A 49379-nucleotide genomic window follows, 5' to 3' on the forward strand; every position below is an offset into this window, starting at 1 on the left:
ACGACCCCGCCAAACACGGCGGAGCCTCGCGGTTCACCACCTCCCCGCCGCTCGCTCAAGCGGCGTGAGGTTGACACAGGGGGTGTCATGCGGTCCGGATCCGGGCCGGGGCGGGCAGCGCGCTGGCTGGGGTGGTGGGTGGGGTTTCCCAGGGGAAGATCACCCAGTCGGACACGTCCCAGACCCACAGGTGTGGGTTGCGGGCGGCGCCGATGTTGCGGCACAGCACCGCGGTGATGACCTGCGCGTGCGGCTCCAGGAAGGGCTGGAGGGCGGGGATGACGGTGTCGAGGGTGGCGGCGCTGCCGCAGATGTCGTCGACGAGCAGCACCGGCCCAGGCAACCGGGCGCCGTCGAGGGCGGCGGCGAGTGCGCTGGTATCGACGTGGACGTGGCCGGTGGCCTGCTCGTAGGCGTGGTCGGTCGGGTTGTGCCGGGCGGCGACCGCATGGTGCGGCACGCCAATAATGTCGGCGGCCAGGTCGGCGAGCGGCAGGCCGCCGTGGGCGATACCGACGACCGCGCTCAGCGGGCCGTGCCGGTGCTGAGCTTCGCGCACGAGCAGGCGGGCGGCGTGCTGGAAGACGTCGTCGGTGAGCTGCCACACGAGCTGGTGGCGAAACACGCGTTGGGCGCCGGTCGCGGTCATCGGGCCACCTCGTGGTTGAGGTCGGCGGGGCTGCTGAGCAGGTGCAGGCTGGTGATGGCGTGTCCGGCGGGGTCGTTGCGCCATACTCGGCCGTCGGCGCGCACGACGGTGAAGCCGCCGGCGTCGGCGCCGCGGCGGCGCAGCCGCAGCCGGAACCCGTCGGGCTCCTCCAGGGCGTCGACCAGCTGTTCGGCGGTGTCGTCGGAGAGCATTTCGATGTCGGCAAGCGCCGCGCCCGCGCCGATGGGCAGCATTTGCAGGACGGTGAGCCCGCCCGCGCCGAGGTCGGCGGCGAGGTCGACCATCGCCTGGAGGTGGTCCTGGTTGGCGTGCATCAGCACGAATTGCACTTGGACGGGCAGGCCGGTATCCACGGCGGCGCGGATTCCGGCGCAGGCGCGGGTGAAGCTGCCGCGGGCGCGGTGGCTGTCGTGGATGGCGGGGGTGGGGCCGTCCAGGCTGACCCTGATGGCGTCGACCGTCTCGGCGAGTTCGCCGGCGCGGCGTTTGAGGTGCCAGCCGTTGGTGGTGACGCTGACCGCCGTGGTGCCGCCGGCGGTGATCCGGCGGGCGAGGTCGGGCAGGTCGCGCAGCAGCAGCGGCTCGCCGCCGGAGATGTCGATGCCGAGGATCCCGGCGTTGGCGAGGACGCCGGCGATCACCACCCGGGCCTGCTTGCGGGCCTCGGTGACGGTGGTGTCGTCCAGGCAGTGCCGGCAGGGCAGGTTGCAGCGCACGATCGGTGACCAGCACAGCGACACCGGCCGGACGCGGGCGATGTCGGCGCTGGAGATGACCGGCCAGCGGGACAGGGCGGCGTCGTCGATCTGCTGCCGGCTGGTCTCCTGCGGTGGAGGGGTGTGGTGGGTGAGGCCGGTGGCGGGGTCGTGGGTGATGCCGCCGGCATCACCGGCGACGGCGAAGGTGCGGATCATTTGAGGCGGGTCCCTTCGGCGAGCAGCCGGGCGGTGGCAGGGTCGTTGCGCAGCTGCCCCGTGGGCAGAGGTTGTTGGAGCAGGCGCCGGTAGCGGGCGACGTTGGCGGCGGCGGTGGCGAACTTCGCCTGCCACGCCGTGTCGGCGTCGGGCGGGTCGATGTGCCAGCCGCGAGCCGCGCGGACCGGGACGACTTTGCAGCCGTCGACGATCAACTTGGCGCCGAGGTAGGTGTCGTCGCAGCCCCACCCGGCGCCGAAGGACGGTTCGAACCCGCGGACGCGGTCCACGGCTTCGTACGGGACGGCGACCAGGGCGGTGACCACCATGCGCGGCAGGTCCCAGTCGTGGTAGCGGCGGTGGTTTCCGAGGTCGCGCAGGTCGTGGGTGTCGAGCATCGGCCAGCCGATGATCGGTGTGTCCAGGACCAGGCCGGAGTAGAACAGCGGTTTGCCGGCCGGGGGTTCCCACCTCACCCGGTGGTCGTGCATCAGGTCCGGCTCCCCGCCGGGCAGGACCGGCCGGCCGTCCGGGCCCAGCTGGTACGGCACGCTGTGGCGGAATCCGACGAGGACGAGTTTCGGGTGGTAGCGGGCGGCGAAGCCGGCCAGCACGTGCGGGGGCAGCACCATGTCGGCGTCGAGGTACACGAGTTGTTCGACGCCGTCGGCGAGCAATGTGCCCGCATTGCGGGCGGCCCCGGAACCGGCTCGCTCGGCGAGCCGGTGCACGATGTCCACCGTGGGATGCGCGGCGGCGATATCGCCGGTGGTGTCGGTGGAGGCGTCGTCGACCACGATGACCCGCACGCTGGCGGCGGTCTGTTGACCGGCCAGGGAGTCCAGGACGCTGGGCAGGCTGTACGCGCTGTTACGGGCGGCGATGACCACTGCCAGGCTGCGGCCGGGGGCCAGGTCGGGGGGTGTGGGGTCGTGCCAGCCAAGCCCGCGCCAGGTCAGGCCGCCCTGCTCGAGGGCGTCGTCGACGAACTCGTCGTACTCGTTGTGGTGATGCGCCAGGCGGTCGTGCAGGGTTTGCGCAAAGGCGTCGGCTCGGCTCACGGCCATCCCCATTCGTCGAGTACCGCCGCCGCCTCGGGCCAGCGGTGATGCGTCGGGATATGGATCAGCTCGGGCCGCAACCGGCGGACGTTGAGCAGATCGGTCAGCAAGTGCAGGTACAGCGGCTCCGCCACGACGAGCAGGTGGCGCGGCATGCCGTCGCGGGCGGCTTCGGCCAGCAGGTCCGCGCCGACGACAGGTTGCAGTTGCGCGGCGCGGTCGGGATCGAGCGGGCGGTCGTACGGCAGCACCGGTGTGTCGGCGTCGAGCAGACCGTGCTCGGCGGACAAGATCCGCAGCCGGGTGCTGTACGCCGGGTGCCTTCCGAGGCGGGCACGGAGCTGGGGGATACAGCCGCCCTCGTACAGTTCCAACGCCTGGAGGGGGCGGGTGGCGGCGCGTTTGCGGCGCGAGCAGCCGACGAAGACGAGCCGGTCGGTGACCGGATCCGGCGGCGCCCACCGCAACCGTCTGCGCATCATGCCAGTTTCACCACCCGCAGCCCGATGCCCGGCGAGCACAGCTCGGCCGGGGCGGCGTTGAGGAAGGTGCACTTCGCGTACAGCACGGCGGAGGCGTAGGAGCCGCCGCGGATGATGTGCCCGTCGCCGAGCAGCGGCGTGGCGGTCCACTCCCACACGTTCCCGGCGACGTCCAGCATGCCTTCGGGGGTGGCGCCGTCCGGGTAGCTGCCTACCGGGCCGGGGCGGCGGTGACCGGCGGGGGCGAGCGCGGCCCGTGGGTGCTGCCACTCGGTGTCGCCCCAGGGGAAGTGGCGCCGCTGCGGTCCGGCGGCCATCCATTCCCACTCGGCGGAGGTGGGCAGGCGTCCGCCGAGGTCGGCGGCGATCCCGGCGGCGGCAGCCTGGGCCAGGCGCGTCACCGGCAGATCGGGGTGCTTGGCAGTCCAGCCGAGTTGCCCGTAGGTGAGCGGGGTGCACGTCCAGGACAGCGACGGCACGTTGCGGGGGGTGCCGCGGTCGCCGTAGCGGCACAGCCCGCCGGAGATGTGGATCCAGGTCAACGGTCGCATGGGGGTCAGCCGCCGATCAGGAAGAGGTCTTCGGGATTGACCGTGCCCGGCGGGCGCAGGCGCGTCTTGTCCACGTTGGGTTTAAGGCCGACGCTGCGCAGCGCGGTGCTGACCCGGGTGAGGCCGAGGATGGCGGTGGTGGGGTCGTCGGCGAACGCCACGTAGTTGTCCGCGAACCGCACCACCGGCAGGTCGTCGAGCAGGCGATCCACCTGGGTCAGCCGCAGGTTGAACAGCATCGGCCACAACCCGGTTCCGGGAATTAAAGGGTGCGGGAATCCGTCGACGGCGGTGCGGACCCGGTGAAGGAACGCGCCGTCGTGCACGTGCTCGGCGAGCCAGTCCACGAGTTGGCCTGTCGTTCCTCCTTCGGAGGCCGCGCGGACGTCGACGTCGATGACCCAGTGGTGGTGTACGAGTTGGAAGGCGGCCTACCGCACGGCGGTGAGCCGGTTGCGGCCCGGCCGGTACCCCGACACCCACGGCGCGTACGCCCGTCGTTCCAGGATAGGGTCCACTGCGGTGCGGATTGCCCGGTGCACGATGCGGTCCTCGACCGTGGGGATCCCGGCGCGCATCGTCTTACCGGTGTACGTGTCGATGGTGACCTCGCGCAGCGGCGCCGGCACCCACGATCCTTCGTGGAGTCGCCCGGCGAGGCCGGCCAGGCGTTCCCGCAGGCCCTGCCGGTACTGCGCCCAGCTCAGCCCGTCGACACCCGGCGACGAGCTCCGCCGCATGCAGGCGCGGGCGGCGCGGTGCAGGTGTCCCGGATCGATCAGATAGGGCATCAGGGAGTGCGCGGCCCGGCCCCTATTCGGTAGGGTGGCGGTTACCTGGACGGCAGGAACGCTCCCGCCACCATGATCATCGAGGTCGCTACCCAGCACACGCGATCCGAGGCGGCGGGAAAGACGGCCCCGTCCAGGCCCGTCACCGGCCACGCTGATCACCCCACAGCAGCACGTGCAGCCGGGTCGACAGGTTCCAGCCCCGCGCAATCACGTCCTCCGCCAGCTCACGGCACCGGTGCAGCACCTGCTCCGGGGTGCGGCCTTCCGGCATCACCCAAATCGGCGTGAGCCGGTGTGCCTGTTCCAGCTCGGCGATTTCCGCCAAGTCACCGCGGTCGACGGCCACGAACTTGAACACCGCTTTGCCGCTCGCCGCCAATGCCGCGAGCGCGGACGGGCGGATCCGCGCCGTCGCGGCGATGCCGGAGTTGGCAAGTTTCGGGCTGACGTTGAACGCGGTCACCGACACCAGCAGCCGCCGGCGCGGCACCACCGTGCCGGACGTCTCCACCTCGACACGCACACCCGCCTGGTACAACGGGGCGGCCAGCTCGACCAGCGCAGCCTGCTGCAACAACGGCTCTCCGCCGGTCAGCACCACCATCGCCGCGCCGCGGGCTCGCACCCACGCCACGACCTCGGCGACCGGCATCCTGCGGCGGTGCGCGTCGAGGTCATACCGTGCGGCATCCCAGGTGAAGGCGGTATCGCACCACGTGCAGGACAGATGGCATCCGGCGAGCCGGACGAACACGGCCCGCTGCCCCATCGACGGGCCCTCACCCTGCACGGTCGGCCCGAACAACTCCGCTACCAGCAGGTCACCGCCGGCGCGTGCTTCGGCCAACGCGGTCACCACGCCGACTCCTCATACTCGGCCCACGTGGACGCGGTCTCCGACACCCGCACCGCGGTGACCCGGATGCCGGGCAGGTCGAGTTCCTTGCCGACCCACTCGTGCAGATGCCGGGCCAGGTTCTCGCTGGTCGGCGGGCCGGCCTGCGCGACGCTGACGTTGAGGAGCTGGCCGTGCAGCGCGCGGTCGACGTAGGCGGTGAATGCGTCTGCCGCCGCCGGAGGCAGCGCGGATGCCCCGTCCAGGACGAGCCCGGCGCGGTAACTGTGCCCGTGCAGGCGCCCGCATTTGTGGCCCTCGGCAAGGTTCGGAAGGCGGTGCGCCGCCTCGAACCGCACCTCCGTGGTGCCGAACTCCGCCGGCTGCTGCGGCGAGGCCGGGGCCGGGGTGTGCACGCTCACCGACTCCAGAATTACCCGTTCGGCGGGCAGCGTCAGGTGGGTGTCGAGCCAATACCGCAGGTAGCTGCTGAGCACACCATGTGTCGGCACTTGGCCGAGCACGTCGTTGAGCAGGCGGTGGTCGAGTTCCTCGTCGAGGTGGCGGCCGAACGGCTGGAGGGCGGCGAAGTCCACGACGAAGCCGGGCCGCTCGAGGCGCTTCGCAGCCAGGACCACGCCGACGGTGTAGGTGTGACCGTGCAGGCCGGCAGGGCAATCGCCCTGGTGGCTGGCCGGAATGTCGTGGGCTGCTTCGAAGGTGAACCGCTTACCGATGCGGAACATCACGCCCCCTGCCCGGAACCGGCGTAGCGGGTCGGGTCCGCAATGCCGGCGACGGTGAACGCCTCGCGCCGCTCAGTGCAGGTGCCGCAGGTGCCGCAATGCGCCGCCTCGCCGCGGTAGCAGGACCAGGTGTCGGCGAACGGCACCCCCAGGTCGGCGCCGAGCGCGACGATCTGCGCTTTCGTCATCGCCAGGAACGGCGCCGCCACGGTCAGCGGCTCCGGCGTGAGCCCTTCAGTAGCGACCGCGACCATGTGCCCGAAGGCGTCGAGGAAGGCCGGCCCGGTGCACCAAGGCCGTGAGGCCTTTGATCTGCGCCACACCTCCGACAGCCGTGCAGCCGGGGTGCGCGAGCAGTTCACGGGCTGCGTACCCGTCCGCGGACTTCAGCACAGTGTCGATGAGGTTTCGCGCGATGCTCGCGGTCTCGAGTCGGGAGTGCGTGCAGGCGCTATCGAGGATCGACAGGGCATGGCGTGTGTGGAACACGATCAGCGAAGAGTTGCCCGGTAGGGCGCGGTAGGCGTGGATCATTGTCTCGTGTGCTGATGGGGTGGGTGGTTCGAGGGCAGGCCGCGCGAGCACGGCGAGCAAGGCTGTCACTGCCTGTTCCCATGGTTCGCCGGGCTGGGTGTCGGCGATTAGTTGTTGGGCGGCGTCGTAGTCACCGCGGATTGCGTGGGCGATGACAGCGACTTGACGGCCGTCGAGCATGCGCCGGCCGATGCCACGGTGGCGCCTTAGCCGGGATTCGGCGTCGTCCCAGCGACCGGCCAGGGTCAGCGCCCTGGTGCCGTCGGCGAGTTGGACGCTCCACGCCCATCGGCTCAGGTCTTGGTGCCGTTCGGACGTGTTGGTGAGCGCGGCGGCCGGCACCGTTACGCCGTTGATCACCGTGTCCTGGCGGTTCCTGACTGCCTGGTATAGGTCGTCGAGGAGCTTCACAGCGTCTTGTCCCGATCCGGCGCGGATGTGTAGCCGGGCCAGGTTGACCAGGGGCTCCAAGACGAGTTGCCCATCAATCTGCGGGGCCGGGTCGGCGAGGTAGGCCGCGGCCTGGTTGAAGACGCGGGACGCGGCGACCAGATCCCCGGCGCGGGAGGCCCTGTCCACGAGTGCGGCGAGCGCGGTGATCCTCGCGGGCAGGGCGGTGCACGGCGGCCGGGGCCGAGCGATCAAAGGAAAGCGTTGTGTGATCAGCCCGGGGTTCATCGCGTCATTCCCAGATGACGGCGATCGGGTGGTCCGGACGCTCGATCAGGAACGTGCCTTCGTCAGGGCGGGCGGCGGGTGGCGTCGTCGGTAGTTCGAAACGGACCGTGCGGTGGCGGAAGTGGGTGTCCCAGGTGATCGCCTCTTCGGCGATCCGGTCGGTGAGGCGGCCGGCGTCGGGGCCGTGGGCGGTGACGCCGATCTCGTACCGCTTCTGCCCGTCGACAGGTTCGGCAGGGCGCAGTGTCAGGTAGCCCAGGTTCGGGCCCTCGACGGTGGCCATCGCTCCCCAGGGGAACATCGGGCTCACGTGCTGGCGGTCGATCGCTGCCTTGGCGGTGTTCATTCGCATGATCGAGTTGGGTAGCCGCAGGGCGAGCCACAGGTCGATCCATTCGTACGGGACCATGGGCGGGAAGAGCACGCCCGTCCATACCGTGGTGGCCGGGGTGTCGAGCACTCCGACGAGCAGGCCGGCGTCGACGGTTTGGTCCTTGTTGACTTGCAGGGTGACGTCCTGCTCGGGGGTGAGGGCGACGATGCGGCGGGCGTCGTCGCCGAGGCCGCGCAGCGGCATGAACACGGCGAGCTGCGAGTCGATGCTGCGCCATCCGGTGGCGGTGCGGGTGAACACGATCGACCGGGACGCGGCGCCGCGCAGCCGCAGCGGCACGACGAGGCGGCCGTCGTCGGCGAGTTGGTTCAGCCACGGCGTAGGCACTTCGAATGCGCCGACGATGGCGACGATGCGGTCGAACGGCGCGCCTTCGGGGTGGCCCTCGGCGCCGTCGGCGAGGACGACGTCGACGTTGGTGATCCTGGCGATTTGCAGGTGGTCGCGGGCGCCGTCGACGAGGTCGGCGTCGACGTCGACGGTGGTGACGTGTCCGTCCGGTCCGGCCAGGTGGCCAAGCAGGGCGGCGTTGTATCCGGTGCCGGCGCCTGCTTCCAGGATGCGGTGCCCGGGGCGGGGGTCGAGTTGCTCGAGCATCATCGCGACGATGCGGGGTTGGCTGGCGGCGCTGATCCGGGCGCCGTCGCCGGCGGTCTTGGTGTAGACCGGTGCGTCGCTGTAGGCGTTCTCGGCGGGCACGTGCGGCAGGAACAGGTGCCGGGGCACTGCGGCGAATGCGTCCCGTACGGCGGGGGTGCGGATGACCTGGTCGTCGACGAGCCGCTGGGTCATGTCGGCGCGCAGAACGTCGGGCATCGCCGCATGCTGATCACTGACAGTAGTCACGTGGGGAACCTTAGTGGTCGGTGGCGGCGCGGGCCGGTCGGACACCACGGCGTCGAAGCCGAAGGTGCCGGTCATGGCCAGGGCCGCCATGGTGGACAGGTCGGGCACGGATATCGCGGCCCAGTTGGCGTGAAAGATGACGTGGTGGGCCAGGACTGCGCGCAGCCCGCGCCGGAGCCGGCCTTGCTGGGCGAGGGTAAGCAGTTCTTGGCCGCATTGTTCGAACGCGGCGATCCACGGCCGATGCGCAGCGAGAGGCCCACCGGGCTCGGCCAGGGCGAGCGGGTTGACGGTGAGCAGGCGGGTCATGGAGGTGACCATCGGTTTCCGCCACTGCGGGTCGTGCAGCGCGCGGGAGGTCCGCTCCGGTGCTGTTTGCGGTCACCCAGTACAGCCATCTCGGTCCGGCGCCCAAAGGACGATGGCCACGTTCGAGGTGCAGCGGGAAGACGCCCCGCGACCGGCTCGTCAACCTAGGTTGACATCACGGCAGTTATCGCTCATTTCCGCAGGACGGTCGTCCGCGGCCCCTTCGGCTCGCTTGAGAAGGGCCCCGTCTCGGTCCTAGGTGGCTGCGGAGTGGGGCTCACCTCGCGCCGGAGTGCAACATCGGTGAAACTCCGCAGTCTCACTGTCCGCTTAGCTGGTTTCACCATCCGCTACGACAGGAGAGTGCTATGACTCCGCAGATCCCCCAGGTCACGTCGGACGACGACGACTTCGCGCCCTTGGACGTGCGCATCGTTGAGGTCGGGCCCGCGGCTGAGGTGCTGCTGGCGAACACCGACGACGGGTGCGACACCGTCCGAGGTAGCGACTGCTGATCGCTGCTCCTCCGGCGGCGCTCGTCTGCCGCCGGAGGAGTCCGGTCGTAGGTGACGGCGTGGTCAAGAGCGGTGAGGAGATCGTGGTGAAGCGCGTGCCTGGCGGTTACGAACCGGTCGACGCACCCTTGTTGCGAGCCAGCGTGCACCCCTTCAACGCCTGGCCAGAGCAGATGTGGCCCGCCTCAGAGTTCGGCTCGGACCTGGCGCCCTGGCTTGCGTGGCTGATCGGGCTGTGGGCTCACGCGGATATCGCAGCGGCGATCACGACAGCTAGCCCAGCACTGGCCAACCGCATCGAGTCCATACGCGAGGGACACACTCCGGAGCCTGCTCAGGTGCGACGGCTGGTCATGTCGATGGCTAGGTATCTGCTGCGGTCCCGTCGACGGGCTACCCCGTTCGGGATGTTCGCCGGGGTGAGCGCGTTGCGGTTCGGTGCGAGCGTGTCGGTGTCGTGGGCCGACGAACATCGCACGGTGACCCGCGCTGACGCGGCCTGGCTCGCCGCTGTCATCGCCCAGCTCGAAGAATCAGAGCCGCTGCGGCACCGGCTATCAGTGGTGGCAAACACGCTCGTGTATCCCCGGGGTGATCGCCTGGTGGTGCCCTGGCAGCCGTGCGCCAGCAACCAATCCCGGGACCGGAGGGGCCGGGTGGAGGTGTCGGTTCCCTACAGAAGCGGTGTGCAGGCCGTGTTGCAGGCGGCCCGAATCCCGGTCGAGGTGCTTACGCTGATCCGCGAGGTCGCCGGCGGGCGTCCGGGCGTCGACGTCGGCGACGTCGACGCGCTGGTAGCGCAGATGATGTCCTGCGGGGCGCTGATCAGCGGTCTGCGGCCGCCCTCGACCAGCGCCGACGGTCTCGCTCACGTCCTGCGCAGGCTGTCGGAGGTCAACGCCGACGAAATCCTCGCCGTCGCGCCGTTCGTCCGTGAACTCGCCGCCGTACACGCCTCGATGCGGGCCGCCGACCAGGGATCGTGGCGCTACAGCACCGGCCGCAGGTCCGTGGCGCGCCGGATGCAGACGTTGGCAGCGGTGGATCAGCCGCTGATGGTCGATCTGCGCGTCGACGCCGCGGTGCAACTTCCGCAGGTCGTGGCCGACGAGGTGGCCAGGGCTGGCGATGCGCTGGCGCGGCTGTCCCCTGCCGCCGACCCCGGGTGGTGCGACTATCACCGGCGGTTTTTGGCCCGCTACGGCCTCGGAGCGGTCGTGGCCATCGAGCGCTTGGTGGACCCGGCCGCCGGGATTGGCTACCCCGGCCACTACGACTCGGACGGACAGCACCGAGAGGCGCTGTCGGTCCGCGATGAATATCTGCTCACGATGGCGGAGCAGGCGGCCCTCGACGGGCGGATCGAGGTGGTCATCGACGACGACCTGCTGCGCCGGCTCAGCGAGGCCTCGGGGGCGGGGCCGGCGGCGCCAGCTCACATGGATATCTGCGCCGAGGTCCGGGCAGCCCGCCTCCAGGACGTTGACGAGGGCGCGTTCACTCTCGCTGTCACGGGGATCGGCCGGTCGGCGCTTGCCACGAGCGGCCGGTTCCTGAACGTTCTGCCTGATGATGACCGTGCCCGGATGCGCGACTGCTACGCCGGGCTTCCGGTCGGGGTCGACGGTGCCCTGCTGGCCCAGGTGTCGTTTCCGGCGCACCGGCTTCACGCGCAGAACGTGCTGCGGGCACCGCTTGTTCTGGACGCGGTGGTCACGCTCGCCGAGCACCCCGACGGTGTGCCGGATGGGCTGCCGCTGGAAGACCTGGCGGTCACCGCAGACGCGACACGGATGTACGTGGTGTCGCTGTCGCGTCGCCGGGTGGTGGAGCCGGTGCTGGCCTGCGCGGCGGCGCGGCACACGATGCCGCTGCTGGCCCGGCTACTCGCCGACATCCCTCAGGCTCACACCGGGCGGGTGGCAATGTTCGACTGGGGCGCGGCCGCCGTGCTGCCATTCCTGCCCCGGCTGCGGTATCGGCGCAGCGTGCTGCGCGCGGCCCGTTGGCGGATCACCGCCGCCGACCTGCCCGAGCGCGGCGCCACGATGAACGACTGGCGCAAGGCGCTGACGCAGCTGCGGCACCGGCTGCGATGGCCTGGGCACGTGGGCGTGGGCGCCGGGGACCAGCAATTACGGCTGGACCTGGAGGACGATATGGACACCGCGGTGCTCCGCGATCACCTCGACGGCGCAGGCGGCCCCATCACTGTGGTAGAGGCCGCGCGGCCGGATGAGTACGGCTGGCTCGGGGGGCGCGCTCACGAGATCCTCGTGCCGCTGGCGCGCACGGCGTCACCGGCCCCCGCCCCGGCTGCGGTGCGCCGTCCGCGGCCGGTCCCGTTGCTGACCGGTGACGGCACCGGCGACGCGCAGCGGGTGGTGTTCGCCAAGCTGTACGGCCCACCGGAGACCATCGACCTGCTCCTGATCCGGCACCTGCCCGCTCTGCTGGCCCAGTGGGATCAGCCGCCGGTGTGGTGGTTCGTGCGCTACCGCCATCCGGTGCCGCACCTGCGGCTGCGGATAGGGGTCGACGCCGCGACCACCTACGCCGCGGCTGCCGGCCGGGTCTGGGCTTGGGCCGGTGAGCTGCGCCACCACCGTCTGCTTGGCGACGTCAGTCTCGACACGTATCACCCGGAAACCGCCCGGTACGGCTCCGCGGCGGTGCTGGCCGCGGCCGAGGATGTGTTCGCGGCTGACTCCGCGGCGGCTCTCGCCCAGCTCGCCGTAACGCAGGCCGACCCGCAGGTGCATCCGTACGCGCTGACCGCCGTGAGCCTGCTCGACCTCGCTGCTGGGGTGACCGGCGGCCGGGCCGCGGCGCTGCGCTGGCTGGTCGAGCACCGTGAATCCGACCTGGAGCGGGCGGGCCGGCTGCGCGATCGTGACCTGCGTCGGCAGGCCTTCGCGCTCGCTGCCCTCGCCCTGGAGCCTGCCCAGCCGGGTCCGCTGACCGATGGGTCACCGCTCGCGGCGGCCTGGCAGACCCGGCGCGCGTGCGCCGCACGCTACGCCGACCGGCTGACCGCCGCGACCACCCACGTGACCCCCTCGTCGGTGCTCTCCTCGCTGCTGCACCTGCACCACGTGCGCGTACACGGCGTGGACGTTGACACCGAGGCGCTCACGTACCGGCTGGCCCGCGCCGTCGCGCTGGCCGCCACGTGCCGCCGCCCCGTAAACGCAGGACCGTTCCGATGACCGCACCCACCCGCCCGGCGGGCGCCGCCGTGCACCACCGTGCTGCCGTCGCCGCGGCGGCGGAGCTGGCCGATACTCTGGCCGCTCCCCCACCGGTCATCGACCTGGGCGGCGACGATCCGGGCAGCCGCCGGTGGCGCGACCAATCACTGTCCAAAGGAGCGGCAGGCGTGGCCATCCTGCACGCCGAACGCGCCCACAACGGTGACGGCCCGCAGGCCCGGGTCCACGCGTGGCTGGCCCAGGCAACCCGCGAAGACCTCTCCGCCGGCCCCAAAGCGGGCCTATGGTTCGGCGCCCCCGCGGTGACATTTTCCCTTCACACGACCGCCGCCCAGCAGCACCCGCAGGCCCTTGCGCAACTCGACGAGGCCGTGACCCGGCTCGTGCATCGCCGCCTGGTCGCCGCCGATACCCGCCTCGCCGCATGCCTGCGGCCCCCGGTGGCGGAGTACGACCTGGTCCGCGGGCTGACCGGCCTCGGCGCTTACCTGCTGCACCGCCACCCGCACGGCACTCTGATCCGCCGCGTCCTGGCCTACCTGGTGCGCCTGAGCGAACCGCTGCTCATCGACGACGAGGCCGGACCGCAGGCGCCCGGCTGGTGGAGCCCGGACGGCCCGTACGGTGGGCCCGATCCGCGCTGGCCGGGCGGGCACGGCAACTTCGGCATGGCGCACGGCATCGCCGGACCGCTCGCCCTGCTCAGCCTGGCGATACGCCACGGCATCACCGTCGACGGTCACGCCGCCGCCCTTACCCGCATCTGCGAATGGCTCGACCAGTGGCGCGTCGACTCCCCTACCGGCTCATGGTGGCCGCCGCACATCGACGTCTCCGACCTGCACACCGGCCCCCGGCCGGCGGCCGGGCCGGGCCGTCCCTCTTGGTGCTACGGCACCCCGGGACTGGCCCGCGCCCTGCAGCTCGCCGGGATCGCGCTCGGCGACCGCGACCGGCAACACGCCGCCGAACAGGCCCTCGCCGCCTGCCTGGCCGACCCCGCCCAGCTCGCGCAGATCGTCGACCCGGCGATCTGCCACGGCTGGGCCGGGCTCGCCCTGACCGCCTGGCACGTACACGCCGACGCCCTCTGCCCCGCCGTCGGCACACACCTACCGGCGCTGCTCGAGCGACTGGTGACCCACGCCCGTGACCCGCTGCCCGACGACCTTCCCGGCCTGGTCGACGGCCGCGCCGGCATCGCGCTGACCTTGCATCACCTCACCGCCGGCACCACCGGTGACTGGACTTCCTGCCTGCTGCTCGACTAACCCCCTTGGGAAGGAACACCGTCTCCATGCTCGACAGCGACCCGGGCGCCGGCTGGCGCCAGCTCAACATCACCAGCACCGACTGGCGCCGCGCCGAGACGATCGCCGCGACCCTTCTACGGCCCTGGCTTGCCGCCGCCGCAGCCACCGGCGCCGTGTCCGGCTGGTGGTTCGTCCGCAAGGGCGACACCTGGCGGCTGCGGCTGCGTCCCGGACCCACCCAGCAGGCATGCACGGTCGACGAACTGATCGCCAGCCTCGCCGCCGCTGACGGCGTCAGCAGCTGCGCCATGGTGGTATACGAGCCGGAGATTCATGCGTTCGGCGGCGAGGCCGCCATGGACATCGCCCACGACCTGTTCCACGCCGACAGCCGGCACCTGCTCGAGCACCTCGCGCAGGCCCGCACCGACCACCGCCGCGAACTCGCCCTGATCCTGGGCAGCCGTCTGCTGCGCGCGGCCGGGCAGGACTTCTACGAACAGGGCGACATCTGGACCCAGCTCGCCGCGCACCGCACCCCTGAACGCCCGGTCGAACCGTCGGCGGCGCTGATCGGTGACGTGCGCCGCCTGATCACCGCCACCGTCGACACCCCAGACAGCCCACTCGCCGACATCCCGCGCTGGTCAGACGCGTTCGAGCACGCCGGGCTCGCGCTGGCCCGCCTCGCGCACGCGGGTGAACTCACCCGCGGCCTGCGCGCCGTCCTGGCCCACCACCTGCTGTTCGCCCTCAACCGCCACGGCGTCGCCGCCGCCGACCAGCACCTGCTGGCGACTGCCATCAGCCGCATCACCTTCCAGCAGCAATTCACCCCCGCCCCGAAACTCAGCAGCACCCCGCCGGACAAGCAGGCCGATACAGTCGCGCCGGTGACCAGCCACCCGAGCGCCGACACCACCACGACCACCGACGAGCCGCGCGACGTGCAGCAGCTACGTCACGCGCTGGCCGACTACATCCGCAGCTGGAACGTCTTCAAGACATCGCAGGTCGAAGCCGCGTTCCGGACCGTACCCCGGCACCTGTTCCTGCCGGGCGTCGACCTGGAAACCGCCTACCAGCCGCGACCGGTCGTCACGAAACGCGCCGATGACGGCAGCGCGCTGTCCTCGGCCTCCAGCCCGAAACTCGTGGCGACCATGCTGGAACAGCTCGACGTGCACCCCGGCGACCGGGTACTGGAGATCGGTGCGGCGACCGGCATCAACGCCGCCCTGCTCGCCGAACTGGTCGGCCCAACCGGCACCGTGGTCACCATCGAACTCGACAGCGACCTCGCCGCCGGCGCCCGCGCGGGCCTCGCCCGGGCCGGCTACCCCCAGGTGACAGTGGTCTGCGGCGACGGCGCCCTCGGCCACCTCGACCAGGCACCGTACGACCGGATCATCGTGACCGCCGGCTCCTGGGACCTGGTCCACGCCTGGTGGGAACAACTCGCCCCGAGCGGGCGGCTGGTCGTGCCGCTGCGCCTGCACGGCAGCGGCCTCACCCGGGTGATCGCTTTCGACCGCGCCGCAACCGACCGCATGACCAGCCAGTCCGCGTACGTCTGCGGGTTCGTGCCGATGCGCGGCGCCAGCGAAACGATCGAGGCGCACGTGCGTCTCGGCGAACACGTCGTGTTCCACGTCGAAGCCGGCGACGACGCCGACCAGGCCGCCCTCACGCACGCGCTCACCCTGCCTGGCCATGAGCAGTGGACCGGCATCCAAACCGCCGACGCTGACCCGGTCGAGCACCTCGACCTGTGGCTGGCCAACTACGCCAAGGACCGCTTCGGGCGTCTGTCCGCCGCCCCGGAAGCCCGCGAGGCCGGGCTGCTCAACCCCGCGCTGCGCTGGGGCGGCGCCGCCCTCTACGACGACCGCAACCTCGCCTACCTCGCGTTGCGCCCCCACCGCGGCGACCCCGCCGAGCTCGGCGTGATCGCCCACGGCCCCGACGCCGACGATCTCGCCGCCAGGCTCGTAGACCTGCTCCACCAGTGGCACCGCGAGCGGGCCGCAAGTCCCCTGATCACCGCCTACCTGCGCACCGGCGACGACACCTCGCCGCCGGCAGCAGCCACGATCGTGCGGCCCGATACCCGCCTCACCATCAGCTGGTAGCCGACCCGGCCGCATTTCGCGAGGGAGCCGACTGCACGACGGAAGGAACACCGATGATCAGCCTCAGTCCGTCCTCCCGCGACCTCACCGCGCCGGCACCGCATCTCGACCCGGTGGCCGTCCGCTTTCCGCTCGTGCCGAGACCAAAGCCGCGCGGCGCGACCCTCGCCGAACGGGTCGCCCGAGTCCACGACCTCGCCCGCCTCGCGGCCGCGGCCCGCGGCGGCGAGGCCCTTACCAAGGCCGCGCGGGCCCACAACCTCGCCGCCCTGATCCTCAGCGACAGCGGCCTACCCGGTCAGGCCCGCCAGCTGTGCCACCAGCAGCACGACCTGTTCCGCGCGGGCCGCTCGTACGAGCTGGCCACCGCGAAACTTGCCCTGCAACCCTTGATCAACCTGGCCCGACTGCACATCCGCGCGGGCGACGGCGCCACCGCCTACACCCTGCTCGCCGACCTGTTCGAGTCGGTCAAGAACCGCACCGGCACCTACATCGACGGGCGCGCCGTTCACTGCGAAGACCTGGTGCACGAACGCGACGCGCACCGCGAACTTGTGCAGTGGCTCTGGACCGTCCTGCTCGCCGACGGCACCCGCGCCCTCACCCGCGCGGGCCGCTGGGCGCAGGCGCTGCACCACGTCGAGCAGCACCATGGCGTCGGCCAGCGGCTGCTCGACGGCCGGCAGGTCGCCGTCCTCGCCCACGCCAGCCACGACGACGTACCGGCCGCGCTGCGGCTGCTAGCCGACTCGACGACACCAACCGGCTGGGAACGCGCAGTCGCCGCCTGCCTGCACGTCCTGTGCCTGCGCACCGCCGCCCAGCCCGCCGGCGCCGCCACCACCACGATGCTCGACCGCTACCTCGAGCTGCCCTTCGACGACGACACCGCCGTGTTCGCCGTACGCCTCGGCCTATGCGTGCACATACTCGCAGGCGATACCCGGCCGCAAGTCGCCGCGACGATCGAACGGCTCGCACTACGCAGCGGCGACGGGTACGCCGCCCAAGAGGTCCTGCACGACGCGTGCGCGGCGGCGCTCACCGACGCCGGCCGCCAGGAGCTGACCGCGACTGTCCGTGCCTGCGGACTCGACCAGCCGACGGACGCGGCCCGGATCCGCGACGATCTGCAACCCGCCATCGCCACCTGCGAGAAAGCGATGGCCGCGGCCCTGGCCGGACTTCACCCCTGACCACTCCGGGCCCAGGACCGTACCCTGGACCGTGACGACCCCCCGACACAGGGAGGACCCGATGGCGCACCCCGCCCCCGACGGCGAAGGTACCGGCGACCACATCGCCCGCCTGCGCAAAGCCGCCGGGCTCACCCAAAGCCAGCTCGCCCAGCGCGCCAACGTCTCCAAGAGCCTGCTGTCCAAGGTCGAGATCGGCGACAAGCCCGCCAGCCACGCCCTCGTCGCCGCCGTCGCCCACGCCCTTCGCGTACCGATCGAGCGCGTACATGGGCAGCCGTACAACGAAGGTCCCGCCCAAGCCTCGATCGACGAGCTGCGCGCCGTCATCCGCGCTTACGACCTGCCACCTGATGACGACATCGCGGTCAGGCCCTTGAGCGAGCTGCGCGCCGCCGTCCACGACATCGGCGAACTGCGACGAGCCGGCCGCTACGCCCGTCTCGGCGAACGGCTGCCCACGGTGATCGCGGCCGTGTCCGCGGCCGCGCACGCCGCCGGCACCGACAACCGGCGCACCGCGTTCTCGCTGCTGGTCTCGGCCTACTACGCCGCGCACGGCCTGGCCTACCGCCTCGGGCACGCCGACCTGTCCGAATCCATCGAGCACAAACTCGGCTGGGCAGCCGAGCAGACCGGTGACCCGCTCGCCGTGGCGCTGGCCCGCTGGACCCGCGTCAACTCGTTCCAGGCCGCCGGCGACTACGACCACGGCCTTAGTCTCCTCGACCGCGCCCGCGCCGACCTCACCACCGGCAACGTCACCGCCGGCCCCGCGGCAACAGTGCTGCTCGGCAGCATGCACCTGCGCGCGGTCACCCTGGCGTCTCGCCGCGGCGACCACGACGCCGTCCGCGACCACCTCGACCAGGCGTACCAGCTCGCCGACGAGCTCGGCTCGAGCGATCAGATCTACTACCACCTGACGTTCGGCCCCGAGAACACCCGCATCCACGACACCGCCGCCCACATCGAACTCGGCCGACCGGAGCAGGCCATCCGCCTGGCAGACAGTTGGACACCGTCGGCTGACATGCCACCCACGAGGGCCGGACACCACTACATCGACCTTGCCCGGGCGCACCTCATGACCGGCGACCGGGCCGCCACCCTGCATGATCTGCAACGAGCCCGGGAGATCGCTGCCGAGCAGACCCGGTATCACCCGATGGTCCGCGAAACCGCCCGGGTTCTGATCAGCATGCACCACCGTTCCAACCGCGACCTTACGCAGTTCGCGGCGTGGCTTGGCCTTCCCTGAGGTGTCATCATCGCGGCGCGATCGGAGCGGACATCACCCATATGAGTAGTTGCGGGCGGATGGCGGCAACGGTTTACAGTCCCCGCATGACCGGCCACTGCACGACCTTGCGTGTGCCGTCTTCGCCATGTGCGATTGCCGTGGCGCAGACGCCGCCCCGAACCACGCGCGGATGAACGCTCGGGAGGATGCACTGCGCCGTACCAGCGCGGCGGCGGGCCTGTTCGAGGTGTCTGAGGAACGCGTCGCGCAGCTCGGGGCGCGGCTGACAGGGCCGTCGGTGGCCCGAGCGATCTACGCGGCGGGATACCTGCATCACCGGCTCCTCGATGCGGCTGAGGAGCACCGTAAGGACTGCGGTGGTGCTGCGTGCGCGACCTGCGAGCATTTCGGCGAGGCCGTCGCGATGATGCTGGCTTTCGTCAGGGCCGAGCTCGACGATGAGTTCCGGGAGCAAATGGCGCCGCGGCGCCGACGGTGGTTGCGGCGGTGGGCGTCGCATCGGAGCGTGTGGTAGGCGGGCGGTGAACAGCGGCGGCGCCAGCATCAGCGCCGAGGGCGGGCCTTGCTGCTCCTCAGCCGATCCGACCTGGCTGATGCGCGTGCTTAGCGCCTTGGCCTCGCGCTCGGCGGTGCCAATCTTGCCGTAGGCGGAATCGCCGGCGTCGATGTGCCCAGGACGTTGTAGCGAATGGCGTCGGCGATGCCGAACGACTCGTTGCCGCTCTCGCGAGGTTGATCAGGGCGCCGGCTGCCCTGGTTACCGCCGAACTGCCGAGACGGCTGGGCTTGTAGCGGCTCCGGCCTTAGAACCTGCTCCATCATGTCCATGCCTGACATATTCGATCCTGCCATGCTGACGGGCGCGACAGCCCGTAGGTATCCGTCGCCGTTCATGGCATCGGGCGAGCACCGCAGTACGGTGCTCGCCCGATGAGAAGACACGCAAGACGCTGGCTTGTGAGCGGTGTTTAGCCGGCGACTTTTGCCCAGCTCGCGCTTGCGGCGTCGAGTTGCGACTCGTACTTGCTGGTGAACTGTTGCAGTTGGGGGGCCGCGGCTTGCATGGCCTGGTCCTGGGCGGGTTTGCGGCAGGTGGTGTCGGCCTCGGCGGCCTTGGTCTCGAATGCGGCCGCGGCCTGCCAGTCCGGATTGTTTTGCAGCTTGCTCCAGCCTTCGCTGGTGGTCGGGAACTTCTCCTGGACGGCTAGGAACGTGTCGAGGTAGCCGGTGGTTTTGATGCCGGCCTTGTCGCTCATGCAGTCGCTGTAGCTCTTGAGCGCGGACGCCACGGCGGGTTGCTTCTCGATCGCGGTGAACATCGTCTCGAGCTCGGTAGTCATCTGCTGCGCGCCGGCCGGGCGGGCCGGCTGGACGACGGGGACCTTGCTGATGCAGCCGCTGAGCGCCTTGCCCTGAGCGTCGCGCTGAGCCTGGGTGAGCTTGTCGTAGAGCGGGTCGCCGCGGTCGAGTTGCTGAGCGCCGTAACGGCTGGCCTCGGCGATGTAGAAGGTGCCGTTGCCGGTCTCGGCGAGGGTGCTCAGGTCACCGGGTGCGGTGGGAGCGCCGGCCTGGTGCGGCGAGGCAGCTTTGGTGTAGTACGGGGCGTCGGTGGCGCTCATGCACGCGGCGATCGCGTTCTGGTACTTATCGGCGGCGGCCTTCTCGGCGGCCAGCCGCTGGTCCCGGGTGCCGAAGATGCTCAGGGCGGCCTGCTGGTACAGCTCGAGGCCCTGCCTGGCGGCGGCTGGTTCGGCCGGTGCCGCGGCCTGGATGCTCTGGGCGCATCCGGTGGCCAGGGCGCCGCAGCACAGCACGGCGGCGATGCTGATGATCTTCTTCATGTGGCTTCTTTCTGCGACTGGATTACGTGGGGGATTAGGAAGCGCAGGCGTCGGAGTTGCCGCCGGGGTAGTGCAGGACGCTGGTGGTGTTCGGGGCGACGTACCAGCCCCGGGCGCACCAGTTGATGGTGCCGCCGCCGAAGTTGACGTTTGGTCCGCTGGCGTCTTCGGTGCCGGAGCCGGTGCGCACCACGGAAAGATCCGCGCGGGAGTCGTTGGCGCAGTTGGATGCGGTGGTGTTGGTGCCGTTGACCGGTCCGTAGCAGGCGCCCCAGCGCTGCATGCCGGTCAGCCATCGTCCGAGTTGCGCGTCGGGGCTGATGATGTCGATGTGCACCGAGGAACGGCACGTCTTGACGGCGCGCGCGTCGAAGTGCCCGCTGTCGGCGGTCGCCCAGTCGAAGATCCCGGCGAGGCAGTAGTTCGCGGCGAATGCGGCACCGGGGTGCGCTTCGAGAGAGTCGATGCGGTCGTGGACCTGATCCCAGCTGGCCTCGCCGTAGGAGAAGCCCGGCGGCCGGTACTCGCGTTCGTCAAGGCCGGTGGGCACCGGCGCGGCGAGCGCCACGCCCGGGGTGAGCGCGACGATGACGGTGACCATGGCGATCGCCAGGGCGGCGTACCACCGGCGACTCGGAGCTTTGCATGTGGTGAGCACGGTTCTCCACTTCACGCTGTCGCAGCAGCCCGAACTTAGCTAGCAAGACCTGCTACACAGACAAGTTTAGTCGTTACGTACGAAATAGCCCCAAACGACTCGGCGCCTCCTGTAGCCGAGCGGGCCCGTGGGGCAGCCCGAAGAGCACCATCGACAGAGATGGATGGAATGATTGTTCGACCGTCCGGTCGACCGAAATTGGGCAGGTCGGTGCGGCGCAGTAGCGGCGTGTCACTGGATCGGCAGGTTGCTGCGGCTGGTGGGCCACTTCGGCGACAGCAGGGTTATGACCTGGCGGGCGCCAGCTAGGCATGACCGACGCCGTGCACGGCGTGCACGGCCGCGAGCGCACCATGACCGGCCGATGCTGCAAGCGGCGGCACGGCGGGAGGTGGGCGCGAACGCGTCTTCGGGATGCGTTTCGAACGAGCCGATCGTGGTTGTTGGCGGGTCGCCAGGTCGCTTCGGCGCAAAAGGCCCCGGCCCTGGTAGATGAATTCGCTGGCTTCTGAGGGGGTGTGGTGGCGAGCGCGGCGCCGGGGGTGGCCATGGGTGGCAGGCTGGCGAGGGCGGCGGCCATGGGCGATGAGCCCTCTGTGGAGTTTCATGATTGTCCTTCCGGGATGGTCTGGGTGGACGGTCCGAACTCAGATTAGTACACCTGTACGATCACGAAGAGCGAGAACTAGTCGATTTGCGGGTGGGCGTCAGCGCTTGGGGGCGCGCCCGGGGCGGGCGAAGGCCTGAGAGCGTGTGGCTAGTGAGTCGTTGGCGGGTCGGCGGCGGCGTGTGCGTGGAGGTCGGCGATGAGGGCGTCGATCTGGCCGCAAGTGATGCCGGGCATGCATACGAGGTGACTGAGGTCGCCGTCGGTGGCCAGCAGCCATTTGTCGGTGATCGGCGTGGGTGGGGTGGCGATCACCACCGTGAACGCTTGCGGGTGGCGCCAGGCGGACCAGCCGATGTCGGTGAGCCGGCGGGTGGTGTAGTCGGCGAGGGTTCTGGCTGCGTGGACGCGGTGGCGGTGTCCGGCGGCGTGGTGTTTGGCGATGGCGTACCAGAGCATCGCGGCGGCCAGGCCGTTGCGGGAGCCGGTAATGGTGGTGTCGCGGGTGGCGGTGTAGGCGATCTGGCGGCCGTCGGCGCGGATGCTGTGGCGCATGAGGACCAGTCCGCACGGCACGGGGGTGCCGAAGAATTTATGGCCGCTGATGGCAATGCTTTCGACGCCGCTGCCGTCGTCGAGGCGCAGGGCGCCGTCCAGGGCGAGGGGGATGCCGGCGAGGGCGGCGTCGACGTGCAGGTGGTGGCGGCTGATCCCGGCGTCGTGCAGCACCTCGAGGATGCGGCTGGTGTCGTCGCAGGCTTCGGTCATGGTGGTGCCCGCGGTGGCGACCACGATGGCGGACTGCGCGGGGCGTTCGGCTGCGAGTTTGTGCAGGTGCTCGTAGTCCATCTCGCCTGACGCGTCAGATCGCACGAGGACCCGGTCGGTGTCGGGGACGGCGGTGATGTCGAGGATCTTCGCGATGGAGTAGTGCGCTGCGGTGCTGTAGTAGACGGCGGCGCCTGGGTGGCGGCGGCGGGCGGTCAGCAGGGCGGCGAGGTTGCCTTCGGTGCCGCCGGTGGTGGTGTAGCCCCACCGGTCGGCCGGTGGCATGGCGAGCAGGTCGGCGCACCAGGTAATGACGGCCCGCTCGAGGGCCATGGTGTGTGCGGCGCCGCCCGGCTCGCTGTCAGGGTCGCCGACGTTATTCCACAGCCGGCGCAGCAGCGGCACGAGCGGGCTGTAGTCGATGTCGGTGGCGCCGGGAAATCCGACGCTGTGTTGCTGGGCGGTGTCGGCGCGGTCGGTGAGCGTGCGCAGGACGGCGGGCACGTCGATGTCGGCGCAGTTCAGATCAACTTGCTGGTCGAACGTGAGCGCCTGTTCGGCGATCACCGTAGGGGTGCTGCTGGTCATGGGTGGTCTCGCAGCAGGTAGGCGGTCAGGGTGTCGTGCAGGTCGGTGAGCAGGCGCCAGGTGGTGCGGGTCTGCTCGCCGCCGCTGTCGGTCAGGTCGCTGTGCAGACGGTGGTACGACCGCCCCGGGGTCAGCGTGTGCGTGGACCGCACACCGTCGTCGCCGAACCGCAGGGTGGGATCGCGTCGCACGTGCATCGCGGTGCCGTCGGTGAGCAGAACGAACGCTTGGCCGGGCAGGTCGAACACGGACCCGGTGCGGGCTGTGGTGACCGGCTGCGCGGCCACGGTCCGGGCGCTGGTGTGCCAGTCGCGGTGTTCGATGCTGAGGCTGGCCAGGGCGGTGCCGATGTACTGGGCGGTGCGCGGCATGTCCAGGTCACCCACGTTGACCATGGACCGTTCCGGCCCGCGCGGATCCCACCGACGGCCGGTCTTCGCCGCGTGGTCGATGTTGGTGCGGGCGACCTCGGTCAACCCCGGCAAGAGTCTCTCGACGTTGTCGTAAACGGGGCCGGTGTAGTTGTGCCGGACGGTGTGGAACATCCGGAAACCGGTGGCCTGGCGGGGGTCGGGCGCCGCGTACAAGAGGATCACGCACAGCGGACTCAGTGCATGGCGGCTGCCGAGCCGTTCGAAAGCGACGTGGCAGTGCTTGAAATTGACCTCCCGGACGACGGAGGCGGCCTGGATGCGCACTGATGCCCAGTAGAGGTCATGCTCGGTGACCTGAGGCTCCCACGCCTGACGGTCCGAAACAGGCGGCGCCCAGTCCCCGATCATCTGCTGTTCGAACTGGTCTCGGAAGCTGTCATGCGGCGCCGGGGGTTCCTCGCGGCCCGGCACCGATTCCCGGTGATCGAAGTGGGCGTACTCCGTCGGCGGAGGCGGCGGAGGGCTCTGGTAGCCGCGGTACACGTCGGCCGATCGCTGCACCGGCTCCCCCCCGGCCCAGTCGTCGCGCGGTGGGTAGTAGGCCGGCGGTGTGGCGTCATGCCAGCTCGGAGCCGCCTGACGGGCCGAGGCTATCGGCCACTGACGGTCGTCGGGGTCACGGTGGCGTGCCTGCCGCCGGTCCGGATACGTCATCGTCGCGTCCTCCTCAGAACCGCAGGTCGATCGCGTCGGGCACGCTGTACGGGTCAGGACTGCCTCCGCCGATGCCGGCGTAGACCTCGGGCCGGTTGCGGCGCAGCCAGGCCGCCCACATCCCGCCGCCCACAGCGGCGCCGAGCACGGCCGCGGGTAGCAGCCACGGCGCCCACGAGCCCGGCGCGGTGCCCAGCTGCGTGCCGGCGTTGAGGATGATCAGGACCAGCACCACGAGGCCGCACAGCACACCGGCGAGCGGCGCGGCCACCGCCGTCCACCACCCGCCCGGTCGTTGCCCCGGCTCCAACCGGTAGAAGTGGTACCGCGCGGCGAGGCTGGCGGCGACGAGCAGCGCGAGCAGACCCATCGCGCCGAGCGTCGACAACCAGGCGAACATGGTCGCCTGCGGGTCGGCGCCCATCACCGCAAAACCAACGATGGTGGCGGCGGCGATGACGCTCTGCAGGACCGAGCCGCCGACGGGAGCGCCGACCCGGGTTCGGCTGGTGCTGTGTGCGAGCCGCGACGGCAGCACCGACTCTCCTGCGATACCCAGCACGTAGCGGGCGATGACGCCGTGGAACGCAACGGCCGAGGTGAGGATCGCCAGGACCAGTACCAGCTGCGCCACCGGCGTCATCACCGAACCCATCCGGTCCAGGACAGCGAACGGCAGGCCACCGGCCGGGTCCGCGGCCACCGCCGCGACCTGATCCGGGCCGACCGCGACACCCATCGCGAACGCGGCCACCGCGTACAGTACCGCCAGCGACACGATCCCGGCACGCACGCTGCGGGTGACCACCTGCTCATCGACGACCTCTTCGCCATGGCTCGCTGGGGTCTCCACCCCGACGAACGCGGCCATGGTCAACGCCGCCGCAGCACCCGCCCCGCCAGCGAACAGCCCGCCCACATCGAACCCCGACCAGCGCAGCCCCTGCGCCGGTTCCACGACCGCCGCCGCGACGAACAGCACGATGACCAGCAGCGACGCGCACAACACCACCGCCATGACCCACGTCGACACCGCGATACGCCGCACCCCGAGGAACCCGACCAGGGCGACCGCCAGCAGCGCCCACACCCACCAGGAACCCCCGGCCAGGCCGGCGACCAGCGCGCCCAACAGCCCGTAGAGGCTGATCTGGATGGCGTTGTAACAGAGCAAGGCGACCATGCCGCCCGCCACCCCCGCGCCGCGGCCGAGGCCCTGGGCCAGTATCGCGTAGTAGGCGGCCGCGTGCGGCACCTCCCGCGCCATCGCCGTGTACCCCACCGACAGTAGCCAAACCACCGCGCCGACCAGCACGAACATCAGCGGCAGCGCTACCAGTTGGCTGGCTGCGTAGGTGCCGACGATGCCGCCGACCAGGACCACCATCGGTGCGGACGCCGCAGAACCCAGCACCCACCCGGCGAACCCGCTGAACGTCCGACTCGCCAACGCCGCCCGGTTCGTCACCGCGCTCCTCCGCCCTGCTCAACGACCTTGTGGACGCTGCGCATGCATGCCCTCCATCCATAATGGACATATCTGTTCGGCGGATTCGGGTAATTCGGCACGGCCAACCTCCGGGGGTGCGGTGCATGTAATGGTCAATGAGAAATCTTGCTCACCCTTGCGGCGAGATGATCGATGCTCGCGTTACGTGCTCCGCGGGCAGCGCTTCGGCCCGTGATGCGGTACGGAGCACGCGCCCGCCGCGCAGGAGGTCACGGCTGCCCCTCCCGGCTGCTTTCGCCGGTTCGCGGCTTGCGGGCGACACCGGCGTAAGCCGCAGCGACGGAGGCCTGGTCGCCTGTCGTCGGCGCAGGGTCACCCCACTGTCCCGGCGTCGCCAGGCCGGGCGGAATCAGGTTCAGCCCGGTGAAGAACTCGGCGACCTGGGCCCGGCAGCGCGGGGCGAACTCCTCGCCGCTCAGCGCTTCTCGAAGCTCTGCCGCCACCTCGGCAGTCATGAAGTCGGTAGTGGCGTGCGACAGCGCGAGGTAGCTCCCGGCAGGCAGCGCGTCCACCAACGCCCGCACGGCGTGACGGGCCTGGTCATGGTCGGCAATGTGGTCCAGCACCGAAGCCAGGATCAGCCCGACCGGCTGGGTCAGGTCCAGCACATCCGCCAGCTCCGGTGCACCGAGGATGGTCTCCGGCTCCCGCAGGTCCGCGTCGAGGAACTCCACCCTGCCCTCGGGGGTGCCGAGCAGCAGCGCCCGGATGTGCACCAGCACCATCGGATCGTTGTCCACATACACCACCCGAGCAGTCGGGTCGACCTGCTGAGCAACCTCGTGCACATCTGCCGAGTAGGCGGCGGGCAGACCACACCCGACATCGACGAACTGACGGACGCCGGCCTTTGCGAGGTGCCGCACCGCGCGGCGCACGAACCGCCGGTTGTCCCACGCTGCCGTCCTCGCTGAGGGAAAGACGGCCTCGATCGCCCGCGCAGACTGCCGGTCGACCTCGAAGTTGTCCTTACCGCCCAGCCAGAAGTCATACCGCCGCGCCGAATGCGCCTGACTCCTGTTGACAGGCGGCGGAAGCTGATCGTCGGAACGCATCAGCACGCCGAATCCACGCGTGCGTCAGGCGTACGCGTCCAGGCCAGGAACCGCTCCCACAGTGCCGCCGGATCCGCCTTTGGCAGGTCGCCGATCGCCTCATGCATCATCACGGCGGCGTAGATACTCATCGAGAACGAATCGGTACCGCTCAGCAAGTCACTGCGAACCTGCTGGCACGGCCAGGACTCCCCGCAGCCGAGACAATCCCATGAGGGACGCGCGGGCTGGTGCACGCCGGTGAGCGACGCCGGCTCCACCGGCTCGTGTTCTGTCGTCGTCACGGTGTCGCCGTCCTCGGCCGCGGCGATGCAGCGGCGCCGACCAGGGCGCCGCTGCATCCCCCTCCTCCGACCCACACCCGGGGTTCGCAGGCCCAACCGAGCGCAGGTGAGTCTCGCCGGCAACGGGACGGCGCGTACGCGTGTCGCTCCTGTCCACGGGAGGAAAGGCCCCGCGGAACGCGAGCGGTGGGCAGCGCTGACGCGCCCGATCGACTCGATCGGCGCCGTGCCACCACGCACCTTCCGTCACCGTTGCCGGCTTCTGGCGCACGACCAGCGGACCGGTCATCGACCTGCGCAAGGGACACGTTGCGCACGCGGAGCGCCCGCTCACTCGGGGCCGTCATGTGCGCTTCCCCGTGTCCCCTGCTTTCGCAGATCGAGGATCACCCGCTGCGCGGTCTCGTGCGCCTGTTCCACCAGAGTCCGCAGTGGGGAATAGGAAACGCGCTCCTCAAGCTGGCGAGCACTGTCCGCCTGGTCGACGCCCGCGAAGTGCTGGCTGGCGAAGTGGAGAGCCCGGCACACCTGCTCCAGGTCTCGCGCCATCTCACCGAGCTCGGCCACGGCGACCTCCGGGTGATCTTGGGACCACCCAATAGAATGAGTGGATTGGTACCAACCATAATCAGGACCGCCACCGAGTCAAGGCTTCCGGGGTAGATTGGTCCCAACCATTTAGGAGGGGCATACGAGCATGGCATCGCCGAAGTACCACGTGATCGCCGATGACCTGCGACGACAGGTAGTTGACGGCACCCTGCAACCGGGCGACCGGCTCCCGACTGAGCCTCAGCTGATGGAGACCTACTCCGTCAGCCGCAACACCATCCGCCTCGCCACCGGCCTGCTCATCAACGAAGGCCTGGTCGAACGAGTAGCCGGTCGCTCCGGTGGGATGCTCGTGCGCGAACAGCTCACCCTCACCTACCACGCCTCGCGCGCCGAGATGGCGCCCGGTCATTGGCCCGAAAGCGACGCCTGGTTCGGTGAAGTCCTCGCCCAGGGCTGCCAGCCCAGCCAGGACTTCTCCGTACGCATCGAGACCCTGCCCGAGGAACTGGCCGAACGGCTCGGCGTCGAGGCCGACACCGCTGCCGCCGTGCGCCGCTGCATCCGCAAAGTCAACGGAGCTCCGTCTTCGCTACAGGACACCTGGTACCCGATGGATCTCTGTGAGCAGGTTCCCGAGCTGCTCAGCCCCCGCGACATCCCACAAGGGACTACCCGACTGCTCGCCGAACGCGGTTGGCCGCAGCCCGCGCTCGAGGACGACCTCGTTGCCTCGATGCCCACCCCTGAGCAGGTGAGAATGCTGGCCCTGCCACCAGGCACACCCGTCTTGCAGTTCATCCGCACCGGTTTCTCGCCTACGCGGCCGGTACGGGTATCCGTCACGGTGTTCGCCGGCCATCGCAACCGTGTCATGTACCAGCTCGGCGACCCCGAGGTCATTAACCAATTTCGGGAAGACCAGTGATCATCCGCCGAGCTGTCATGGCCGACGTCGACATCATCATGGGCTGGCGCCGCGAACGTGTCGCCTGGCTTGCTGCCCGAGGCGAAGACCAATGGTCCATTCCCCTGCCCCGGTCCGCCATCGCCGCCACCGTCTCCGCCGGGCAAACCTGGATGCTCTGGGAGGACCACGATCCCGCCGCCACCATCACCCTCACCGCATACGTCGATGTCGATGCGCTCTGGAAGCCCGACCGCGACCCCGAGGCTCTCTGGTACCCCGACGACGATCCCGCCGACGCCCTCTACGCCGCAAAGATGATGGCACCGCTCACCCGCGCCGGCACCGGACTCGGCAGCGAGATGCTCAACTGGGCTGCTGGCCGCGCCTGGGACGCCGGACTCACCTGGCTGCGACTCGACGCCTGGACCACCAATCCACGCCTACACGCCTACTACGTCGGCCAAGGTTTCCGACATGTCCGCACCATCGAAAGCCGCGTCTCCGGCGCATGCTTCCAGCGCCCCAGCCAGCCCTACCACCATGGAAGACTCAAAACCGACGGTGAATAGCAGGACCTCGTCGAATGGGCACTCGCTGATAACATCGAGCAACATGATTAGATCTGCGATGGAAGGACTGACCAGTGGCTGACGTTACTGGCGCTCAATGGCGCAAAAGCATGCGCAGCGGCAACGGTGGCAACTGTGTCGAAGTGGCCACCAACCTGATCAACACGCAGGGCGCCGTCTTCGTTCGCGACAGCAAGTACCCCACCGGTCCCGCCCTCGCCTTCACGCCGGCGGACTGGCAGGCGTTCATCGGCGGCGTCCAAGGCGGAGATTTCAGCCTCTAACTGTTGCCTGCCCGCTCCAGCGCCCGTCTGCGTACGCTCGCAACGGATGGCATGCCTCGAATGCCTCGCCCGGAGCCGAACTGGAAGTCACCCGCTTTGCAGGCGGGGTGCACCACCGGGAACGCGCAAGGCCACCGGGTCCGCTGTCCGGACGAGGCTCGTCCCACCGGTGCGGGACGGGACATGTGCCCCGGCTGGACTCGAACCAGCGACCTCGACGCTCGGAACGTCGCACTCTCTCTGCTGAACTACGACCCTACCGTCGCCGAGCTGGAAACCCAGCGCTGCGCTTTCGCGGTGGGGATCAGGTCGGCCATCGCCCGGCGGATGTGAGGCAGCTTCAAGCGTTTGGTTAGTTCGATGGCCTCAGCGAGCGGGTCACCAGCGGAGCCGGTGACGGGACGCAGTCCGGTGATGGTCATGCCTGGTCTCCTGTCATGCCGAACGTCGACCAGGCGGAGGTGCCGGGTTGCAGGCTGTGGGTTTCGCTGGCGCGGGTGGGCTCGGTGTCGTTCTCGCTCTGGTGGGCGAGGATGCGGATGACGTCGTTGTCGGCGAACCGGCCGGCCAGGGCCGCGGTCCCGAGGGCTTGATCGACCTCGGCGACGCCGTGCAGCTTTGCCAGGGCCACTGCCTCGGCCATCTTGCGACGGACCCGGCGGATCCCAGCGGCGCCGGCCTCGACCAGCCATGCAGCGGCGCCCGGGCCCAGCGCCAGAAACGTGGCTTCCTCAGCGGTATGGGCTCGCGGGGTCCGTTCGGCGGTGTCGCTCTGACGGGCTCGGGGCGGGTAGTGCTCGTCGATGATGGACGGGCTGCCGGGCTGGGCCCGCTGGTGACGAGCGACCTCGACCGGGCCGTTGCCGGTGACTGCGGTGACGATCAGCTCGTCGCCGTGAAACCGGGCCCAGACCCGGGTGTCGACCAGGTCGTGCGGGACGGAGTAGCGGACGCCGTCGACGGAGATGGTGCAGTCCCAGTTCACCCGCCGGGTAGTGCCGAACGCGACGGTGAACGGCTGTTGCGGCAACGGATGCAGCCGTGCCTGTTCCTCTTCCTCCACGAGGGCTTCGGCCGGGCGGCGGCGAGTCTCGCGGTGGATCCGCTGGTTGATCTGCGCGGTGAAGTCGCGGCAGGCGGCCTCGAGCTCGGCGAAGGTGCGGTAGTTCTCGAGCAGGTTCGCGGTGGTGGGAACCAGGTCCGCCTTGGCGATCTTCACCGCGTTCTCCGAGCCGCCCTTGGACTGCGGATCCGCCGGCACGCAGGTGCGGATCGTCATTCCGTAATGGCGGGCAACCTGCACGATCTCCGGGTTGCGGACCGCGACGTCGGCGACATGCTCGACCGTGATCGTCTTCTCTTTGTCGGTCAAGACATATGCCGGAACCCCGCCCAGGCGCCGCATCGTCGCGTCCAGGCAGGCCACGATCGTCGGCAGGGTCTTGTCGAAGACCGGGATCACCACCCGGAACCGCGACCAGGGCAGCCACGCGCACCACAACGACGTGCGCCGTCCGCCGATGCGCGGGCCCTCGCCCCAGTCGAACTGCATCCACAAGCTCGGCTCGGCGATCCACGGGCGGAACACCCGCCGGCGTCCGGCCTGCCACGCCTGTTTCACCGCGGCGACCGCCCGCCGGGTCGTGCGCTCTCCGCCGGCGAAGCCCATCGCGGTGATCCGCCGATGCACCACATCTGCCCGGACCCGCCCGCCGGAGCGAGCGACGAGCTCCTCGATCTTGTCCATGAACTCATCGATCGGACGAGCCCGATGCAGCCGCTCTTCCGAGCTGCGGCCCTCGTTACGCAACTTCACATACCGAGCCACGGTGTGGTAGTCACACCCGGCCAGCTCAGCCGCCGCACGGTAACTACCCGTGAGGTCGTAAGCCTCCAAGATTTCCACGATCTCCCTGCCGCTCTTCACCCGGCCGACCCAAGCCGACCGGCATCCGGTCATGATCAGCGGGGAGGTATCTGGCCGTCCGTGGGGAGGAGCTTGGCCATCAGCGGGGCGCTATATGGCCGCCTATGGGGAGTATTCCGTGGCCGCGGACAGACATCAGCACTCTGCTGGCCACGACTTCTTCCTTGCTGTACGCCCGAAGGGCCTCGATCCCTAACCTTTTGATCCATACCCAGGAGTGGCGCTCCCCAGCCAGCGTCCGCAGAGGCTGATCGATTCAGGTCCGCGGATCCGCCTGGGTGTCGATGGTGGCGGTGCTGGCCTGGCACGGTGGCCCAGCCCGGCGCGTGCGCAAGGCTCAGCCGCAGAACATCTTGGCCTTCGGCCAGAGATCTTCTCCGTCTGGTGCCTTGACTGCCCGCTGATGCCGGGCCGGACCCTCGTGGCTGCGGGCCAGCACGCGCTCACCACCGGCCACCACAGGTCAGGGTCGGCGCGTCCCCGCCGACCGCCACCGGCATCCGGTGGCGGTCTCGCAGAATCGTGAGGACGCCTCTGATGGTTCAGCCCAGTCTCGCTGTCGCCGCGAACCGCCACGTCAGCATGGAAACCCTGGTCGCCGCGTTGCAGGATCAGAAGGCCCGCGCGGTTGACATCATCGCCGGGACTGCGAAGATGCGATGCGTCGACGGTCAGCTTGTCTTCAACGGCGTGCACCAGGAGATCAGCCTGGACGGGGTCACGACGACCGACGGCCGGTACACCCTTTCGGACACGGCGACGCGTGGCGTCGCGGACAAGCTGGACATCGACGTGAAGTATCTGCGTCGCTGCTCGGTGGAGAATCTGCCGGCGTTCGACTACAACATCAACACCTGGCTGGAGCGCGACGACCGCCGGTTCCTGGCCCGCTGTATGCGTCACGAGACCAGCGCCGGGGACGGCTTCGTGCGGGCATTTCTGTCCGATCGGTTCCTGCGCATGGACAACCTGGACACCCTCCTCGCTGCACTACGCGGCATCCGCGAAGCCGGCGTGTCCGTCGAGGTGGAATCCTGTGACCTGACCGAGCAGCGCATGTACGTGCGGTTCGTTTCCCCGGACGTGCAGGTGTTGGCGCCGGACTTGCTGCGTGACTACCGGTCGCCGTTTGATGGGCGTCGCGGCAGCGACCTGCCGGTGATCTCGGGCGGGTTCATCTTCCGTAACTCCGAGACCGGGTTCGGCCGGTACTCGATCGGTCCGTACCTCAAGGTCCAGGTGTGTAGGAACGGCATGGCGCTTGACCGTGGAGTCCTCGGCCGCACGCACGTGGGTGCGCAGATTGTCGACGACGACGGGATCATCGAGCCGTCCGCGCAGACCGTGCGCCGGGAGTTGGATCTGGTCGAGTCGATGACCACCGACGCCGTGCGCACGTACCTGAGCAGCGATTTCGTGGCGCGGGCGGTGCGGGACCTGGAGAAGGCCGCCGGTGTTGTCGTCGCTAAGCCGGACGAGACGATCAAGATCGTGTCGCAGAAGCTGCGTTTCACTCAGGAGCAGCAGGCCGACATCCTGAACTTCTTCATCGCCGGTAGTGATCGCACCGCGGGTGGGGTGATGCAGGCCGTCACTGCCTTCGCGCGGGCGACCTCGGACGCTGACCTGGCGTTCCGGCTGGAGCGCAACGCGGAGAAGGTCCTGCGTTTGGCAGCGACCGCCGCAGCCTGATCGCCGAGACATCGTCGCCGGCAGCCGATCCCGCTGCCGCGCTCGGATGGCGATGCTCACAGCTCTCCCTTGTCTTCGACCTATCCGGCGACCGCGTGGCTGACCAGCCGGCGGGGTCGCCGGATGGCTCACGCCCGGAAGGTGAATACCGATGTCCGTCATCCAGACCCTTCTGCTGTGCACGACCGCGGCTGTCGCCGGTGCCATCGTCGACCGGTTCGCCGCAGCCGCCACCATCCGCCGACTTCGGCACCGCAATCGCATCCTGGCCCGTGCGGCCAGCTTCGACCTGCCCACCGGCGTACGCAACAGGGCCGGCTGCGAGGCTGCGTATGCTGCCGGACGCGACCAGAACCGCGAGGTCATCGTGATCGACCTCGACCGGTTCAAAGCGGTCAACGACACCTACGGCCACCTCGTCGCCGATCGGGTCCTGGCCGCGCTCGGCGCGCGTCTGAGGGCCGTGGCGATGCGGCACCAGGGCTGGGCGGGGCGGCTGGGCGGTGACGAGTTCCTGCTCGTCCTGCCCCACGCCGTCGCCTCCATCGTCGAGCAGGTCGCCGCCGACCTGCTGGCCCCGATCATCGTGCACACCGACAACGACCAACCGGTGTGCGTTCGCGGTAGCGCCGGTGTCACGCATGCGTCACCCGGTACGCCATGGGAGCAGGCGATCGGCGAGGCCGACATTGCGCTCTACCACGCTAAGAAGCACAGCGGCGCGGTCAGGTTCCAGCCAGGCATGGACTACCCCGCCACGGACCTCCCCGTCGAGGGCGGTGAGCAGCGCCGCCGCGCCCGCGACGCCCACACCGGCGTATAGCCCGTTACCTTTTTGATCGTCCCCAGCCGGGGACTGCTCGGTCGCCCGGTCTGGCATGACTTACTGCCCCTGTCGTACGGATGATCCGGGGGGTGTTGTCACCAGGCCGGGTGGCGTCGACAGATCGCTGATAGGGACACGACCACCCGGTGTGCTGGGGTAGGTCTCCTCGTAACGTGGCTGCCGACAGTCGACGCCGGACTAGCGATCGAGTGGACAGGTGGCGTCGCGGGGAGGCGATGTGCACGGCGATTACCAGGTGTTCCTCGGCCTCGACGTCGGTAAGGAAGGGCATCACGCCGTCGCCCTGAACCGCGGCGGCACGCGGCTGCACGACGCCGCGCTGGTCAACACTGAGGCCAGGCTGCGGCAGGTGTTCGACAAACTTGCCCGCCACGGCCGGATCCTCGTGGTCGTCGACCAGCCCGCCTCGATCGGAGCGTTGCCGGTCGCGGTCGCCCGGGCCTGTGGCCATGAGGTGGCTTATCTGCCTGGGCTGGCGATGCGCCGGATCGCGGACCTGCACCCGGGTGCGGCCAAGACCGACGCCCGCGACGCCTACGTCATCGCCGACGCAGCCCGCACCCTGCCGCACACACTGCGCCGCGTCGACGTCGGCGACGAAACCCTCGCCGAATTGGAGGTTCTGGTCGGATACGACGATGACCTCGCCGGTGAAGCCACCCGGGTCTCCAACCGCATCCGCGGCCTGCTCACCCAGATCCACCCCGCGCTCGAACGGGTCCTCGGACCGAGAGTGCAGCACCGGGCAGTACTGGAACTGCTGTCGCGCTGCGGCGGCCCGGCCGGGCTGCGCAAGGCCGGACGGTCCAAGCTGCTGCAAATCGCATCCAAGAACGCCCCACGCCTGGGCGAACGCCTTATCGAGCAGATGATGACCGCGCTCGACGAACAAACCGTGACCGTCCCCGGCACCGCGGCGGCAGAGAAGATCCTGCCCCGGCTGGCCGATAGCCTGCGCGCCGTGCTCACGCAACGCGAGCAGGTCGCCGGTGAGGTCGAAGGGATCCTCGATGCTCACCCTCTTGCCCGGGTCCTGACCTAATAACTGCCGAACGGCGCGCTGGAGATATCGAGGCCTTTGTTCGCGGTGGTGGCCCGAGCGGGGACGCCTTGTCCTGACCATGGGCCGTGGAGCCCTTCATCGAGACTGGCGCCTGACACCCGACCGGGTCACCACCACCCCTGCCGATGATCAAGAATGTCGATCGTGGTTCGAGCCCGTCCGCATGGCCCACACCTCGCTGTTGGAGAGCCTGTGAGCTCTGGCATGAAGACCGGAGCCATGCGGATCGCTGGGATCGTGAACGGCTCAATCGGAGGGAAGGCCACAGAGCCTCGTTATTAGGGCGCCGCACGGTCTCGCTAGGGCATCGAACAGCCGAAACGGTGGAGAGGACGTGAAGTTGGTGAAGGTGTTCTGCGGCATCGACTGGGCTGAGCGGCATCACGATGTCGCCCTGGTCGACGGCGAGGGCAAGCTGGTGGCCAAGCGTCGTATCGCCGATTCCGCTGACGGTTTTGCGCAGTTGACGGCGCTGTTGGCCGAGGCCGGCGACAGCCGCGACGATCCGATCCCGGTGGCGATCGAGACACCGCGAGGGCTGCTGGTCGCCGCGCTTCGCGAGACCGGACGCGCGATATACGCGATCAACCCGATGGCAGTCGCTCGCTACCGCGAGCGGCACACCGTCTCGCGCAAGAAGTCCGACCATGCCGACGCCATGGTTCTTGCCAACATCCTGCGCACCGACGCCCACGCGCACCGGCCCTTACCGGCGGACAGCGAACTCGTTCGCGCGGTCGCGGTCCTCGCTCGGGCCGCCCAAGACGCCGTCTGGCGGCGCACGAAGGCCTTGCAAGAACTACGGTCACTGCTACGCGAGTACTACCCGAGCTTCCTCGCCACGTTCAACCGTGGTGAAGCGACCAACCTCGCCAGCCCTGAAGCCCGCCAGATCCTCGCTCTCGCACCGACACCTGCAGCCGGCGTCAAACTGACTGCGGCCCGGATCGCCGCCGCCCTGCGACGAGCTGGAAGGCAACGCCGCATCACCACGCTGGCCGACGAGATCCGTGAAGGCCTGCGAGTGCCGCAGATGCGGCAACTCCCCCTGGTCGAGGACGCCATGGGCCGGCAAGCCCTCGCCCTGCTGTCCACGCTCAACACCGAGTGCGCCAACGCCGAGCAGCTCGGGCAAGCCGCCATCGCTGCGTTCACCCGGCATCCCGATCACCGAGTGATCACTAGCTTCCCCGGTATGGGCGACCTCAGCGGTGCTCGGCTCCTGGCCGAAATCGGCGACGACCGCAGCCGATTCACTGACGCCCGCGGGCTCAAGGCTTACGCCGGCTCAGCACCAGTGACCAGAGCATCCGGCCGCAGCATCGCCATCACCCGCCGCACCATCAAGAACGATCGCCTCAACACCGTCGGCTTCCTCTGGGCCTTCGCCGCCATCCCACGGCCAGGCCCGAGCAAAGAGCACTACGACAACCGCCGCGCCCGCGGAGACCGCCACGCCGCCGCGTTACGTCACCTGTTCAACCGCATGCTCGGTCAACTTCACCACTGCCTACAGACCGGCCAGGCCTACGACCCGATCAAAGCTTTCGGACCGGCAGCAGAGCACGCCGCCGTCTCTACAGCTTGACTCTTAAACAGATCGGAGGTCTCCATGCCCGGCATCGGGGTCAGGACCGCAGCCCGGATCCTGCTCGAAGTCGGTGACGGCACCGCGTTCCCGACTCCAGGACACCTCGCGGCCCACGCCGCTCTGGCACCGGCTACCCGCCGCTCAGGAAGCTCGATCCGGGGCGAGCACCCGCCACGCGGTGGCAACAAGCAGCTCAAACGCGCGTTCTTCCTCGCCGCCTTCGCCAGCCTCGCGCATCCACCGTCGCGGACCTACTACGACCGAAAACGCGCTGCCGGCAAACGCCACAACGCCGCTCTCATCTGCCTCGCCCGCCGCCGCGTCGACGTCCTGTTCGCCATGCTCCGCGACCAGAAGCCCTACCAAGCCCGACCCTCAGAACACGCCCTCGCCGCTTGACGAGAACCATAGGGACACCCCCCGGACCCTTTCCGGTCCCGGCCGCACCCCCGCGAGGGGGTGCGGCCGTTTCCGTTTCCTATGCCCTTGAGGAGTTCACCGTGACCGAGTACCGGATCCGGGTTCATCACTGCGCTGTGCCGGGCATGCCGTACCAGCCGGGCGACCAGCTCACCGAAGTGCTGTCTTTACCTCTCGACCTTCCGGCCGACACCCCCGTCGACGACATCGCAGACGAAGTCTTCCGCTCTTCAACGTCGACCTCGACGTGTCGGACTACGACAAGCAGACTGCGGTCGAGGCGCAACGGATCGCCCTCGCGACCGCATACCGGCACCTGCAGCTGCGGTCGCTGTCCCTCGGCGATGTCCTACGCATCCGCCCCGGTGGCGGGCCGACGTCGTGGCTGGTGTGCGCACCGTTCGGGTGGGCGCCCATTCCACGCCCTGCCGACACGGACCGGCACTACCCCGTCGTCAACCGTAACGACTCGGAGGAGTCGGACGCATCGACTGTCGAACAGGAAACAGAAATCCGCACCATGCGGGTGCACGAGTTGGCGTTGGAATGCGGTCACCTCGTCACCCACATCGCCGAGGGCCTCATTCCGGTCAGCGTGAGCTGCTGTGACCGACTCGGCAGCACTCAGGTGGATGACGACCTGCACTGGTCGTTCTCGTCGCGTGTCGACTTTGGCCGCGAACTCGCCGACCAGGTGCGCTACCACCCGGCGTCCTCGCCGCAGGAGTCGGCACACGTCCTTCTGCGCCGGCCACGCACCGACGATCCGTACGTCTCCGAGTGGGCGCCATGGTCCTCGCACTCCGGCCGGTTCCCTTCCCGCGTAGGAGCGAGTACCCGCCACGGCGCACCGGGTCACACCGCCAGCCTCACCGCCGCACCCGGCTGCTGACGCCCCGTGCCGGCTCTGGCGGCCGCACCTTACGCCGTGCGTCCGCCCGAGCCGCAGCTTGTCCACCTAGTCACCCTCTGCCTTTGATGGAGATCCGATGGCACCTACGCCCTCTGGACCCAACCCCCTACCGACTGGCTCCAACCTCGCTGCAGAGGTGGACTCCCGCGCTTCGTTCGTTACCTTCACCAGCGACGAGTGCCGTCTCGTCGCCGTCACCGCTCACCCCGGTCCGGCCCGATCGTTCATGGTCACCGACGCTGCGGGTCACCACCATCACGAGATCCGCGACCGGGCGTACGCGGCAATCAAGAACAGCGGCCTGTCACTTCCCACGGGCGGTGCCCGCATCCGGATGTCCTCCACAGCCGCGGGACTGACCGGTACCGCAGCGGACCTCGCCGTTGCCGCGGCCGCCCTCGGCGCCGCCGGGTACCTCCCCGACGGCAGCATGCTGCGGGTCGCGCTGATCGGGGAACTGGGACTCGACGGCACAGTCCGTCCGGTACGCAACGTCGCCGCCATGGTCGCGGCCGCCGTCGCCCACAATCGGCGCACGGTCATCGTCGCTGCGGAGAACGCACTCGACGCGGCCACCGTACCGGGCGCTCACATCTTCACCGTCGGCTCGCTCTCCGAACTCGTGTCGTGGGCTCGGATCACCACCCTGCCCGGACTGCAGGAGCCTGAATTCGAGCACAACCTCACCCACCGCGTCGGCGAAGTCCCCGCGGACGTGGCGCACGCCCTGTTCGCCGTCGAGGTCGCGGCCGCCGGCGGGCACCACCTGTACCTCGCCGGATCCGACGACACCCCAGTACGACTGCTCGCCTCGATGCTGGCGGCGATTCTTCCGGACCTTGAAGAGGACGCCGGCCGGGAAAGCGCCGACCTGCATGCGGCGGCCGGTATCGCTGTGCCCGAGTCCAGCATTATCCGCATCCCGCCGATGCAGGCACCGCACCACAGCGCCACGATGACCGACATCTTCGGCAGCAGGCGCCAGCCGGGGGCCATCAGCCTCGCCCACCACGGTGTCCTGCTCCTGGCCGACGCCGCCGCGTTCGTACCGGTAATCCATCGCAGCCTGCGGCAAGTCCTCGACTCGGGCATCGTTCGTCTCGGCGGCCCGCACGGCTCGATCAGTTACCCGGCACGCACCCAGCTCGCCGCTATCTCCCGCCCGTGCACCTGCACCTGCGACGACGAGGTCCACCGGCGACAGCAAACGGAACGGCTGCACCTGTTGCAACCCGTCGTCGACGTCCGCGCCACGGTTTCCAGCACTGCGCTGGCTGGTGTGGTGCTGCGGCTCGTGCACGCCGCAACCCGGGTCGCGGCGGCGCGCCGCAAGGCCACAGAACGGTGGGTCAGGCACGGCTGGCGCACCAACGCCCAGGTCGAGCTCTACCGGACGCATCTGGCCCCACCCGGACTGGACCCCAGCGCCACGGCGTCCCTGGACGCGCTGCGACAGGACCGCACGATCAGCAACAGCGCTTACGCCCGGTCCCTGAGCCTGGCATGGACCGTCAGTGACCTCCACGGCGCCGACATGCCGAACGCCGAGGACGTGACCGCGGCGACGGCCCTGTACCTCGGCGCCGAAGCGCCTTCTGAGCTCGTCCATAGCCGAAGTGAGGAGAAGCCCTGATGAACAACATCGCATGGGGTGCGCTCGCCAGTCAGTACGCGGATTTGATGCCCCCGAGTTCCGTGGCCGGCAATGGCCGCCTGTCCAACGGCGAGTGGGGTGCGGCCGTGGAAGACGTCGTCGTCTGCGGCAGCCGTGAGACGCTGCGCGCCTGGGCCCTCTCGATCGTCGACAGTCTGCCCAGCGACCGCGCCGGTAAGCCGTTGGTCGTCGTCGACCGTGACCGGCAGCGCATCTGGCTGGCCGGGAGCGATGCGCTCGGCGCTGACCCGCATCAGCGCGCCGGGTGGACGGCGACCGTGGCGTCGGTATGCGCGCTGATGACCAAGGTCATCCAAGACGGAAATGCCGCCGGGTGGCAGCTCGGCGAGGACGTCACCAGCCTGTTCGCCTACGTCGACGACGAGGCCGGTGACGATGACGCCGCTGGTCTGGTCGCGGGTGCGTGGGTGCACGGTTACGCGGTCGGCTGCAAGCCGCTCCACGACAGAGACATGACCGTCCGATTTCCGACCGACCCCGAAGAGGCGGCCGAAGCAATGCTCACCGTCGTCGCGGACCGGATCAACGAAGCCTTCTGACTGACCGCCGCCCCGGCAGCAATTCCCGGAAGACCGCGCGGCCCTGTAACGAACCGCTTGACCGGCAGGCCCGACTGCAGGCGCCCGCCCGGCGCGGACGAGGCACGGTCCCGCCCGCGCGGGCCGCCATCAAGCCCCGCCGTCGCTCCTGAGCAGCCGGGCCCGCGGCAGTTCGGTCATGCACCGACCAGACCGTCAGCAGGCGGGGCTGGACACCGGCTCCGCGTCGGGCGGGCCTGATCGTGCCGTCCCCGCCGGCGGCGCCCCACACGGGCAGCCGCCGGCACCGCTGAAGCACGTGGAGGCTCCCCTCATGACTGTGTCTGATGACACCCACCGTGATGTCCGTGCCGGACTGTCGTCCTACGTCGGCCGCACACTCCCGCGCCATCTGAGCGAGGTGGCGCAGCGCTTCGGTGCCCGCATCGGCAGCCCCGCCTACCCGCAGGTTGACCGCAATCTCGACGAAACCAGCAACGCCGAACAGGAGCTGCGGGATCTCGGCCGGGCGCTGCGGGAACGGGCCGCCGAAGCCCAGATCGAGATGCTGATTCCCGGCGACGACGGCTGGCCTACCGGGACCGGCTGCGACGAGCTGCCGTGTCTCTGGGTGCAGGGTGATAGCGATATCGCCGGGCTGCTGCACCGGGCGGTGACCGTCACCGGGTCGCGCGCATGCAGCGAATACGGTCGCCGCGTAGCGTGCGACCTGGCCGAGGGTCTCGCCGACGGGGGCTGGTCGCTGGTCACAAGCCTCGGCCACGGCGTCGATGCCTACGCGGCGGACGCCGCGCTGGCCGACGCGGGCGCCCGGCTCGTAGTGGTGACCGCGGATGGCCTGGACACGCGACACGCTGAATCGCTCGAGAGCATTCGACGCCGGGCGCTCGTCGCGGGTGCGGTCGTCAGCGCGTTCCCGCCGGGAGCCGAACCCATCCGCAAGCGCATCCTGCTGCGCAACCACCTCCTCGGAACCCTGGCCGCGGCGAGCGTCATCGTCGCAACGCCTCCTGTCAGTGACCGGATGCTGGTGGCGCGTGCCGCCAACGAGTCCGGCCGGGTCGTGTGTGCCGTGCCCGGACCGGTCGGCTCGCTCGACTCGGCCGGCTGTCACCAGCTCATCGCCGACGGCACCGCCCGACTGGTGACCTGCGCCGGTGATGTGATCGTCGCAATGGCGCGGCACGCCCACGACCGCAGCTCCTTCCACGACAGCCACCTCGTCCGCGCGGTGATCCGTGATAGCGACGGGACCGCTCGGTGCCAGGTGCCGCAGTTCCTCGTCCGGGCCGCCTCGCACGAGCACGCGGCGAACACCGCTTTCGACATCCTCGCCGGTGCGCGACCGGATCCGGTCCATCTGGAGCTGGGCGTCTACGACCATTGCGGCGCGTACGAGGCCATCACTATCCGCACCGGCCGCTGACCACCTGGCGTTCTCCGCCGCAGGGCGTCCATCCGACGGGGTGGGCGCCCTGCGACACCCGTTCTCGGATTGCTCGTGAGGAGTCATCACTGTGTCCACACCCGTTACCCACGACGAGACCGTCCGTGACATCCGGGCGGCCCTGTCGCACTACGTCGGCCATCACCTGCCTACCGACCCGAGTGGCACAACACGCCACCAGGAGGCTTTCATCGGTAGTGAGGTGTTACCCGGCCGAAGCAGCATCACAGGCGCGGACCTCACCCGCTACGGCCGAGAGGCCCGGGAACGCGCCGCGGCAGCCGGCATCCACATGCTGATAGCGGGCGATCCTGGCTGGCCGCCCGGCACCGGCTGCGACCAACTGCCCTGCCTGTGGGTACGCGGTGACACCGACATCGCCAGGCTGCTCAAGCGGTCCGTCGCGGTCACCGGCACCAAAGTCTGCTCCGACTATGGAATCAGCCGGGCCGCCGAGCTGGGCAGCGGCCTTGCCGACGAACGGTGCACGGTCGTCACGAACCTCGGATCCGGAACCGACCTGCACGTCGCGAACACGGTCACCGCCGTGGAGAGCACCCGTCTCATCGTCATCAGTGCCGGCGGCCTCGACCACCAATACGCCGATCCGCTCGGCGACCTGCTGCGCAGCTGCAACGGTCCTGGCCGCGCGGTCATCAGCCCGGTCCCGCCCGGATACCTACCCGACCGGCCGCGCCTGCGCCTGCGCCGCCACCTGCTGGGCACCCTGACCCCGGCGACCGTCCTGATCGAAGCCCTCGACCGTGATGACGTCCTTGAGGTCGCGCACGCCGCCCGCGGATCCGGGCGCATCGTCTGCGCCATGCCCGGCATTGGGCACACGCCGACGTCGGCCGGCTGCCGCCAACTCCTCACGGACGGCATCACCCGACGGGTCACCTGCGCGCGGGACGTCGTGGGCACTCTCACGAACCCCGATGGGAGCACGACGGCCAGCGGCTTCTACACCGTCGCGGCACTCGTGCGACACGCCGACGGCACCACCTGCGAACCCCGACGTTCCCCATCAACGCCGCGTCACCGGCTCATGCCGCGAACACCGCCGTCGACGTCTTCACCGCCGCCACCACCGGCCCCGTCGAACTACACCTCACCGTCTACAGCAACCCCAGCCAGCCGGAGATCTTCACCATCCGCACTGCTCCCTGACCCGACTGCCCCACCGCCCTGGGCAGCGCCCCCTCGCGGACGGTGCTGCCCGCATCCGTCTGCGAGGAGAGCGCCCACCATGTCCCGTCTGACGTCTCTGCCCGACGCAGTCCGCCGCATCTTCATCCCGGGATCGGCACGCCGTGCTCGGCACGGCACCGACCGGCCCCGCGTGTGGGTCGACCTGCACCCCATCCAACATGGCGCCACCGCCGGCGACGATGACCATCTGGCCAACCTGCGCAGCCTCCTGGACCCGCGCAGCCACGAGTTCGGCACCGACGTGTCCGCCCTCGTCGACGGATACCTCGAACGTCAGGTCCTGCAATTTACCGCGCCAGTCACGGCGATCGGCATCGAACCGACCGTCAACGGCGCGTACCGCGATGGCGGGTTCCTGGTCATGGTCACCATCGCCGACGCGCTCACCGTCGCCTCCCACCATTGGCATCCCGACGCGTTCCTCGACGCCGTCGATGTACCTGATGCCGTGCTTGCCGCGGTCGTCGACACCACCGACCGACTCGTGCACACCTTCTTCGCCACCGCAATCGCCACCAAGGAGCGGTCCTGACCTCATCGCTTCGCGACCACGGAAAGGGTCCGACCATGTATGACGAGCCGTCGATACTGCTGTTCGCCAACTGCATCCGGTGTACGGCCCCGGTGGTGCACGACCCCGCGACGGTGCCGTCGATCTGGATCGACACCATCACGCGGTGCCCGTTGCGCACCGACGGCACCCCGATCACCCCCGGCGCACCCGGCACCGTCAAGGAACCCCTGTGCGGTGCCTGCGCCAGCCTCATCCGCAAGCTCAACGGCCGGCCGGTTCCCGTCACGCAACTCATGCCCGGCGCGCACCACGACCTCATCAGGCCACGCCGTTCACACGACGGCGACCCGCCTCCGGCGCCGTCGACAGCCGACTAGACCACACCCTGGACGGAGACCGACATGCCACCGCCGACAATCGTCACACTTCCACCAAATGCGCTGACCGTCATCAGTCTCGGCATGGGGGTCGACTCGTCGGCGATGCTGGCTCGACTCCTGATTGATCCGCAGGTTCGGCGACACCGTGATGGTCTCGTGGTGTTAAGCGCCATGACCGGTGAGGAATACCCGCGCACCGAGGAGCTGATGAACGCCCATTTGCTGCCGCTGATGCGGCGGTTCGAGGTCCGATTCGTGCAGGTCGCCGCACTGGGGCCGCACGTGCGTGACGGCTACATCGTGCTCTCCGACTCCCGGCAGACCGAACGGATGATCATGCGGGGCCCGTGGCGACTCTCCGACGAACTCCGGGCCAACGGCACTCTGCCCGAGTCGGCCAAGCACCAGCGTAAATGCTCGATCCATGCGAAGGGTCAGCCGCTGGACGGTTGGATCCGCGATCACCTCGGCGGGGCACCGTATGAGCATCTGCTCGGGTTCTCCGCCGACGAACCGGACCGGGCCGTCAACGACCGCTCGTACGCGCGGCTCGGCCGCCGGCCACGGCATCCATTAATCGATTGGGCGTGGGATCGCCGCACCTGTGAAGGCTATCTCCATGAACAGTTCGGCGTCGTCTGGGAGCGCTCCTGTTGCACGTTCTGTCCATTTCAGAATGGAGATCGAGAGGGGTTCGCTGACCGTTGGCGGCGGAACCCCGCCGCGGTTGTTGACGCGATCATTCTCGAGTACACGGCGTTGGCTCTGAATCCGCGGATGGCGTTGTTCGGTAGGCGGACCGCCCGCACTGTCGCGGCGTCCTTCGGCTTGCACGACGCGATCGCCGCGGCTGACGCCCGGCTAGCGGAGATGCCATGGCACATCTACGACGTGCGACGCATCTACCACCCGCACCGATCCGAACCCGGCCGCAAAGGACCCGTGTGGCGGTCGGTACGCACCCTTGAGGTCTGCACCCCCCAAGCGGCGACCGACGTGGTCCGCCGAATGCCCGGCGCCTCAGTCGACGAGTTCGGCATCACCCGGGCCTGGCTACACCGCACCGCGGCGGCCTATCCGCGTACGGAACATCTCATCGTCGCGGCCCCAACCGGAGTGCACGACAAACAGCGCACCACGTTCGAGCAGCGGTGGGCGTGGGCGCAAGAGGGTGTCGCCGATAGCTCAGAGCCATCGCAGCAGGGCAGCAAATGACGGCCGCCTACAACGAGCGGTGCAGCTTGTCGTAACGCGTCGATCCTGCCGCAAACGGTCGCGCGCGCTCAACGACTTACCGCCCCGGACCTGGCCAATGCGACCGCACTGATGAAGCGACGGCGACTCCTTCGAAGTCCTGCAGCAGCCGCATCGCTGGCGCCGCACCACCCAGCTTCGAATCGAGCCGTGGCTCACGAAGTTCACCGCAGCGGGCTACGGCTCGGCTCGGTGCTGCCGGAGCTACCCGTCGCGGCCCTAGCTGCCACCTGCACCTCTCTCCCATTTCGCCTATCTCTCGGAAGTTGAACACCATGCCGAACCACCGTGCTCCCGTCGTTTTACGCACCCACGTCGACGTTCTTGCCCTGATCCCGTATGTGCTCGGTGTCCATCCCGAACGGGAGATCGTTGTGCTCAGCCTCGACGCCGGCCGGTTTACACGCCGTGCCCGAACCGTCGCTCTCGACCAGGACAGCGAAGACATTGCCCGGCAGATCGTGACGGCCGCGATCCTCGACGGCGACGACGAGCTGTGGCTCATCGGCTACGGCCCACACCACGCGGACGAACAAGTCTCCGAGGTTGCCGCGCTCGTGCACCGCGCCGTTCGCGTCACGGTCCGACTGCTTGTCTCTGACGGCTGGGTGACCTGTGTGCTGCCCGGCTGCAGCTGCCCGCTCGCCGAAGGTCAGGCCTTCGACGCGAATACCAGCCTGGTCGCCGCGACCATGACCGCCCGCGGCGTCGTCGCCATGCCCTCCTACCGCGCCATCTTGGGCTTGGTCGAACCTAACCCGCAAGCGCAGGCTGCGATCGAACGGATCCTCGCCGACCTGCCCGCCGGGCGCGCCGGTCCTCCCGATCTGCTCGACACGTGCCTGCGGCATGCCGCCGGCGGTGGGGTGCTCACCGACCGGCAAGCCGCACAGCTCGGCGCTGCCCTACGACACGAGACCACCCGCAAAGCGGCGTGGCGGGCCACCGACGGTGAAGTGTGGCAGCGCGACCTATGGCTCGATCTGAGCCGGCGGATGCCCGACAGCCACGCCGGCGCCCCCGCCGCGCTCGCGGCCTGGTCGGCCTGGCGTGGCGGCAACAAGAAGCTCGCGTTCGCCGCCGCGGACCGTGCCCGTGCCGCCGACCCAGATGATCACATGACCCACCTCGTCGCTCGAGTCCTGCTTTCCGGCATCCGCGCACGCGATGTTGCCTGGCCGTCGCCGCCCCGCGACGTTGACCCCCCGTCTCCGTGATCACCACTGCGGGCAGGCAAAGCCACGTCGCCGTACGAACCAGTTCCACCGACACACCCGAGCGGGCGGTCCGTGGCCCGGCGTGGGGCAGGCCCGTCGCCGCTGGCCACTGATCCTGGCCGTCCACGGCTCGTCCCGCAAGACCCTCCACCAGCTACCCAGGCGCCTACCCGCAGGTCGGGGGTCTTGACGGGCCAGCGCCGATCGGCCGGCCCGTCGGATCGCGCCAGCAGCGCCGGTCGCCTGCCTCCACGCGGGCGGCCCGCCATCTCCGTCATTCTTGGAGGAAGTCGTGAGCAGTACCGTCCTGTCCCCCACCGAACTCGACACCGAACACGAGCACGACGGCACCGTCGAGGAGCCGCTGCTACAGCCGGGCACGGACATCGAACCGCCGGTTCTCGAAGGGGAAATCTTCACCGGCCCCGTGATTCTCAAAGGCGGCGAACAGCCGGGCCTTCCTGCGCACCGGTTCGGCTGGCTTGACGCCCGCCACCTGATCGACAACCCCCGCAAGACCCGCACCAACCCGGCCGACATTGACGACGACCTCGACGAATCCGTCGCCGAATCCGGGGTAGTCGCGCCTCTCATCGTGGTCGGCGTGCCGGCTCCGGCGGACGCAGCGCACGAGGAAGGCGCAGTAGGCGTCCGATCGGATGCCGAGTCCGATGGCGAACGGTTCATGGTCGTCATGGGTCACCGCCGTAAGTACGCCGCCATCGCGGCCGGCCGGTTCCTGGTGCCGTGCTGGATCGTGCCGGACATCGACGCCGCGCAGCAGATCATGGCGTCGATCCTGGAGAACGCTCACCGCACCGGCCTGACCCCGCTGGAAGAGGCCGAGGCGTACTACCAGCTCACCCTGGAGGGTTGGTCGAGCGCGGAGATCGCGAAGAAGCGCGCCATCCCCACGGTCCGCGTGGACCAGGCCCTTCGCGTGCGACAACTCCCCGAGGTAGTCCAGCAGGCCTACAACCTGGGAGCGGTGGACGCCGATCAGCAGCTCGCGATCGAGAAGTTCAAGAACTCGCCGCAGATTCTGGCCCGCCTGATGGAGGTGGCCGGCAAGGAATGGGATTTCAAGCGGGTCCTGCGCGCCGAAGAAGAGAAGCAGGAGTACGCGCTCGCCCAGAAGCGTGCTCGGGCCAAGGCCACCCTCGACGAGATCGAACTGGCTAAAAGGCCGAAGGACTTCGGCTACAGCAGCACCGAGGTCGACGTCCGGCACCTCGTCGACAGCGACGGCAACCCCGTAGACGTCGAACAGGTCAAGACGCAGCCGGGATTCGCAGCGTTCATCGAAAAGGACGGGGGGCAGGCCCGCACGGTCGTGTACTGCAAGGACCCCGCTGCCCTCGGCTACCGGCGCTCAAGCAACGCGCAGTCTCGGCACTTCGGCGAGTCGCCGGAGCAAACCGCAGCCAGGCAGGAGCGGGAGCAGCGCGAGGAGCAGCTCCGTGACGAGCTGCGGCTAGCCGCGCATACCAGGCACGAGTTCGTTGTCCGGACGTTCGGCACCGCGAAGGCAGCCCGCAAGCTGTTCCCCGAGGCGCTGCGCGCAGCCACCCTCGGCCTGTACCTCGGCGTCGATGCGCCGTTGGAGGACCTGTACCAGCAGCTGGGCGGAAGCGACGCCGACACGCTGGACGGCGCGGGCGTGGACCGGTTGAGCCGATCCCTGGTCGCCAAGTGGATCTGCAACCTGGAAGACAACCTCGGCCGCGCCGCCATCCGCTACAGCCCGAGGCCCGACCAGGCGCGAGGGCTCGCGTGGTTCGACCTGCTCATCGCCGCCCACTACCCGCTCAGCGAAGCGGAACAGAGCCTGTACGACACACTCCAGCCCGCAGCCGAGGCGACCGTCGACGAAGACGAAGACGAAGAGGAGGACGAGGAGGACCACGGCGAACTTCGCGACTGCGACGGCGACGGCGACGAGCGGGACGGTGACGACGGTCCCGCCCCCGAGCCGGATCTGCCCCTCGACCGGCAGGACGAGGAGTTCACCGACCCCCGAGCCGATAGGGAGGTCGACGACTCCGAGCCGGACACGGACGACGAACTCCGCAGCTCGCAACCAGTTCAGCAGCCGGAGCCGCAGCCCGAAGTTGACGCCTGACTCCTGATAGGCCCGAACGGCGCGTACCCCCACCATTCCGACCACGGCGGGATACGCGCCGTTCGTTCCCCACAGTGCAGATCACATCCCTGCCGGCCCTCACCGTCCTGCGCTACGGCCCCAGCGCAGCGGGCTGCAACGCCCTCGTGAAGTGCAACCGCGGGCACACCCCATGTGCCGTGCCCGCACTCGCCCGACACCCTCCGAAAACGCCTAGCCGCGGCTTCGATGCCCCGACCTGGCATGCACGACCGAGAGCGCCGCGATCCACGACGAGGTCAGCCAACCACTAGATGGCAACAAGCTGACCGAACCCATCTCCAGAAGCGAGGACCTTCAATGATCCGCACCACCCAGGAAGAAGCCTGGCGGTTGATCAGCAGTCTCGTCCCGGTTAACGCCGGCCCACTCATCGGTTACGCCTTGCACCAATTGCCCCCAAGCTGCATTCCCACCGGCAGCCTCGATCCGGAGGACGCCCAACTGATACAGAACAACCTGTACCGCCGGCCGACCGAGCCGATCCTCGACAACAGCATCGCTTACGTCGTGGCCAGCCGCGGCACCCCCGTCGCATGGCTCACCTACCGCGCTCAGGTCGTCCTGCCGAAAGCCGAGCTGAGCGCCTATCAGTCCCGCCACCAGGCACTCGCCGCCGAGGCCCTCCGCAGCCTGCACCGTAGCGAGCTGCTGATCCTGGCCCGATTGCGCGACGAACGAGAGGGCCGCACGAACCCCGCACCACCCGCCGGGCGCAGGGCTGCCACGGCCGTGCTTGTCGCTCATCGGCAGGACCCGACTCTGACGGTGTGGGCGCGCATCGACAAGGAACTCGACCGCAGCGTGCGCCACCTCGCCGCCCTTCTCGGACGCCCCGACGCCGCCCAGGACGAGCTGCTGATCCTCGACGCAATGGGTTACGGCGACTACGGTCGCGACCGTACCGTGCTGTCGCTTGACGCGTTGTGCGCGATCGAAGCGATCACCGCCGCTTTTGCGTTGCCCGCGTACGTCGCTGGGGACTGGCTTCGCGCGGTGGCGTCCACCGCCACACCGGCTTCCTGGAGATCACCGCGGCCTTCGCCGACTCCTACATCGGCACGTATGACAGCCCGCGCACCTTCGTCGAGGCCGAACGAGACCGGCGCGGCTGGACCGACGCGCTGTCAGCGGCCGGCATTCCGCTGAAGTTTTTCGATCTCGACCGGTTCACCGTGGACCTGTTCGGCACGCAGGTTCGCCAGGTACGCCTCGACGACGGCAGCATTGCAACGTTCCACAGGACAAACTCACGCTGACGCCTTACCCACCACCAGTCGAAACCGTTCACGGCCCATACCCTCGCGGGTGTGGGCCGTTCGTCGTGACGAAAGGACTCTCAATGAGCGTGTCAAGCCGTGATGGTGGGGGGTTCGTCCTGCCAGGTGCGGTTGTCGCGGATGAGGGCCCACAGCACGTTGGTA

Annotated in this window: 45 protein-coding genes and 2 pseudogenes; 25 read left to right on the plus strand and 22 right to left on the minus strand. The window is 69.5% G+C overall.

The annotated features are described in order from the left end of the window. Positions 1-85: 85 nt before the first annotated feature. The 12 genes from ACIA1L_RS31915 to fxlM (ACIA1L_RS31970) form a co-directional block, all read right to left on the minus strand. On the minus strand, positions 86-649 hold the full coding sequence (locus ACIA1L_RS31915) for a phosphoribosyltransferase (protein WP_396076776.1): 564 nt from the start codon (positions 647-649) through the stop codon (positions 86-88). Then, a complete protein-coding gene (locus ACIA1L_RS31920) occupies positions 646-1584 on the minus strand; it encodes a radical SAM protein (RefSeq protein WP_396076777.1) in 939 nt (312 codons plus the stop codon). Before ACIA1L_RS31920 ends, ACIA1L_RS31915 begins: the two co-directional genes overlap by 4 nt. Further along, positions 1581-2645, minus strand: a complete 1065-nt coding sequence (locus ACIA1L_RS31925; RefSeq protein WP_396076778.1) for a glycosyltransferase family 2 protein — start codon at positions 2643-2645, stop codon at positions 1581-1583. The genes ACIA1L_RS31920 and ACIA1L_RS31925 overlap by 4 nt, the downstream gene beginning before the upstream one ends. Next, positions 2642-3127 carry a DUF6884 domain-containing protein gene (locus ACIA1L_RS31930; RefSeq protein WP_396076779.1) on the minus strand — a complete coding sequence of 162 codons (486 nt, stop codon included), beginning with the start codon at positions 3125-3127 and terminating at the stop codon, positions 2642-2644. The genes ACIA1L_RS31925 and ACIA1L_RS31930 overlap by 4 nt, the downstream gene beginning before the upstream one ends. After that, the gene (locus ACIA1L_RS31935; protein ID WP_396076780.1) at positions 3124-3678 is read right to left on the minus strand and encodes a formylglycine-generating enzyme family protein; all 555 of its coding nucleotides are present in this window, start codon (positions 3676-3678) and stop codon (positions 3124-3126) included. The genes ACIA1L_RS31930 and ACIA1L_RS31935 overlap by 4 nt, the downstream gene beginning before the upstream one ends. 5 nt (positions 3679-3683) lie before the next feature. Beyond that, a complete protein-coding gene (locus tag ACIA1L_RS31940; protein WP_396076781.1) occupies positions 3684-4025 on the minus strand; it encodes a hypothetical protein in 342 nt (113 codons plus the stop codon). A gap of 84 nt (positions 4026-4109) precedes the next feature. Beyond that, positions 4110-4469 (minus strand): hypothetical protein, encoded by a 360-nt coding sequence (locus ACIA1L_RS31945; RefSeq protein ID WP_396076782.1) that lies wholly within the window; start codon positions 4467-4469, stop codon positions 4110-4112. 142 nt (positions 4470-4611) lie between these two features. Continuing rightward, entirely contained in the window at positions 4612-5331 is a 720-nt protein-coding gene (locus ACIA1L_RS31950) for a 7-carboxy-7-deazaguanine synthase QueE (RefSeq protein ID WP_396076783.1), read from the minus strand. Next, the gene (locus ACIA1L_RS31955; RefSeq protein WP_396076820.1) at positions 5325-6053 is read right to left on the minus strand and encodes a 6-pyruvoyl trahydropterin synthase family protein; all 729 of its coding nucleotides are present in this window, start codon (positions 6051-6053) and stop codon (positions 5325-5327) included. The genes ACIA1L_RS31950 and ACIA1L_RS31955 overlap by 7 nt, the downstream gene beginning before the upstream one ends. Continuing rightward, complete coding sequence (locus ACIA1L_RS31960) at positions 6053-6307, minus strand: 7-cyano-7-deazaguanine synthase (RefSeq protein ID WP_396076784.1); 255 nt, start codon at positions 6305-6307, stop codon at positions 6053-6055. Before ACIA1L_RS31960 ends, ACIA1L_RS31955 begins: the two co-directional genes overlap by 1 nt. Beyond that, positions 6288-7265, minus strand: coding sequence for a hypothetical protein (locus ACIA1L_RS31965; protein ID WP_396076785.1), 978 nt, complete (start codon positions 7263-7265; stop codon positions 6288-6290). The genes ACIA1L_RS31960 and ACIA1L_RS31965 overlap by 20 nt, the downstream gene beginning before the upstream one ends. Positions 7266-7269: 4 nt before the next feature. Beyond that, the gene (gene fxlM / locus ACIA1L_RS31970) at positions 7270-8814 is read right to left on the minus strand and encodes a methyltransferase, FxLD system (RefSeq protein WP_396076787.1); all 1545 of its coding nucleotides are present in this window, start codon (positions 8812-8814) and stop codon (positions 7270-7272) included. 368 nt (positions 8815-9182) lie between these two features. Here fxlM (ACIA1L_RS31970) and ACIA1L_RS31975 point away from each other — a divergent pair, with 368 nt between their 5' ends. The 7 genes from ACIA1L_RS31975 (at position 9183) to ACIA1L_RS32005 (ending at position 18903) form a co-directional block, all read left to right on the plus strand. Next, positions 9183-9329, plus strand: a complete 147-nt coding sequence (locus ACIA1L_RS31975) for an FxLD family lanthipeptide (RefSeq protein WP_396076788.1) — start codon at positions 9183-9185, stop codon at positions 9327-9329. Between the two features lie 59 nt (positions 9330-9388). Next, positions 9389-12538: a lantibiotic dehydratase gene (locus tag ACIA1L_RS31980; protein WP_396076789.1), complete on the plus strand. Its 3150-nt coding sequence runs from the start codon at positions 9389-9391 to the stop codon at positions 12536-12538. Continuing rightward, positions 12535-13812: a lanthionine synthetase C family protein gene (locus tag ACIA1L_RS31985; RefSeq protein ID WP_396076790.1), complete on the plus strand. Its 1278-nt coding sequence runs from the start codon at positions 12535-12537 to the stop codon at positions 13810-13812. Before ACIA1L_RS31980 ends, ACIA1L_RS31985 begins: the two co-directional genes overlap by 4 nt. A 26-nt stretch (positions 13813-13838) precedes the next feature. Continuing rightward, positions 13839-15926, plus strand: coding sequence for a methyltransferase, FxLD system (gene fxlM / locus ACIA1L_RS31990; RefSeq protein ID WP_396076791.1), 2088 nt, complete (start codon positions 13839-13841; stop codon positions 15924-15926). Between the two features lie 53 nt (positions 15927-15979). Further along, complete coding sequence (locus tag ACIA1L_RS31995) at positions 15980-17125, plus strand: hypothetical protein (RefSeq protein WP_396076792.1); 1146 nt, start codon at positions 15980-15982, stop codon at positions 17123-17125. A gap of 61 nt (positions 17126-17186) precedes the next feature. After that, positions 17187-18386: a helix-turn-helix domain-containing protein gene (locus ACIA1L_RS32000; protein ID WP_396076793.1), complete on the plus strand. Its 1200-nt coding sequence runs from the start codon at positions 17187-17189 to the stop codon at positions 18384-18386. 172 nt (positions 18387-18558) lie between these two features. Beyond that, the gene (locus ACIA1L_RS32005) at positions 18559-18903 is read left to right on the plus strand and encodes a hypothetical protein (protein ID WP_396076794.1); all 345 of its coding nucleotides are present in this window, start codon (positions 18559-18561) and stop codon (positions 18901-18903) included. Positions 18904-19357: 454 nt separating this feature from the next. On the opposite strand, the gene ACIA1L_RS32010 is transcribed toward ACIA1L_RS32005, so the two are convergent. From ACIA1L_RS32010 to ACIA1L_RS32045, 8 genes are all read right to left on the minus strand, one after another. Then, positions 19358-20230, minus strand: coding sequence for a hypothetical protein (locus ACIA1L_RS32010; RefSeq protein WP_396076795.1), 873 nt, complete (start codon positions 20228-20230; stop codon positions 19358-19360). Between the two features lie 34 nt (positions 20231-20264). Continuing rightward, positions 20265-20888, minus strand: coding sequence for a hypothetical protein (locus ACIA1L_RS32015; RefSeq protein WP_396076796.1), 624 nt, complete (start codon positions 20886-20888; stop codon positions 20265-20267). A gap of 757 nt (positions 20889-21645) precedes the next feature. After that, complete coding sequence (locus tag ACIA1L_RS32020; protein WP_396076797.1) at positions 21646-22851, minus strand: histidine decarboxylase; 1206 nt, start codon at positions 22849-22851, stop codon at positions 21646-21648. Then, complete coding sequence (locus tag ACIA1L_RS32025) at positions 22848-23939, minus strand: hypothetical protein (protein ID WP_396076798.1); 1092 nt, start codon at positions 23937-23939, stop codon at positions 22848-22850. The genes ACIA1L_RS32020 and ACIA1L_RS32025 overlap by 4 nt, the downstream gene beginning before the upstream one ends. A 13-nt stretch (positions 23940-23952) precedes the next feature. After that, a complete protein-coding gene (locus ACIA1L_RS32030; RefSeq protein WP_396076800.1) occupies positions 23953-25407 on the minus strand; it encodes an APC family permease in 1455 nt (484 codons plus the stop codon). A 251-nt stretch (positions 25408-25658) separates the two neighbouring features. After that, positions 25659-26504, minus strand: coding sequence for an SAM-dependent methyltransferase (locus ACIA1L_RS32035; protein WP_396076821.1), 846 nt, complete (start codon positions 26502-26504; stop codon positions 25659-25661). After that, a complete protein-coding gene (locus ACIA1L_RS32040) occupies positions 26504-26845 on the minus strand; it encodes a hypothetical protein (protein WP_396076801.1) in 342 nt (113 codons plus the stop codon). Before ACIA1L_RS32040 ends, ACIA1L_RS32035 begins: the two co-directional genes overlap by 1 nt. 273 nt (positions 26846-27118) lie before the next feature. Further along, positions 27119-27355 carry a hypothetical protein gene (locus tag ACIA1L_RS32045; RefSeq protein ID WP_396076802.1) on the minus strand — a complete coding sequence of 79 codons (237 nt, stop codon included), beginning with the start codon at positions 27353-27355 and terminating at the stop codon, positions 27119-27121. Between the two features lie 130 nt (positions 27356-27485). Here ACIA1L_RS32045 and ACIA1L_RS32050 point away from each other — a divergent pair, with 130 nt between their 5' ends. The 3 genes from ACIA1L_RS32050 to ACIA1L_RS32060 all read left to right on the plus strand — a co-directional run bounded on the left by ACIA1L_RS32050 (position 27486) and on the right by ACIA1L_RS32060 (position 29103). Further along, positions 27486-28268 carry a GntR family transcriptional regulator gene (locus tag ACIA1L_RS32050; RefSeq protein WP_396076803.1) on the plus strand — a complete coding sequence of 261 codons (783 nt, stop codon included), beginning with the start codon at positions 27486-27488 and terminating at the stop codon, positions 28266-28268. 17 nt (positions 28269-28285) lie between these two features. Then, positions 28286-28819 carry a GNAT family N-acetyltransferase gene (locus ACIA1L_RS32055; protein WP_396076804.1) on the plus strand — a complete coding sequence of 178 codons (534 nt, stop codon included), beginning with the start codon at positions 28286-28288 and terminating at the stop codon, positions 28817-28819. 74 nt (positions 28820-28893) lie between these two features. After that, positions 28894-29103, plus strand: coding sequence for a DUF397 domain-containing protein (locus ACIA1L_RS32060; protein ID WP_396076805.1), 210 nt, complete (start codon positions 28894-28896; stop codon positions 29101-29103). A gap of 248 nt (positions 29104-29351) precedes the next feature. On the opposite strand, the gene ACIA1L_RS32065 is transcribed toward ACIA1L_RS32060, so the two are convergent. Further along, positions 29352-29525, minus strand: coding sequence for a hypothetical protein (locus ACIA1L_RS32065; RefSeq protein WP_396076806.1), 174 nt, complete (start codon positions 29523-29525; stop codon positions 29352-29354). Next, a complete protein-coding gene (gene istA / locus ACIA1L_RS32070) occupies positions 29522-31030 on the minus strand; it encodes an IS21 family transposase (RefSeq protein WP_396076807.1) in 1509 nt (502 codons plus the stop codon). The genes ACIA1L_RS32065 and istA overlap by 4 nt, the downstream gene beginning before the upstream one ends. Before the next feature lie 537 nt (positions 31031-31567). Between istA and ACIA1L_RS32075 the strand changes: the two genes are divergently transcribed. The 15 genes and pseudogenes from ACIA1L_RS32075 (at position 31568) to ACIA1L_RS32145 (ending at position 49104) form a co-directional block, all read left to right on the plus strand. Beyond that, positions 31568-32722: a DUF932 domain-containing protein gene (locus ACIA1L_RS32075; protein WP_396076808.1), complete on the plus strand. Its 1155-nt coding sequence runs from the start codon at positions 31568-31570 to the stop codon at positions 32720-32722. Between the two features lie 151 nt (positions 32723-32873). Next, positions 32874-33545: a GGDEF domain-containing protein gene (locus ACIA1L_RS32080; protein WP_396076809.1), complete on the plus strand. Its 672-nt coding sequence runs from the start codon at positions 32874-32876 to the stop codon at positions 33543-33545. A gap of 241 nt (positions 33546-33786) precedes the next feature. Next, positions 33787-34608 (plus strand): annotated as a pseudogene (locus ACIA1L_RS32085) (IS110 family transposase); the annotation flags it as partial. A gap of 367 nt (positions 34609-34975) precedes the next feature. Beyond that, on the plus strand, positions 34976-36220 hold the full coding sequence (locus tag ACIA1L_RS32090) for an IS110 family transposase (RefSeq protein ID WP_396076822.1): 1245 nt from the start codon (positions 34976-34978) through the stop codon (positions 36218-36220). Positions 36221-36241: 21 nt separating this feature from the next. Beyond that, positions 36242-36622: pseudogene (locus ACIA1L_RS32095) on the plus strand (transposase); the annotation flags it as partial. 268 nt (positions 36623-36890) lie between these two features. After that, positions 36891-37535, plus strand: coding sequence for a hypothetical protein (locus ACIA1L_RS32100; protein ID WP_396076810.1), 645 nt, complete (start codon positions 36891-36893; stop codon positions 37533-37535). A 97-nt stretch (positions 37536-37632) separates the two neighbouring features. Continuing rightward, the gene (locus ACIA1L_RS32105; protein WP_396076811.1) at positions 37633-39189 is read left to right on the plus strand and encodes an ATP-binding protein; all 1557 of its coding nucleotides are present in this window, start codon (positions 37633-37635) and stop codon (positions 39187-39189) included. Continuing rightward, on the plus strand, positions 39189-39770 hold the full coding sequence (locus ACIA1L_RS32110; protein ID WP_396076812.1) for a hypothetical protein: 582 nt from the start codon (positions 39189-39191) through the stop codon (positions 39768-39770). Before ACIA1L_RS32105 ends, ACIA1L_RS32110 begins: the two co-directional genes overlap by 1 nt. Before the next feature lie 313 nt (positions 39771-40083). After that, on the plus strand, positions 40084-41196 hold the full coding sequence (locus ACIA1L_RS32115) for a DNA-processing protein DprA (RefSeq protein ID WP_396076813.1): 1113 nt from the start codon (positions 40084-40086) through the stop codon (positions 41194-41196). Between the two features lie 91 nt (positions 41197-41287). Beyond that, positions 41288-42961 carry a DNA-processing protein DprA gene (locus ACIA1L_RS32120; protein WP_396076814.1) on the plus strand — a complete coding sequence of 558 codons (1674 nt, stop codon included), beginning with the start codon at positions 41288-41290 and terminating at the stop codon, positions 42959-42961. A 35-nt stretch (positions 42962-42996) separates the two neighbouring features. Continuing rightward, entirely contained in the window at positions 42997-43320 is a 324-nt protein-coding gene (locus ACIA1L_RS32125; protein WP_396076815.1) for a hypothetical protein, read from the plus strand. A gap of 24 nt (positions 43321-43344) precedes the next feature. Continuing rightward, positions 43345-44538, plus strand: a complete 1194-nt coding sequence (locus ACIA1L_RS32130; protein WP_396076816.1) for a hypothetical protein — start codon at positions 43345-43347, stop codon at positions 44536-44538. A 314-nt stretch (positions 44539-44852) separates the two neighbouring features. After that, on the plus strand, positions 44853-45794 hold the full coding sequence (locus ACIA1L_RS32135; RefSeq protein WP_396076817.1) for a DUF4192 family protein: 942 nt from the start codon (positions 44853-44855) through the stop codon (positions 45792-45794). Positions 45795-46086: 292 nt separating this feature from the next. Continuing rightward, a complete protein-coding gene (locus tag ACIA1L_RS32140) occupies positions 46087-47916 on the plus strand; it encodes a ParB/RepB/Spo0J family partition protein (protein WP_396076818.1) in 1830 nt (609 codons plus the stop codon). Between the two features lie 339 nt (positions 47917-48255). Continuing rightward, entirely contained in the window at positions 48256-49104 is an 849-nt protein-coding gene (locus tag ACIA1L_RS32145) for a hypothetical protein (protein ID WP_396076819.1), read from the plus strand. Positions 49105-49379: the final 275 nt, after the last annotated feature.

It is taken from the genome of Actinoplanes sp. NPDC051859 (assembly GCF_044452725.1).
In the GTDB taxonomy this organism is placed as follows: Bacteria; Actinomycetota; Actinomycetes; order Mycobacteriales; family Micromonosporaceae; genus Actinoplanes.

What these genes read in the sequence shown, in the direction of transcription:
- ACIA1L_RS31915 (WP_396076776.1), bottom strand. Translation starts at nt 649, where the DNA reads ATGACCGCGACCGGCGCCCAACGCGTGTTTCGCCACCAGCTCGTGTGG.
- ACIA1L_RS31920 (WP_396076777.1), bottom strand. Translation starts at nt 1,584, where the DNA reads ATGATCCGCACCTTCGCCGTCGCCGGTGATGCCGGCGGCATCACCCAC.
- ACIA1L_RS31930 (WP_396076779.1), bottom strand. Translation starts at nt 3,127, where the DNA reads ATGATGCGCAGACGGTTGCGGTGGGCGCCGCCGGATCCGGTCACCGAC.
- ACIA1L_RS31935 (WP_396076780.1), bottom strand. Translation starts at nt 3,678, where the DNA reads ATGCGACCGTTGACCTGGATCCACATCTCCGGCGGGCTGTGCCGCTAC.
- ACIA1L_RS31945 (WP_396076782.1), bottom strand. Translation starts at nt 4,469, where the DNA reads ATGCCCTATCTGATCGATCCGGGACACCTGCACCGCGCCGCCCGCGCC.
- ACIA1L_RS31955 (WP_396076820.1), bottom strand. Translation starts at nt 6,053, where the DNA reads ATGTTCCGCATCGGTAAGCGGTTCACCTTCGAAGCAGCCCACGACATT.
- ACIA1L_RS31960 (WP_396076784.1), bottom strand. Translation starts at nt 6,307, where the DNA reads ATGGTCGCGGTCGCTACTGAAGGGCTCACGCCGGAGCCGCTGACCGTG.
- ACIA1L_RS31965 (WP_396076785.1), bottom strand. Translation starts at nt 7,265, where the DNA reads ATGAACCCCGGGCTGATCACACAACGCTTTCCTTTGATCGCTCGGCCC.
- fxlM (WP_396076787.1), bottom strand. Translation starts at nt 8,814, where the DNA reads ATGACCCGCCTGCTCACCGTCAACCCGCTCGCCCTGGCCGAGCCCGGT.
- ACIA1L_RS31975 (WP_396076788.1), top strand. Translation starts at nt 9,183, where the DNA reads ATGACTCCGCAGATCCCCCAGGTCACGTCGGACGACGACGACTTCGCG.
- ACIA1L_RS31985 (WP_396076790.1), top strand. Translation starts at nt 12,535, where the DNA reads ATGACCGCACCCACCCGCCCGGCGGGCGCCGCCGTGCACCACCGTGCT.
- fxlM (WP_396076791.1), top strand. Translation starts at nt 13,839, where the DNA reads ATGCTCGACAGCGACCCGGGCGCCGGCTGGCGCCAGCTCAACATCACC.
- ACIA1L_RS31995 (WP_396076792.1), top strand. Translation starts at nt 15,980, where the DNA reads ATGATCAGCCTCAGTCCGTCCTCCCGCGACCTCACCGCGCCGGCACCG.
- ACIA1L_RS32000 (WP_396076793.1), top strand. Translation starts at nt 17,187, where the DNA reads ATGGCGCACCCCGCCCCCGACGGCGAAGGTACCGGCGACCACATCGCC.
- ACIA1L_RS32005 (WP_396076794.1), top strand. Translation starts at nt 18,559, where the DNA reads ATGAACGCTCGGGAGGATGCACTGCGCCGTACCAGCGCGGCGGCGGGC.
- ACIA1L_RS32010 (WP_396076795.1), bottom strand. Translation starts at nt 20,230, where the DNA reads ATGAAGAAGATCATCAGCATCGCCGCCGTGCTGTGCTGCGGCGCCCTG.
- ACIA1L_RS32020 (WP_396076797.1), bottom strand. Translation starts at nt 22,851, where the DNA reads ATGACCAGCAGCACCCCTACGGTGATCGCCGAACAGGCGCTCACGTTC.
- ACIA1L_RS32025 (WP_396076798.1), bottom strand. Translation starts at nt 23,939, where the DNA reads ATGACGTATCCGGACCGGCGGCAGGCACGCCACCGTGACCCCGACGAC.
- ACIA1L_RS32035 (WP_396076821.1), bottom strand. Translation starts at nt 26,504, where the DNA reads ATGCGTTCCGACGATCAGCTTCCGCCGCCTGTCAACAGGAGTCAGGCG.
- ACIA1L_RS32040 (WP_396076801.1), bottom strand. Translation starts at nt 26,845, where the DNA reads ATGCAGCGGCGCCCTGGTCGGCGCCGCTGCATCGCCGCGGCCGAGGAC.
- ACIA1L_RS32050 (WP_396076803.1), top strand. Translation starts at nt 27,486, where the DNA reads ATGGCATCGCCGAAGTACCACGTGATCGCCGATGACCTGCGACGACAG.
- ACIA1L_RS32055 (WP_396076804.1), top strand. Translation starts at nt 28,286, where the DNA reads ATGGCCGACGTCGACATCATCATGGGCTGGCGCCGCGAACGTGTCGCC.
- ACIA1L_RS32065 (WP_396076806.1), bottom strand. Translation starts at nt 29,525, where the DNA reads ATGACCATCACCGGACTGCGTCCCGTCACCGGCTCCGCTGGTGACCCG.
- ACIA1L_RS32075 (WP_396076808.1), top strand. Translation starts at nt 31,568, where the DNA reads ATGGTTCAGCCCAGTCTCGCTGTCGCCGCGAACCGCCACGTCAGCATG.
- ACIA1L_RS32080 (WP_396076809.1), top strand. Translation starts at nt 32,874, where the DNA reads ATGTCCGTCATCCAGACCCTTCTGCTGTGCACGACCGCGGCTGTCGCC.
- ACIA1L_RS32105 (WP_396076811.1), top strand. Translation starts at nt 37,633, where the DNA reads ATGGCACCTACGCCCTCTGGACCCAACCCCCTACCGACTGGCTCCAAC.
- ACIA1L_RS32110 (WP_396076812.1), top strand. Translation starts at nt 39,189, where the DNA reads ATGAACAACATCGCATGGGGTGCGCTCGCCAGTCAGTACGCGGATTTG.
- ACIA1L_RS32115 (WP_396076813.1), top strand. Translation starts at nt 40,084, where the DNA reads ATGACTGTGTCTGATGACACCCACCGTGATGTCCGTGCCGGACTGTCG.
- ACIA1L_RS32125 (WP_396076815.1), top strand. Translation starts at nt 42,997, where the DNA reads ATGTATGACGAGCCGTCGATACTGCTGTTCGCCAACTGCATCCGGTGT.
- ACIA1L_RS32130 (WP_396076816.1), top strand. Translation starts at nt 43,345, where the DNA reads ATGCCACCGCCGACAATCGTCACACTTCCACCAAATGCGCTGACCGTC.
- ACIA1L_RS32135 (WP_396076817.1), top strand. Translation starts at nt 44,853, where the DNA reads ATGCCGAACCACCGTGCTCCCGTCGTTTTACGCACCCACGTCGACGTT.
- ACIA1L_RS32145 (WP_396076819.1), top strand. Translation starts at nt 48,256, where the DNA reads ATGATCCGCACCACCCAGGAAGAAGCCTGGCGGTTGATCAGCAGTCTC.